Here is a 57,671-nt window from a genome sequence, read left to right as displayed (position 1 = left end):
GTTCATCTCGGAATGCGCGATGATGTATTCGAGCTCGCTCATCCGCAGGTCCGGATTGATCGGCACGACGGACACGCCAAGCGCGTTGAGCGCAAACCACAGCTCGACGAACACCGGCCGGTTCTGGAGCAGCAGCCCGACCCTGTGGCCTTCGCCATAGCCCTTGCTCGCGAACGCCGTCCGCCGGCGCTCCACCCGGTCTAGCATGGTGCGATAGGATATCTCGCCGGCGGTGATGCCGTAGATGCCGGCGGTCTCCGCCAGCACGTTGAGGAAGCCCGCCTCGCCCCGGCGCAGCGCGGTGTCGTGAAAACGAGCGTAGACTGTGGTCGCTGCGGTCAAGGCAACCTCACATGAAGAGCTGGATGTTGCCGAACGGCGCGTCGAAATTGACGAGATCGACGCGCTTGAGCTTGATCTTCAGGACGTCGCCGACCTGGACGAAGTCGTGCGACGCCCATCCCGAATAGCGCTCCAGCATATCGCCGCGCGTCTCCGTGTAGATATAGGACGTCCGCGCCTTGAACACGCCGGCCGCAGCATCGCAGGCGACGATCTGCGGGGCCTGGAGCAGGTGGTGGCAGCGGCTCTTCGGCTTCTGGCTGAAAGTGCGCTCGCCCGACAGCCGCTCGACCCGCACCTTGAGCAGCAACAGGTCCTCGTACATCAGCGACGGCTGCAGCACCGGGTCCTCCTGCTGCCATTCCAGCGGCATCCAGTAGCGTCCTTCGGGGTGAAACAGATCGAGCCAGGCCTGCCACTGCATCGTATCGAGCAGATCGGCCTCGCGATAGATGAAGTCGGTGATCGTCTTTTCGCTGATCATTCCGCGGCCTCGACGCGGTTGTCCATGTCCATGGTCATGAACTTGGCCCAGGCATGAAACTGGTTCCGCATCTGGCGCTCGGACGTTCCGTTGATGACGGCGGTGACGTCCTGCTCTTCGCTGCTCTCATAGAGCCGGCGGAGATTGACCCATTGATTGCCGTTCGACTTGAGGCCCTCCTGGGCCCGCTCGTACATTTCCAGATCGTCGTGTCCGACGATCGAGGTCGGCGCGTTGATGAAGCGGTTGTACATCAAGGCGCGCTCATAGAGCTTGTCCGGCGCGCCGACGAGACGATACACCCAGCTTTCGACCAGCGTCCTGTCGACCGCAATCGGGATGAAGTTGCGCAGGATCTGCACGGCACCCTTGACCATGATGTTCGGGAAATAGACCGTGTTGTGCCTGACCTCGCCGAGGATCTCGTGTGCCCGCGTCTCGCCGTATGCCGCGACCATCTGGCCGACATAGCCGTCGACGTCGGAGTAGTTCGAGTGGATCGAGTTGGCGACGCCGGTGTGGCCATGGCCGTTCGGCCAGATCCTGATGCCGCTCTGCTCGTAGAACTCGTACGGGCTCATGAAGGGGCCGTAGAGCTGCACCGCCATCGGCGTTTCCGTGGAATCGCCCTGCTCGCGCTTCCAGACCTTGACCGCCGTGCCGGCCGAGCTCTCATGCGCGACCATCGGATGGCAGGTGTCGGTCTGGTTCTCGACCAGCATCTTCCAGTTGCAGGTGTGCATATAGCGGATCGGCGTGGCGACGACGGCGAGCTTTCCCTCCGGCGAGCGATCGACCATGTTGTCGATCGTCGAGAGGCTCTCGCCGAAATAGTCCTCGAAGGACACGCCGCTGTCGGAGAGCCGGGCGAAGATGAAGTCGCGATAGACCACGACGTTCTTGATCTTGGACAGCCCGCCATTCGCCTGGGTGCCGGCGAAGCCCGTGCCCTCGTAGCCCTTCTTCAGCGGGATCGCGAGCAGCGAACCGTCGGTCTTGAACGACCAGGCGTGATAGGGACAGCGGAAGAACTTGCCGGTGTTGCCGCAAGGCTCCGATGCGATCTTCACGCCCTTGTGCGGGCAGCGGTTGTAGAAGACGTGGACGGAGCCGTCGGTATGGCGGCTCGCCAGCACCGGCTGCCGGCCGATATTGGCGGTGATGAAATCGCCGGGCTTCGTCAGCTGGCTCGCATGCCCGACATAGATCCAGCTGTTCGGAAACAGATGCTCCATCTCGAGCTCGAATATCTCGGGGTCGATGTAGACGTCACGGTGCACCTCGGCCTCGCGCACCAGCGCCGCAATCGCTTGCGCATTGCTTCCGTATTTCGTCATGGCGAGCTTCGCCTCCCTCATAGATCCAGCACCAGACGTTCCGACTTCGCGCGCGATACGCAGATCTGCATGATCTTGTTCGACGCCTTCTCGTCGTCGCTGAGAATGACGTCGCGATGATCGGGCGTGCCCGAGATCACGGCGCACTGGCAGATGCCGCAATCGCCGCGCCGGCAGTCGTAGAGCACGTCGAGCCCCGCGGCCTCCAGCGCCTGGATGATGCTCTGATCGGCCGCCACGGTGACGACCTGTCCGGTCGATCCGATCTCCACCTCGAACGGCACATCGGACGAGGACGGCTGCTCGGCCTTGAAGAGCTCGTAGCGGATGCGATCGGCCGGGAGACCCGCGTCAAGCGCGGCGGCCCTCACCGCATCGATCAATCCCGCCGGACCGCAGACGTAGACATGGGAATCTGCCGCCGCCTCGCGGAGCGCCGCCGCAATGTCCAGACGGGATTCGTCGCTGTCGTAGTGAACCGACAGTTCCTCGGCGCAGATCTCCCGGAGATGAGGCAGGAATGACAGCAGCCCTTGCGTGCGGCCCGCGTAATGCAGCCGAAACGGACTTGCGCGATGCCTGAGCTCCGCCGCCATCGACAGGATCGGCGTGACGCCGATACCGCCGGCAAACAGCAACGCGGGCGCTGCTCCCTCATGCAGGGGAAAATTGTTCGCCGGCGCGCTCGCCTTCACGACATCGCCGATCTTCAGCGCGTGCATGAACTGCGAGCCTCCGGTCGAGGCCTCCTCGCGCAGCACGCCGAGCGCGAGCGTCCCCTCGGCAAGGCCCGGCAGAGCCATCAGCGAGTACGGCCGGTCTCCGCCATTCGGGAGCGCCACGCGGATATGTGCGCCTGCCTGCCAGCGCGGCGCGACGCCGTCCTCCACGCCAAACACAAGGCTCCGTATGAACGGCGTCTCCGCGGCATACGATCTGACCTTGAGCTTGAGCGGATGCACGTCCATTCAGGCATCTCGTGAATTATATGAATTTGCATATTTTTAGACATGTAATAATTCGCTGTCAATCGCCCGCGCGGGGGACGGGACCCGGATTGCGGCCCGAGACGCGCCCGGTCGTGGCGCAGGAAGATCGGCGCCGAGGCGCTCTCCGACCTTGGACAGGCGGCGATGGGAGTCGGAACGCTGCAGAACGGCGGCCCCTGCTCGCCTTCAACAGACTTGCTTGAACTTCAGATGCACACGTCGTGCACACGCTGCCGTCCAAGCGACGGAAAGACTCACGCTCTCGCTGCAATCCATCATCGCGGTCGTGGTGAATGGATAGCGCCGCGATTTCAATAGATTGGAGATGAAGTCAACACGAGACGCGGACCGCTCGCCCGCACTGGATGTGTGTCGCCTTGCCGCACGAAGGCGGTACATTGACGAGACCTCGGCAAATGATACGCTTTCGAGGCGCCCGGCCGAGCCAATCGAACCAGGCGACGGAATGAAGGCGAGAGGGGCTCGCCCCATCGTATCGAGCGTCGCACGTGCGTCCTGCCCTTCATGCGTCCCGCACGCGGAAACAGAGAATCGGTAACGGCGAGCGCCATACCGCATCAGGGCAGCTCTAAGGGGGATGACCGAAGTACCGGGCGAGCCGGCCTGGCTCGGACCTGGTCTCGGCGGCGGCATGGTCTACCGAGATGAACCTTTCATCGTTCATGGGCGCTGGCTGGGCCCACGGTCCGCAGGTTCTCTGCGACGAGGAAGGCATTCTGCTGTGTCGAACCTCCCGCGAACGCATCGACGGCGAGCGGCAGGTCGTGCTGGCCGTCGTCCCGGCGGCGGAACATCCGACCCCGCAAAGTCTTGATCGGCTCGCGCACGAATTCGCGCTGAAGGACGAACTGGACAGCGCCTGGGCCGCCAAGCCGCTTGAGCTTGTGCAGGATCACGGCCGCACCATCCTCGTTCTTGAAGATCTCGGTGGCGAGCCGCTCACATGGCTGGTGCACACGCCCATGGAGATGGGGAGCTTCCTGCGTCTCGCGACCCAGATCGCCGCGGCCGTGAGCAAGGTCCACCAGCGCGGTCTGGTCCACAAAGATATCAAGCCGGCAAATATCCTGGTGAACCGCAGCAACGGCAGCGTGCACCTCACCGGCTTCGGCTTTGCCTCGCGCCGTCCGCGCGAACGGCAATCCCTGGCACCGCCCGAGTCGATCGCCGGCACATTCGCTTACATGTCACCCGAGCAGACCGGCCGGATGAACCGCTCGATCGATTCCCGGAGCGACCTGTATTCGCTCGGCGTCACACTCTATCAGATGGTCACCGGCTCGCTTCCGTTTGCCGCATCCGATCCGATGGAATGGGTGCACTGCCACGTCGCAAGAGAAGCGGAGCCGCCGAGCAAGCGATCCGGCAACGTTCCCTCCGCGGTTTCCGGACTGATCATGAAGCTGCTCTCCAAGATGGCCGAGGAGCGTTACCAGACTGCAGCCGGTGCCGAGAGGGATCTGCAGCACTGTCTTGCGGAGTGGCAGCTTCGGCACAGCATCGACGACTTCCCGCTGGGCCGGCACGACACCCCCGACCGGCTGCTCGTACCCGAGAAGCTGTATGGACGAACGCACGAACGCGAGATGCTGCTCTCCTCGTTCGAGCGCATCGTCAAGAGCGGCGCACCGGAATTGGCGCTGGTCTCGGGATATTCCGGGATCGGAAAATCATCTGTCGTCAACGAGCTCCATAAAGTGCTGGTGCCGTCACGAGGGCTGTTTGCATCGGGCAAATTCGACCAGCACAAGCGCGACATCCCCTACGCGACACTCGCCAGGGCATTCCAGAGCCTCGTTCGGCCGCTTCTGGGCAAGAGCGAGACCGAGCTGAACCAGTGGCGCCATGATCTGCTGAGCGCGCTCGGTCCAAACGGGCAGCTCGTCGTGGACCTGATCCCCGACCTCAAGGCGATCATCGGCGAGCAACCGCCTGTCCATGAGCTGCCGCTCCAGCACGCGCAAAGCCGCTTTCACCGCGTCTTCGAGCAATTCATCGGCCTGTTTGCCAGACCCGAACATCCGCTGGTGCTGTTCCTCGATGATCTGCAATGGCTCGACATGGCGACGTTCGAGCTGCTCGAGGACCTGTTGACCAGGTCGAACCTGAAGCACCTGATGCTGATCGGCGCATACCGTGAGAATGAAGTTGACCCCGCTCATCCGGTGGTGCGCATGCGCGAGGCCATCAGGACACGGGGCCAACGGGTCGTTGAGATCAGGCTCGCCCCGCTCGGCCGCAGGCATCTCGGCCAGTTGCTTGCAGATGCGCTTCGTTGCGATCCGAAGCGCGCCGCTCCGCTGGTCCAGCTCGTGCACGAGAAAACCGGCGGCAATCCGTTCTTTGCCATCCAGTTCATGTTTTCGCTGGTCGAGGAAGGACTGATCGCGTTCGACCATGATGCGTCGCACTGGACCTGGTCTCTCGATCGCATCCACGCCAAGCGATACACCGACAACGTCATCGACCTCATGCTCGGAAAGCTCACCCGGCTGCCCGTTGCAACGCGCACAGCCCTGCAGCAGATGGCCTGTCTCGGAAACGTCGCCGAGGCCGCCGTGCTTTCGATCGTCCTTGGCGCGTCGGATGAGCAGGTCCAGGCAGATTTGTGGCCCGCCGTCCGCCAGGAATTCGTCGAGCCCCAGGGCGATGCCTATCGATTCGTCCATGACCGATTCCAGGAGGCGGCCTACGCGCTGATACCGGAGCAAGAACGCGCCTCGGCCCATTTGCGTATTGGCCGACTGTTCGCTGCGCGAACCTCGCCGGAAGCGGTCGAGGAAAACGTTTTCGAGATCGTGAGCCAACTCAACCGCGGCGTGGCCCTGATCACGGCGGCAGAGGAGCGCGTCAAGCTGGCGGAGCTGAACCTGTTGGCCGGCCGCCGCGCCAAGGCGGCGACGGCTTTCGGCATGGCGTTTGCCCACTTCGCCCTCGGTGAAACCGTGCTGCCGGAGGATCGCTGGCAGCAGCACTACGCGCTCAGCTTCGCCCTGGCGCTGCAGCGGGCCGAATGCGAGTTCCTCGTCGGTGAGCAGGCGACGGCGAAAACGCGCCTTGCCGAACTGGCAAGCCGGGCGGCCAACCTGCCCGATCTCGCCGCCGTCACCCGGCTCCGGATGGAGCCAAGCGACCGCGACGTCGAGATTGCCCTCGGCTATTTGCACCGCGTCGGCATCGCCTGGTCGGCGCATCCGACACCGGAGGAAGTCCGGCAGGAATATGAACGGATGTGGCGGCAGATCGGTGAGCGCCCGATCGAGGCCCTGCTCGACCTGCCCCAGATGGCCGACCCGGTCGCGCGCGGGACCATGGACGTCCTCACGGTGCTCGTCTCCCCGGCCTGGTACATCGACGAGAATCTGCGCCGTCTCATCATCGGTCGCATGGCCAATCTGAGCATGGAGTACGGCAACTCCGACGCCTCGTGCCTCGCTTACATCGTGCTTGGGACCGTGCTCGGCCCCGACTTTGACGACTATGCTGCCGGCTACCGCTTCGCCCAGCTCGGCCTCGACCTCGTCGAACTGCAAAGGCTGGACCGGTTCAAGGCTCGCGTCTATCTCGGCTACGGGAGCTGGACACGTCATGTGAGCACAGGCCGCCCGTGGCTGCGACGGGCCTTCGACGCCGCGCAGCAGGTCGGCGACATCAACTACGCCAGCTTTACCCGTCATCACCTCCTCACGCATCTGCTCGCCTGCGGCGATGCACTGCCGGGCGTGCAGCTGGAGGCCGAGGCCGGCCTCGATTTCGCACGCCGGGCGCGCATCGATCTGGCGGCCGATCGAATTGCGGGGCAGCTTCAGCTGGTCCGGACGCTGCGCGGTCTCACCGCGAAGTTCGGCTGTTTCGATGAAGCCGGGTTCAGCGAAGCGCAGTTCGAACATCGTCTCGAGGCAGACCCGCGCCTGGAACAGGCCGGCTTCTGGTATTGGGGCCGCAAGCTGCAGGCACGCGTCCTTGCCGATGACCCCGGCGCGATCGACGCGGCGGTGAAGGCCGAGCAACTGCTGTGGACCTCGAAGGCGCTGTTCGATCGGGTCGAGTTTCACTTCTATGCCGCGCTGGCGCAGGCCGCGTCGAGCGAAACCGCATCCGATGTCGGCCGAGCCCCGCGGCTTGAAGCCCTGACCGTTCACCATCGCCAGCTTCAGCGCTGGGCGGAGATCTGTCCCGAAGATTTTGCCGACCGCGCAGCTCTCATCGCCGCGGAGATCGCACGGATCGAAGGTCGCGAGCTCGACGCGATGCGCTGCTACGACCAGGCTATCGCCTCGGCCCACGCGAACGGCTTTCCCCAGAACGAGGCGATCGCGAACGAACTTGCCGGGCGCTTCTATTCGACACGCGGGTTCGAAAAGATCGCCTATGCATATCTGCGCGATGCTCACTACGGATTTCTTCGCTGGGGAGCCGAGGCCAAGGTCAGACAGCTCGAACGCCTCTATCCTCGTCTCCACGTCGCAGAGGACAGCAGTTCCGCCGGCAGGCCGACCGTCCAGCAGATGGACGTCACCACCGTGGTGAAGGCGTCCCAGGCGGTCTCGAGTGAGATCGAGCTGCCGAAGCTGATCGAGACCCTGATGAAAATCGCGCTGCAGAACGCTGGCGCGGATCGCGGCCTGTTGATCCTGGCGCGGCATGATGACTTCTGGATCGAGGCGGAGGGACAGTCGAAGGGCGACGAGTTTGCCGTCGTCATGGAGCGGACTGCGCTCTCCGCGCCCGAGTGCCCGGAGGCGTTGGTGCGCTATGTCATTCGGTCGCAAAAGCCTCTCATCATCGACGACGCGACCAGGCCTGATCCGCTCTACGGCGCCGACTATCTCCATCGCCGGCATCCGAGATCAATCCTCTGCCTGCCGCTCATGAAGCAGGCCAAGCTCACCGGGTTGCTCTATCTCGAGAACACGCTGACGACGCACGCGTTCACACCCGACCGCGTCGCAGTGCTCGACCTGCTGGCGGCGCAGGCTGCCATTTCGCTCGAGAACACCCTGCTCTACCGCGATCTCCAGGATCGCGAGGCGCGGATCCGGCGGCTCGTCGATTCCAACATCATCGGAATATTGTTCTGGGACGGCAGCGGCGACATCAGCTACGCCAACGATGCGTTCCTCGGCATGACCGGATACTCGAGCCAGGAGCTGGTTACGGGTGCGGTCCGCTGGAGGGACATGACCCCGGCCGAATACCGGCACGGAGACACGCAGCGCATCGAACAGCTGCGGATGTCGGGCCAGACCGCGCCTCGAGAGAAGGAATTCATCAGAAAAGACGGCAGCCGCGTTCCTGTCCTGATCGGCTCCGCCTCGATCGCCGGGTCTTCCGATCAATGCATCTCGTTCGTGCTCGACCTTACCGCGCGCAAGCAGGCGGAAGAGAAGTACCGCCTGCTGATGGAGCAGGCGCGTGACGCGATCCTGGTGCTCGATCAGATCGGGCTGGTGATCGAGGCAAACCGCACCGCCGAGCTCATGCTCGGACGGCCCCGGGAGCAGATTATCGGCATCCCGCTCCGATCCGTCCTGAATCCGGCGGGTGCGATCGGGGTCGACCGGCTGCTCGTGCCGGGTTCGGCCGGCCTGCTGCAACTGCGCCTTGATGGCCCCGACGCAAAAGGTCTCGACGCCGAACTGTCCGCCGCTCACGTCTCGACCGGCGGCCAGGAGCTGATCATCGTCATCGGGCGCGACATCACCCACCGCCTCCGCCTCGAGCAGCAGCTTCGCCAATCGCAGAAGATGGATGCGGTCGGCCAGCTCACCGGCGGCGTGGCCCATGATTTCAACAACATCCTGACCGTCATCACGGGCACCATACAGATCCTGGTCGACGGCCTCGCGGACCAGCCCGATCTCGTCACCATCGCCCACATGATCGATCAGGCCGCCACGCGCGGTGCTGATCTGACGATGCAGCTGCTGGCGTTCGCCCGCAAGCAGCCTCTGCAACCACGCGACGTCGACGTCAACAACCTCATCGTCGATACCGCCAAGCTGCTGCGGCCGACGCTCGGCGAGCATGTCCAGATCGGCTCGACGCTGCAAGCCGACGGCTGGCACGCCCTGATCGACCCAAGTCAGCTTTCGACCGCTTTGATCAATCTGGCGGTGAACGCCCGCGACGCGATGGCCGGCGGAGGCAAGATTCACTTCGGCACCGCGAATGTGAGCTTCGATGCGGACGATTCCGGCCCGGAGGGAATTCGCGGCGACTTCATCCTGGTCACCGTCAGCGACACCGGCGCCGGCATTCCACTCGCGATCCGGGACAAGATCTTCGAGCCCTTCTTCACCACCAAGGAGCTCGGCAAGGGCACGGGCCTTGGACTGAGCATGGTCTACGGCTTCATCAAGCAATCCGGCGGTCACATCAGGATCGACAGCGAGGAAGGGCGCGGAACGACGATCAGCCTGTATCTGCCGCGCTCGGCTTTGACCGCTGCCGTTTCGGACGCTGTGCCGAAGAGCGAACTGCAGCGCGGCAGCGAAACCATCCTCGTGGTCGAGGATGACGAGCTGGTGCGCAACTACGTCGTGGCGCAGCTCAAGAGCTTTGGCTATCGCACGATCGCCGCGGCCAATGGTCCCGATGCGCTGGCTCTGGTGAACCAGGGCACCGCGTTCGACCTGCTCTTCACCGACGTCGTGATGCCCGGCGGGATGAACGGGCGCGAACTCGCCGAGATGGTGACCCGCGAGCGGCCCGGCGTGCCGGTGCTCTACATGTCCGGGTATGCGGAAGCCGCCATGGTGCATGACGGTCGGCTGGACCCCGGCATCACCCTGCTGAGCAAGCCCTACCGGCCGGCAGATCTGGCGCGTTCGATCCGTCAGGTTCTCGACTTGCGTGCACGACGCGACGGCCCGGACTGAGAGCCCGGCGATTGGCGCCCCCTCCGGAGGCTTCGTAGCGTATCGCTCAGCTTGCCGTCAGGTGGATGACGTTCCACGACGCCGGCTTGAGGGTTGCCTGCAACCGTTCGCCATCGAGGGCCACGCTCTGCAACGGCGCCGGCTTGATCCTGCCCGGCGCATTCCTGGTATTCGTTGCCTTGAGATCATCGTGCCGGAGTTCAAGACGCTCGCCCACCGAGAGCAGGGCGAAACCTCTGGCCGTGACACTGACCTCGATCTCCTGCTTCAGATCCCGATTGAGCAGAAACAGCGACAGGCCGCCGCCGTCCTGCGCGACCGCCGCGATCTTGAGATATGGCACGTTCGGTATCGCAAAGACCTGGTCCTGGGTGCCGCGGGGATCGTAGTAGGATGAATCGTAGGTCTCCGACTCGACCTGCGTGCGCAAAACGCGGCCGCGGCCGAACCGGCTCATATGCGCGAAAGGAAAGAAGATGGTCTGGCGCCACGCGCCTCCGCCCGTCTCGGTCATGATCGGTGCGATGACGTTGACGAGTTGCGCGAGGCAGGCGACCTTGACCCGATCGGCATGATTAAGCAGGGAAATGCAGGCGCCGCCGAACGCAAGTGCGTCCTCCATCGTGTAGATTTCCTCGAGGATCGGCGGTGCCACCGGCCAGCCCTCCTTCACCCGGTCGGCGCGGTTGCGGCGCGTTCGATACCAGACGTTCCATTCGTCGAAGCTCAACATGAGACGCTTGCCGGAACGCCGCTTGGCCGCGACCGCATCGGCCAGGGCGACGACCTCGTCGATGAAGCTGTCCATCAGGTCGGCGCTTGCGAGGAAGGATGCCGTGTCCTGCTTGTAGTTGTTGAGATAGGTATGGAGCGAAATGTAGTCGACGTGGTCGAAGGTGTGCTCGAGGACCGTATCCTCCCACTGGCCGAATGTCGGCATGTTGCGCCCCGACGAACCGCAAGCCGCAAGCGCGATGGTCGGATCCACCCAGCGCATCATCTTCGCCGCTTCGCGGGCGACCGCGCCGTAAGCCGCGGCGCTCTTGTGCTCCATCTGCCAGGGCCCGTCCATTTCGTTGCCGAGGCACCACAGCTTGACGTCATGCGGCTTGTCCCAGCCGTGCGCACGACGCAGATCCGACCAGGCCGTTCCGCCCGGATGATTGCAATATTCGACCAGGTTGCGCGCAGCATCGCCGCCGCGCGTGCCGAGATTGACCGCCATCATCGGCTCGACGGCGGCCGCCCTGCACCAATCCATGAATTCATTGGTGCCGAAGCTGTTAGGCTCGGTGCTGAACCATGCAAGGTCCAGCCGCACCGGTCGCGTCGTCGGCGGACCGACGCCGTCCTCCCAATTGTAGCCCGAGACGAAATTGCCGCCGGGGTATCGGATGAGCGTCGGGCCGAGCTCCTTCACCAGCGCGAGCACGTCCTTTCGAAACCCCTTCTCGTCCGCGGTCGGATGGCCGGGCTCGTAGATGCCGCCATAGACGCATCGGCCCAGATGTTCGACGAACGCACCGAACAGGCGAGGATCGGTGTGACCGATGGCGAAATCACAGTCGATCAGGACGCTGGCTTTCCTCATGGTCTTCTCTCGGGTGCCCCGGTGCTGGTGAGATCGTTCATGCTGGGAGGCAGGTCTGGAGCGGCGTCGGCGACCTCAGGTAATAGCACGGCTTCGCGCAATTGGCGCGTATAGGGATGCTGCGGCGCATTCAGCACCGTTCTCGCATCGCCACTTTCGACGACCCTGCCTTTCTCCATGATCAGAATTCGATCGCTGACGTAATAGGCCGTCGCCAGATCGTGCGTGACGTAGACGATGGATATCCCAAGATCGTCCCGCAGCCTCTTGAAGAGATTGACGATGGATATGCGCAGCGACGCATCGATCATGGATACCGGCTCGTCCGCGACGATCAGTTTCGGCTCGGCCAGCATGGCGCGGGCGATTGCAACCCTTTGCAGCTGTCCGCCGGACAGCTCGTGCGGGTATCGGTGGCGCACCTCCGCGAGCGAGAGGCCGACTTTGTGCAACGCGTCATCGACGACCGTTTCGGCTGCCGGTCCGCCGGCCCCACCCGAAAACCGCCGCAGCGTCATGAACAGATAGCGGTCGAGCCGCTTGAGCGGGTTGAAGGATTCAAATGGATTCTGAAAGATCGGCTGCACCTTGCGCATGAAGGCCATGCGACCGGCGCTGCCGCTGATGGCGGCAAGGTCGATGCCGTCGAGCATCAGCTTACCGCTGGTCGGCGCCTCCACGTTCAGGATCATCCGCGCAAGCGTCGTCTTGCCGCTGCCGGATTCACCGATGATCGCCAGGATCTCCGGCCGCCTAGCGACGAGGTGGAAGCTCACCTCGTTCACCGCCGCAATCCTCTGCCGCGACAACAGCCCACCCCGGACGAAGGTCTTGCTGACCTCGCAGACGTCGAGGAGCAGATCGCTCATGCCTGGCCACCCCGGTCGACGGCAAAGCAGGCAACGCGATGCCCGGTGTCGACCTCCAGCATGGCGGGGACCTCGCGCCTGCAGATTTCGGTTGCGATGGGGCAGCGGGCATGGAAGCGGCATCCGGACGGAGGATCGGCGAGATTGGGCGGGGAGCCGCCAAGTCCCTCGCGAGCTGCCTCGTCCCCGATCCGCGGCAGGCTGGAAATGAGATGCCTGGTATAAGGGTGCAGCGGCTTGCGGAAAATCCTCGCGGTTGCGGCCTCCTCCACGAGGCGCCCGGCATACATGATGGCGAGGCGGTCGGTGACGTGCGCGTGCACGCCCATATCATGCGTGACGAGCAGGACCGAGGAGCCGGTCTCGCGCTGGATGCCACGCATCATGCCGAGCACCTGCTTCTGCACCACCACATCCAGCGCGGTCGTGGGCTCGTCGGCAATGATGAAATCGGGGCGGCAGATCGTTGCAAGGGCAAGCGTTGCGCGTTGGCGCATGCCCCCGGACAGCTCGTGCGGAAACGCGGCCAGCACCGAAGGATCCAGCCTCACGCGCGCCAGATGAGCGATCACCTGCCGCTTAAACTGCTCCCGGCTGCCGCCGATATGCGGATATGCGAAATCGACGAAGGCGGCTTCGACACGGCGAACCGGGTTGAGCACGCTCATCGAGCCCTGCATGATATAGGACAGATGCCGCCAGCGGATCCGCGCCAGCTCCGCGCGCGGCGCGCGATGCAGTCCGCCATGGCCCGGCAGGAACGCGAACTCCACGCTGCCGGCCACAATCTCGAGCGGCGGCCTGATCGCGCCTGCGATGCTCTTGATCAGCGTGGTCTTTCCGGAACTGGACTCGCCGGCGAGCCCGTAGACCTCACCGCGGCGAACCGCGAAGCTGACGCCGTCGACCGCTTTGACGCCGCGTCCGACGCCGATATGGCTGGTCCTGTAATGGGCATGCAGGTCGCGAACCCGGAGGATCGGCTGTTGCTGTTGGGCGAGCGGTGGCAGGGCGTCGGCTTGCATCACGGGGCCCCTCCGGTACCCCAGAGGCGGCTCCGTGGATCGATATAGGCGTTCGCCGATACCGCGAGCAGGAACAGCCCGATGAACGCCATGATCACCGTGACGGTGGGAAAAGCGATCCACCACCAGATTCCGGCTACCATCGCCGTATGCTGGTTGGCCCAGTAGATCATGCCGCCGATCGTCGGCGTGTTGATGTCGGTAAAGCCGAGCACCGCGAGCGTCACCTCGAGCCCGATCGACCAGACCATGTTGTTCATGGTCGTGGAGAACACGATCGGCATGACATAAGGCAGATGCTCCCGGGTCAGGATTTCCCGCGTGCTCATTCCGGAGAACAGGCAGGTCTGGGTGAATTCGCGCGCCTTCAGGCTCATGACCACGGAACGGATCAGCCGCGCGTCGTAGGCCCAGCCGAAACAGGCCATGATCAGGGCCAGCATCAGCCAGGAGATGCGGTCGCGCATCATGAAATAGAACAGCACCAGGATCGGCAGCAGCGGAATGACGATGAAGCTGTCGTTCACCGACATCAGGGCGCGGTCGATCCAGCCTCCCTTGTAGCCGCTGACGAGCCCGACCACGAGCGCGAGCAGGCGGCTGACCAGCGCGACCGTGCATCCGAACATCAGCGTATTTCGGATCGCGAAGCTCAATTGCCAGAACACGTCCTGGCCACGCGACGTGGTGCCGAACCAGTAGACCAGCGATGGCGGCAGATCGGGCGGAACCACATACACGCTCTCCGGTGGATAAGGCGAGAAGCTCGCCAGCGCGGAGAGCAGCAGAACGAATCCGACCAGCACCGCCCCGATCCGGAATTCGGGGCTGTGGCGCAGCAGGTCGCGCAGCAGGACGCTCATCAGCTGATCTTCACCCTCGGATCGAGCAGTGGATAGAGAAGATCGATGGCGAGCACGCCGATCGACACGCCGAGAATCGAAATGGTGGTGACACCGAGGACGAGCCCGTAATCTCCGGCATAGACGGCATCGACCAGGAGCGAGCCGAGACCGGGATAGCCGAACACTTTTTCGGTGATCACGGCGCCGTTGAAGATTCCGCCCAGCGACATCGCGAGCCCCGTCACCTGCGGCACCAGCGCGTTGCGCATCACGTAGGCTGTCAGGATGCGCCAGGGCCTGACGCCGGCGAGCTCGGCATAGACGACGAAGTCTTCGGCCAGCACGTTCGACACCAAGGCGCGCATGCCGAGAAACCAGCTTCCCACGCCGATCAGGATCAGGGAGAGCGCGGGCAGGATGGCGTGCCGCAGCACGCTCAGGACGAATTCGGGCGTCAATGTCTGCGGCAGGTTCATCGCCGATCCGCCGGAGATCGGCAGCACCGGCCAAAGGAAGCCGAACACGATCAGCAGCAGCATCGCCAGAATGTAATAAGGGATCGGATGCAGGCCCATCGCGATCACCCCCATCAGCTTGAGGCCGCGGCTCTGGCGGTAGTAGCCGGCAAGTCCGCCCAGCAGGTTTCCGAGCCCCCAGGCCACGATGGTCGATACTGCAAGCAGTCCCACGGTCCAGGGCAGCGCGCGCCCGATCAGGGTTCCGACGGGGGTCGGAAATGCCGACAGCGAAGGACCGAAATCGGCGCGCAGGATCCGCTTCCAGAACTGGAAGTATTGCTCGACGGGGTTGCCGCCGAGACCGTAGAGCTCGCGCAGGGAATTGCGCATCTGCTCGATCGCCTCCGGCGCGGTGCTGCCGTAGGAGGTCACGGCCGAGATCGACTGCTCGACGGGATCGACCGGCGAAGCGTGGGTGACGACATAGGCGATGTTGATGCCGATGAAAACCACGAGCAGAAACTGGCCAAGCCGCCGGCCGACATAGGCGAGGTATCCGCTCATGGCGGCACCGGTGATGCCCGACATCGTTCGGACGGACGCGAAAGATGCGGGCGCTCTGGTGTCATCGCGTCCTAATTTGCCGGCTTCAGCTTGACGAACATGTAGCGCGAATTGCCCCAGTTCGGCACCGGGTTGGTGTAGGGGTTTTCCGAGGTCGGAAAGCCGGTCCAGTAGGTCTGATCCATTGCGGTGAAGACGTTGTAGGCCATCAGCGGGATGGTCGGCATCTCCTTCACGGCGAGCTTGACGTATTCCTTGCCAAGCTCGATCGATTTCGGATCGTCGAATCCGACGGTTCGGATCTGCTCGATGATCCCATCGAGCGCGGGATTGGACCAGCGCTGCCAGTTGCGCAGCGGCTGCGGCTTGCCCGGCTCGGCGACGAACTGCGAATGCCAGCTGTCGAGGAAGTAGGACAGGTCCTGATGACCGCCCCAGGTTTCGACGCTCCAGCCGATGAAGGTGTCGAAATCGCCGGCCGCGCGTCGCGTGGGCAGCGTCCCCTGCGCGACGTCGATCCTGGCGTCGATGCCCGCCTGCTTCCAGAGCTGAACGATCATCGTCCCGGCGCGGGTCATCACCGGACGCAAATCGCCTTCGACCATGACACGGACGCTGAAGGGCTTGCCGTCCGGCGTGAGCCACGCGCCACCCCGCTTGCTGAAGCCCGCCTTCTCGAGAAGCTCCTGCGCCGCCTGTGGATCGGTCTTCCACCAGCCCATGCCGAACGCCCTGGCGATTTCCGCAGGCCCCGATGGAATCTGGTCGCCCATAGCAGGCCGCAGCATATCGGCAATCTGCTTGCCAATCGTCGGGTCATAGGGCTTGATCCTGCGCTTGCCGGTGTCGATCTCGAAAGCCCCGAGCCATTCTCCCATCGGCCCGTGATAGGTCGCCGGATGTGTTCCGGTCGGCGGTACGCCGATCGCCGATATGGTGGCGGCCCCGCGATATGCGGCCATCGCCACGGCCTTGATGTCGATCAGCAGCGCCAGCGCCCATCGCACGTCCGGGTTCTTGAAATTCTCGTTCTGGGTGTTGAAGATCACGGCGGGAAGCGTCGGATCGGGGTGGCCATAGGGAAAGCCCTTGAACCAGGCCCGCGTCGTCCTGCTTTGCTTGGCCAGCGCAAACATGCCTTCCGGCGCAATATCGTGGATCACGTCGAGCTCGTGATTGAGCTGCGCGATCACCCGCTTCTCGGGCGGTCCGGGGTCGACATAGGCGAGATACTTCGGACCCGGCTTGCCAAAGCGCGCAAGCGTGGTGCGCTGCCAATCCTCACGAAGCTGCCAGATGTACCATTTGCCGTCGGGATCATAGCTGTGCAGGACATAGGCGCCGAGAGAGATCGGCTTGTTGAAGTCGAATTTGACCGGATCGTCCACCTTGTCGAACACGTGCTTGGGCAGGATCCACACCGCGCCCCAGCGCACGGTGAAGTTGGCGTGAAAACGCGAATTGGGTTTCTTGAGCTTGAAAACGACCGTATGAGCGTCAGGCGCGTCAACGGACGCCACGTTGCTCGCCAGCACCGCGCTGAAGCGCATGGCGGGATTTTTGATCTGCGTCGTCACCGTCGAAACGACGTCGTCGGCGGTGAATTCGACACCGTCGCTCCAGAAGATACCGCTGCGGAGCTTGACCGTCATTTCGGTGAAGTCGGCGTTGTATTGCGGCTTGTCGGACGCCAGCGAATTGTCCCAGACCCCGTCAAGGCCGCTCTCGGGATCGATGTACCATAGCGTGTCGAGCGCGGCCTGTTGCAGCCCGTTGGACTGCGATCCGGCATTGATCGTCCAGATGTTGAACCAGCCCGCGTTCTTGACGGTTCCTTCGGGGTTTTCCAGGATCAGCAGCTCCTTCCGCGGAATGTTCTGCGGAAGGCCTTGCGCAACTGCCGGCGTACCCAACAGGGCCGGCACAGAGCCGAACGCGCACGCAACGACCAGCAATGCACGAATGCAGCGCATCATGTCCTCCCGGTGCAACGCTTCTCGACGCGTATTTTTGGCCGGATGCTAGAGGCGCCGGAGTCGATGAACAACAGGAATCTTGGGCCGCAGGCAGATCGATCAGACGCGCCGGCCGTCCCTATGCGGTGTCCGCCCGACCAAAGCAGGGATATTCCGCCCATGACCGGCCGGGCCTGTCGGCGCTTCTCGCCGCCAAAGACAAATGCCGCCGGCGACTGTCGGATGGCGCACGCTCGTACACTCCGAACTCGCCGAGATAAATGGAGCACTGCTCTTTCTTCGCCCAGACTCCCATCTTCCTGAAATCGGCGGCAGTTGGCCTCGTCTCCGGACGGCCCCAATCCAGGCTCGTTCAACACCTCGAAGACGAGCGCCGCGGTTAATAACCTGCCAGCGCGGCCGGTCTTTCCGGCGCGAGCCCGCTCGCGCGCGAAGTTTAACGGTTTGGTAACGATACGAAGCTGGTTCGGTGCATTAATGCAAATCGCACGCTGCCGGTGTCTCGCCCGTAACGACCCTGCTATAAAGCGCAGATGCGGCACGATCGACCTTCCCGCGGCTTGTTTAATTTTCCCTGGTTGCACATGAACAGACCCAGCAGCACGTTCGACATCACCATCGAGGAGAGGTTCGACTTTCTGTCGCCGGACTACGCGGAGCTGTTCGACAACTCGGCCGCCACAGCGTTCCAGCATCCGCTCTGGCTGGATAGCCTCTACACCAGACTTGCGTCTCATGCCGGGGCAACCCCTCTGGTTGTCGTCGTCCGCCGCCGCCCGACCGGCGCCCTTGCGATGGTGCTGCCGTTGCTGCGGGTCCGGCGCGGTCCGATACGGACCGTCGAATTCGCCGACCTCCGCGTCTCCGACTACCTCGCGCCGGTGTGCAGCCCACAGGTATTTTCCGAGCTTCTCAGGGATGAGAATGCGTGCGCGGAGATTCGGTACCTCGTCCGCCCGTTCGACCTGCTGCGGATGACCAAGCTGCCCGACGGACGGCTCCCGATCGAGAATCTCCTGGCCGCGCCCCGCCGCGTCGCGATGGACTCCAATGCCTACGCGACCGTTCTCGTCGCGCCGTTCGAGACCTGGCGCGCCAGCGCGCTGGATCGCTCCTATCAGAAGGAGCTCGCAAAGAAATCCCGGCAGCTCCAGAAGAAGGGCGCACTGAGCTTTTCATGCTGCAACGACAGCACGTCCGTGCTCGAGGCGTTGGACGTGATGAGGAAATTTCGCGGTCCGCGCTTTCAGGCACACGGCGATGGAGATCTGCTCCAGCGCCCTGAATATTACGCATTCTACTCCGAGATGGCGCTCCGCGGTCTCGGCTCCTTCGTCCGGCTCTACGCCATGAAGATGGACGGCGACGTGATCGCCGCCGTGCTCGGACTCTGCCATCAAGGCAGCTTCCTCGTCATCATGAGCGCCTTCGACATTGCCGGATACAAGAGCCAGTCCCTCGGCGCGCAGATGTTCGAACATGTGGCGAAGGATTGCATCGAACGCGGTGATCGGATGCTCGATTTCACCATTGGAGACGAGCCGTACAAGAAACTGTTCGGCGCGCAGCCGTCGCCGATGTGGGCGGTCACGCAGGCCGGCAGCACGGCAGGCGCCCTATCCCTGTTCGCCCTGAAACAGGCCCCGTGGCTCAAGCTGGCCGCCAAGCGAGTGTCGGAGTTCAGGCTCCTGTCGACCCGCACCTCAACGCCCACGCGCTGACCGGCGCGAGGCGCCGACACGTGCGGCGCTCAGGCTTACAGTACTCAGGCGCGTAGCGCGCTTCGAACCTGCGCGAGCCAGCCCGGCCGCATTTGATCGACCCGGTGGGTGATACTGCGCCGCAGGAAGTGGAGCCGCCGCCGCACGTCCCAGCCGATATCGTTGCGGGACGTCAGAGCCTGGCGGAAGCGAGCCATCTTCAGTGACTGCTGGTCTGCCGCGATCTTGTCGGGATCGGAATAGAATTCCGAAATCTTCTGACGGCTCATGCCCTCGGTCATGAGCCAACGCGGCGCATGTTCGTTGCAGAGGCGTTCGACGTCGACCAGCAGGCGGGCGACACCCGTGCCGGCGGCCGGGCAGTTGGTCTGGAACGCATCGCCGATCAGCACGACGCCGGGCTGGAGATGTCCTTCGACGACGGACAGGTCCATCACCCAATTCCGAACCTGGTCGGTCACGCGGAAATCGCCGAGATAGGGCTGCAATCCCGGCAGCAGGCGCAGCACCGTCGCTTCCGTATCACGACGCAGCTCGCGCATGATCGGATCGGTCGGGTCGCGGAACATGAAGAGATTTGCGCGCATGCCAGCACGCACGGGAAACAGGCTGAGATAATCGACGCCGTCCGCCGTGCGCTGGCCGTAACAGGTCAGCGCCTCGAAATCGAACGGCGCGCCGTCCCTGTGGGCAATCGTGAATCCGAACGAGACCGAATGGCGCTCGGCCAGCACGCGCCGCTTGATGCCGAGCTTGTAGCCGAGAACGCCGGCCATACCGGTGGCCAGAACGACGAGGCGTGCCGTGACATACCGTCCCGAAGCGAGCTCGAGATGCTGCAAATCGTCGCTACAGGCGACCGCAGTGACCTCGTCGACGATCAGGCTGGCAGGATCAGGCAGCTGGCCGCGCGCCATGGCCACGAGATCGGCATAAGGAAGCCCGTAGGCCTGGCCGATGCTGACATCGACCACCTTGCCTTCCCTGATATTGAGCACACGCCCGTACGAGCAGCCGGCGCTCGCGAGGCCCTGGATGAAGCCCAGCCTGCGGAACAGCTCAAGCTGATGACCGCCGATTTTCTCGACCCGAAACTCGTCCGGATAGACCGCGCGCTTGTCGATCAGGGCAACGCGATTCCCCGCCCGCGCGAGCACGGCCGCCGCGAGCGAGCCCGCAAGGCCGCCTCCGACGATCGCGATGTCGGCAACGATCGTCGAAGCGCTCGCTGCGGCAATGGGCTCGGTCACGTTTCTATCCGCCGTCATGGTTCAGCTCCCACGGTCAACGATGGTTGCCGTGCAATTCCCTCGCCTGATCTCGCATCGCAGGACCAAACGCGATCATTTCTCGATATCTCGGTTAATGAAGCGGAGGCCCGGCCATCTCGGCGACGTCCGGCACGCGACTTGCCCGGGATGGGTCGGTAAATTTCGGTTCCGCAAGTCGGCGGCGATTCCCGGTGAGACAATCCGCGCTCGAACGGCTGTTCTCCGCTTTATCGGCCGTCGATGCGACGCTATGCCGCCAAACGATCCGGCCGGGCTTTGCTCGATCTGGCACAATGGGGACAGCGATGTTCCATAGTGAAGCAACCGGCGCGGCCCCGACGTCTTCGCGATCAGCAAGGTCCTGGAGGACGCCCATTAACACTCGCGGTTTTTCGGCATGCTAGGCTGACGGCCGTATCGGAAAATGTCTCTTCGGGGGGAGTTACCCCTTAAACTTCCATGATTGAATCCATCGTCCAGTTCATGCGGCGCGACGTGACGCGCGGTGTTGCCGGAACCATCCTGCTCAAGGTTGGTAGCGGCGCGCTCGCGTTTGCGTTGTTCTCGCTGGCGGCACGAACGATGTCGCCCGACGGGTTCGGCATCTTCGCGACCTGGCTTTCGGTGGCCCAGATGGCAGCGGTCGTGGGACTGGTCGGACAGGAATCGCTGCTGGTGCGATTTCTGAACGAGTATCGGGTAGGAAATCAGCCCGATCTTACCAAAGGCGTGCTGCTATCGAGCCTCAGGATTTCCTTCGTCGCGATGCTGATCGCGATCGGCGCGATCGCGATCGTGGCGAGCATGAGAGGCGACGGGTGGCTGCTGGTACTCGCGGTATCGGCCTATACCGCCGTGAATGCGGGACTGATGCTTGGCAGCCAGATCGCGCGCTCGCTGGTCAGCATTCTCATGGGAGAAGGAAACAGGGAGTTCTTCTGGCGGGTCAGCGTCGTGATGTTTCTGTTCGCGATCATGTTCGGCCATCGGCAGCTCGATCCCGCCGAATTGATCGCCGTGATGACGATTGCCATGTCAGTCGGCCTGGTCGCACAGCTCATCGCGATCACGCGAGCTCTGCCGGATTTCCGCGGCACGGCGGTGCGTTCCGAGACGTCCCGCTGGAGATCGAGCGCGCTTCATTTCTGGGTCGCGTCCATCCTCGAAGCCGCGAACCAGTATTTCGACGTGATCCTCGTCTACTGGATGCTGGATCCGGCAACCGCCGGAATTTACTTCGCCGCTTCGCGCCTGGCCAACATCTTCGCCATGCTGTCGGCCGCGCTGTACAGTTTCGGCGCACGGCGGCTGCCCTCGCTGTATTTCAGCAAGAACCACCAGGAATTCGAGCGAACGTTGCGGCTCATGGCGGAAGTGACCGCGTTGTGCGTGGTCAGCGGGCTGCTGCTGATCTGGATCGGCGGCCCCCATCTCCTCAACCTGTTCGGGCCTCATTTCGCCGCGCAGCACTGGGTTCTGATCGTGCTCGCGATCGGAACGGCCTTCCAGGCGGCGGGCGGCCCATCTGCGGCGATATTGCAGCTGACCGGCTATGAGCGCGAGTACGTCCCCGTCGTCGCCGCCAACGTGGCGCTGAGGCTGGTCGGATTCCTCGTCCTCATTCCCTGGCTCGGCGTGCTCGGCGCAGCAATCTCGGCCACCGTGTCGCTGGCGCTCGCAACCATCGCCCTCAACATCCTCTGCCGGCAGCGAACCGGGGTCGATCCTTCAATTCTGGGACTTTTGCGCTTGTCGGCATCCAAGCGCGGCGCCTACGCGGTCCGCGGCGCGGACTCCGGCGAATAGACATCGAGTCAATCGGGCAATTGCCCGGCTCGGCAATACTTAAATATCCATGGTTAAATTGGCGGTGATCCGCTGCTTGCGCGACCAGGATCGAATGGTTGACGCGCTCGCTTCCCTTCGTGTGGAACCAGCGGAATTCCGTCGTGAACGCTGCCGTCCGTCAGACCGCGCATTAACTCCGTTTGTTGCTAGTCGGTGTTCACGCGGTGTCCGCATGGTAGGTACGGGGCCAAGAAGGTGAACATTTCGTTTCTTCAGCGGGTCGGGATCCGTGCTCCATTACCAGCCAAACAAGGCGTTGAGCGAGACGACTGCGACAGCCCTCCCGCCACCGGGCGGCAGCGGCCGAAAGCTGCACGTCCTTCTCGTGCAGACCCAGGCCGAGAACGCCGGCGCGCAGGAGATCTCCCGGCTGCTCGGCGCCGGCCTGACCGCCCGCGGCCACCGGGTCACCAATCTGTTCTTCTTCCGCAAGTCGGACTCGTTCGACGAGCCGCCCGATACGATCTACTGCGCCTCGAGCCGGCCGGGAAGTCCGCTGGCCCTGCTCCGGATGCTGTGGACGCTCGGCCGCCATATCAGGACAACCAGGCCCGACGCCGTCCTGACGTTTCAGCATTTCGGCAACGTCATCGGCGCCGGCGTCGCGCGCCTCGTCTGCCGCGCGCCCGTCATCGCCAACCAGGTGTCATCCGCGCTGGCGATGAGCTGGCCGGTCCGTACGGCCGACATCTTCATGGGCAGCCTCGGCTTCTTCGACCTCATCACGCTCAACTCGCTGGACATGCAGCGCGAGTATTCGCACTATCCGAAGGCCTATCGGTCGCGCATGGTGCATGTCCCGCACGGCTTCGACGACAAGGCCCTCACCCTGCCGAAGGAAGCTGCGCGCCGGAAATTCAACCTGCCGCCGGATCGCGTCCTGCTCGGCTGCGCCGCAAGACTGCACCCGCACAAGCGGCTCGATGCGGCGATACGCCTGTTGCCGGATCAACCGTCCTGGCACCTCGCGCTGGCGGGCCAGGGCGCCGACGAATCCCGGCTGCGGCAGTTGGCGGATGACTTGAAAGTCGCGGACCGGCTGCATCTGCTCGGCGAGATCACCCCGCACCAGATGGCGGAGTTTCTCGCCTGTCTCGACGTGTTCGTCTTTCCGACACAGGCCGAAACCTTTGGTCTGGCCGCTGTCGAGGCCGCGAACGCGGGCGTTCCTTCGGTCGTCACCGATCTGCCCGTCTTGCGCGAGGTGCTGTCCTACGAAGGAAAACCGACGGCGCTGTTCGTCGATGCTTCCGATCATACCAAGCTGTCGGCCGCCGTCTCCATGCTCCTGTCGGACCAGCAGCTGAGCGATGAACTGCGACGAAACGCCAAAGGCCTGAAGCTGCGCTATTCGGTGGACGCCATGGTGGAGGAATACGTTCAAATTCTCGGCCAGGTCATTTGACCGGACGCATTGAAACGGATCGGCTCGACATGATTATCGAGTTTCGTTGCGAAATTGAGCAGGCGCGGCGGTGGATGGACCGCGAGACGCTGTCGATCGACGGCCGGGATGTGCCGGTTCAGATCGCATGGACGGCAACGGCAGAGCCACGGCCCACAGGTCTCGACGCGCTGTTCGCGCTCGAACGTCTGGTGTTGCAGAAGGGCAAGCCTGGCGGCGCCGACAGGCTGAAGATCGATCCGGAACGGATGCAGGCGCGAACCGGCGCGGCCGACGTGATCGTCGATTTCACCGGCGCCGCGCGGGATCCCGGCAGCTCGGCCCGGCTGTATCTCCGCCCGCTGTTCAACGGAGCCGCCGGCGAAAACGCCGCGCTCGCCGCCATTCTCGCCGGCGACCTGCCGGTGATCGACATCGTCAACGAGGTCGACGGTGCAGTCCTCGACCGCGGCCATCCCTCCGGAGAGATCGCAGCCGGCTTGAGCGGTGCGCTCGAAACGGTCATGGCGCGAACCCTGACCATGGTGGCGGCAATCCTGTCGGGACGGCCGCGAATTGTGCCGCAGCTGGCGCGCCCCGCCGCAGGGAGAATTGGACGGCGTCCGGCGGCCTATGTCGCGCGCGGCCTCGCGATATCGATCGCCAAGGAGATCTACCGCCTCTGCTGCTATGCCCCGCATTGGCATGTCGGATGGCGCTTCAACAAGGGCGCAGGCGTCTGGCAGACCGGAGATCTGTCAGGACCAGGCTGGAACGTGCTTGCCGATCCCGGAAATCACTTCTACGCCGATCCTTTCCCCATCACGTGGCAGGGACGAACATTCGTCTTCTTTGAAGATCTCGACCACCGGGTCGGCAAGGGCATCATTTCCGCGATAGAGTTCGACGAGGCCGGCCCGGTCGGAGCCGCCGTACCCGTGCTGGAGGAGCCCTGGCACCTCTCCTATCCGTTCCTGATCGAGGACGACGGTGCATTGTGGATGATCCCGGAGAGCTCGCTCAACGGCGACGTCGCCCTCTACAAATGCGTTCGGTTTCCGGACAAATGGGAGCGGCACGCGACGCTGCTTTCGGGATTCGAACTGGCCGACGCGACGATCATGCGGCACAACGGCCTGAATTACCTGTTTGGCGCCTGGCGCGACGGCACGGGCGGGTATTCGGATTCGCTGGCGATCTATTACGCCGAGCACCTCATGGGTCCCTGGTTGCCGCACGCCAGCAATCCGGTCCTGATCGACCGCGCGAGCGCGCGGCCGGCGGGGAATTTCGTCACGATCAACGACCGATTGTGGCGACCGATCCAAGATTGCAGCGACGGATACGGCGCGGCGCTCGCCCTGGCGGAAATCGTCGAACTCTCGCCGACGACGTTCAAGCAGGTCGTCCGCCACTCGCTGAGGCCCGGACCGGCATGGCCCGGCCGGAAGCTGCACACGTTGAATCGCTGCGGCCAGCTCGAGGTGATCGACGGATCGCGTGTCCAACCCAAGACTCGCGCCTTCGCGAGCAGACTTCCATCGGCCGTCTTGTCGCCGCGCACGAGTCCAAATACCGCCTGCTGAATCAACCGGCGCGCTACGCGCGGACGGCATCTCTCGTCTTCACGGCGCTGCGCGACATTCGCCATGACGGACGGCGTGGATCAACGCCGTCCGGCATCGCGTATGTCGAGCGCTCCTCGCAGGGATCGCGTTCTACTGAGAACGGTCCGAGGTCCAGCCCTTGTACTGGGCGACATTGTCCCTGGTCACGAGCTTGGACGGCAGCAGCTCGACCGTCGAAGCCGGCTTCTGGCCGTTGAGAATGCCGACACCGACCTGCACGGCCCGCCGTGCCATGAAGAACGGATCCTGCGAGGCGGAAGCCTGGATCTGCAGCGCCGCGGGGTCCTTGAGCGCGGCCTCGATATCGGGCGCGCCGTCGACCGCGGTGATGACGATGCCGGTGCGGTTTTGCTGGCGCGCCGCAAGGTCGGTACCGATCGCCTGCGGATCGTTGATGGCGAAGATGGCGTCGATCTTGGGGAAGCGGGTCAGATAGCCCTGCGCGACGGTGAGGCCACCTTCGCGCGAGCCCTTGCCGTCCTGGTCGCTCGACAACACCTTGATGCCGGCGTTCTTCGACAAGACGTTCTTGCAGCCGACGACACGGTCGATCACGGCGGAGACCTGCGGCCCGTTCTCGATGATGACATCGCCCTTGCCGCCCAATTTGTCGACGATGTACTGGCAGGAGATCTCGCCGGCCTGCACGTTGTTCGTGGTCACGGTAGCATCGGCGCCATCGGCCGCGGTGTCGACCGCAACGACGACGATGCCTGCCGCCTGCGCCTTCTTGATCGCCGGCCCGATCGCCTTGGGATCGCCGGGGTTCAACAGGATCAGGTCGACGCCGGCGGCGATGAAATTGTCGATCTGGGTCACCTGCTTGCCGAGGTCGTATTCGAAGCCGACCGTCGTGATCTTCACATTGGGGTTGGTCTTTTTGGCCTCGAACTCGGCGCCCTTCGACAGCGCGACGAAGAACGGATTACCCATCGAACCGAGCGAGACGCCGATCGATTTGAGCTCCTTGGCGAAAGATGGTGCGCTGCTTAGGGCAAGCGCCGTCACGGCGCCGGCGAGCGTGATCGTCTTCAACATTGGCTTCCTCCCTGGTCTGTCTTCATTCCCGCCACGGCAGACCAGTTGCCGTAACGGAATCTCGTCTGGCGGAGCCCCTCAAGTTCTGGCCGAGCCTTGCAGCCGGTAGCGGTCCAGCGCCACGGCGCCAATGATCACAAGGCCCTTGATCACATATTGCCAGATGTCCGAGACGCCGACGAGGATCAGGCCGTTCGACAGCACGGCGATGATCAAGGCACCGACCAGCGTGCCCCAGATCGAGCCGATGCCGCCGACGAAGGAGGTGCCGCCCAGGATCACGGCGGTGATCGCATCGAGCTCATAGGACTGACCGAGCTGAAGGCCGTTGGCCGCATAGAGCCGCGCCGCCTGCATGGCGCCGCCTAGACCGGCGAACAGTCCCGAGACGCCGTAGACGAATATCAGCACGGCCCAGACCTTGATGCCCGCAAGCCGCGCCGCGCTTTCATTGCCGCCCACCGCATAGATGTGCACGCCGAGCACGGTCCGGCGCAGCACCAGCCAGGAGACGAGGATGACGAGCAAGGCGATCACCGAGAGCCAAGGGATCGACGCGATGCCGGGAACGAGCGTCAGCGATCCGTTGCCGATGAACGCATAGGGAATGGAGGGGTTGAAGACCGTGGTGTCGCCGCCGAGCAGTCGCGCCAGACCGCGTACGGCGGTGAGAGAGCCGAGCGTGACGATGAAGGGCGGCAGGCGGAGGAGCGCGATCAGCGCGCCGTTGACGACGCCGAAGCCAAGGCCCGTGACCAGCGCAGCCGGCAGCCACAGCATCCCGAGTTCCGGCAGCTTGGAGAGCGTCAACCCGGCCATGGCGGCGGCCGCCAGGATCGACCCGACCGACAGGTCAATGCCCCCGGTGAGGATGACGAAGGTCATGCCTGCGGCGAGCACGGTGTTCACTGCGGCCTGCTGCAACACGATGCCGAGATTCTGTCCGGTGAAGAAGCGGCCCTCCGACAGGAAGTGGAAGCCGCCGCACAAGATCAACAACACCGGCAGCATGCCGGCCGCGCGGATCACGAGCCTGATGCGCTGACGCTTCGTCTCCTGCGCTGCCGCGAGGCCCGCGGCGGTGGCAGTGTCCGCTTTCGGAGGGCTGTCATGCATCGAGTTGCTCCATCCCCGTGGCGAGCGCCATGATGTCTTCCTGGCTCAACTGCGTCGATTCGGTTCGCCTGACCTCGCCAGCAACAAGCCCCGATCGCATCACGATGACGCGGTCGCAGATGCCGATGATCTCGGGCAGATCGGACGAGATGACGAGGACCGCGGTGCCGGCCTTGGCCAGATTGTCGATGATCGAATAGATCTCGGACTTGGCGCCGACGTCAACGCCACGCGTCGGCTCGTCCAGGATCAGGACCTTCGGCGCAATGGCAAGAAGCCGCGACAGGAGCACCTTCTGCTGGTTGCCGCCGGACAGGCCACCGGCGGGGACGCCGACATCGGCGGCACGGATGCTGAGCCCCGCGAAGGCGCGGTCGGCGCGCTCACGCGCCTTGTCGCGATCCAGAAACCAGCCGAGCTTCGCATCGCGCGCGAGCACAGCCAGATTGATGTTGTCCAGACATGACATGTCGAGGAACAGACCGAGCGCCTTCCTGTCCTCCGTCAGATAGGCGATGCCGGCCTCGAGTGCCGCGCCCGGGCTGCGGATGTCGACCGCGCGGCCCTCAAGTTCGAGGCGGCCCGACGTTCGCGGTGCCGCGCCGATGATGAGATGCGCAAGCTCGGTGCGCCCGGCGCCGATCAGGCCGGCGAGGCCCACAACCTCGCCCGCATGCACGGTCAGCGAGCAGCCCTTGACGCGCTGGCCGTCGGCCATGTCGGTCGCTGCGAGCACGGGATGCCCTCGCCCCGCCTCAGGATCGTGATCCTTCTTGTAAAAGGAGGAGACGTCACGCCCGACCATCAGCCGAACGATGGTGTCGGCCCGGATGTCCTGCTTGTCGAGCGACCCGACCAGCCGGCCGTCGCGAAGCACGGTGACGCGGTCGCCGAGCGCGTAAACCTCGTCCATGCGATGCGAGATGTAGATGATGGCAAGCCCCTCCGCCCGAAGCTGGCGGATCAGCGCGAACAACCGCGCGCTCTCGCCGGCCGACAAGGCGGTGGTCGGTTCGTCCATGATCAGGATTTTCGATTTCGCGTGCAGCGCACGGGCGATCTCGACCAGTTGCCGCTGGCCCATGGAGAGATGCGCCACCAGCGTCGATGGCAGGAAATCCGCGCCCAGCCGTTTCAGGATGGAGCCGACGCCCTCGCGCATGGCGCCGCGCGCCAGCAAGCCTGATCGCGATATCTCCCGGCCGAGATAGATATTCTCGGCAACGCTGAGATTGGGAGCCAACGACAGCTCCTGGTAGATGATGGAGATGCCCGCCGCGCGGCCGCCGAGCGGACCTTCGATCCGCACCGGGCTTCCCTCGATGCGGATCTCGCCGCCGGGATCAGGCCTGTAGGCGCCGGACAGGATCTTCATCAGCGTCGATTTTCCGGCGCCGTTCTCGCCCATCAAGGCATGAATTTCGCCGGCATGGACGGTGAGATCGACGGCACGCAGCGCCTTGATGCCAAAGAAGGATTTTGAGACCCCGCGCATCTCGAGGATCGGATCGTTCATCGTGCCTCCCGACGCACAATGCGTTTCCTACCCGCGTCTCGATCTTCTTGTCAGCGCGGTCCACGCATTAAACAAAAGCCCGCCGCACAGGGCAATACCGAACACACGGGAATGCAACGTCGAGGCGATGCTAGTGGCGCGGACGATACAGTACACGCCACGCGGGAAGCCGCTCGGCGTAAGCATCGACCAGTCCTGCGTCGGGTTCGAACGTCTCGACACGCTGCGGCCGCGTGCACACGGCGGCGATCGCCTCACCGGTGACAGCAAGTCGCCCCAATCTCGCCGCACCGAACGCCGCGCCGGTTTCGCCTCCCGCGAAGCGATGGATTGGAACATTCAGCACATTTGCCAGCACCGAAAGCCAGAACCGGGACCGTGAACCACCGCCGATGGCGTCGGCTTCCGCAATCGCAATGCCGGCATCCGCGAGCGCGTCACGGCAATCGGCAAGCGCGAAGGCAACGCCCTCGAGCACCGCCTGCACGATCGGGCCGCGATCGGTGCCATGGCTCAAGCCATCCAGCAAGCCGCGCACGACGGGATCGTCGTGCGGAGTGCGCTCTCCCGCAAGATAAGGCAGGAAGCTCACGGGCGACGGCGCCTGCGGGCGCGTTCCAAGCGGGGCCAGCAACTCGGCCTCGGTGGCGCCGAACAGGCGCGCGATCCAGGCCAGGCAAGAGGCGGCCGAGAGGATCGCGCCGGCCTGAATCCACATCGCGGGAATAGCGTGGCAGAACGTATGCACCGCGCGGTCGGGATTGGCGGCGATTGTGCTCGTCGGGGCCAGCAAGGCACCCGAGGTTCCCAGGGACAGGAAGGCGGTTCCCGGCTGGATCGCGCCGATGCCGATGGCGCCCGCCGGATTGTCTCCGGCACCGCCTGCGATCACTGGCGGCTTGCTCATGCCCCAGCGCCGCGCCAGCTCGCCGCGCAGTGTCGTTGCGGGCGCGCATCCCTCGACCAGACGCGGCATCTGATCGCGCGACAGTCCGGTCGCTGCCAGTGCCGCGTCCGACCAGTCCCGGCGCGCGGCATCGAGCCACAGCGATCCCGACGCGTCCGAGACGTCCTCGATTGCCTCGCCGCTCAGCACCAGGCGCAAATAGGCCTTTGGAAGCAGAACGAGTTTCGTCGCCGCGAAAATTTCAGGCTCGTGCGTCGCGATCCAGAGCAGCTTCGGCGCGGTGAATCCCGGCATCGCCTTGTTGCCCGTCGTCGCACGCAAGGCGGGCCAGCGTCGTTCCAGGACACGACACTCCGCGGCTGAGCGTCCGTCGTTCCAGAGGATGCAAGGCCGCAGCGGTCTCGAGCTCGCATCGAGCAGCGTGGCGCCATGCATCTGGCCGGACAGCCCTATGCCTTCGACGGCCGCCAACGCGCCGGCATGCGTCGCCTTCAGCGCATCCAGCGTGGCAAAGGTTGCCTCGACCCAATGTGCGGAATCCTGCTCGAAATAGCCGGGCTGCGGCGATGCGGTCGGGAGCGGCCGGCTCTCGCTTGCAATCACACGCTGGGCACCGTCGACGAGAACGGTCTTGACCGCCGAAGTGCCAAGATCGATGCCGAGATACATGGATGCTCCCCGCTCACTTCGCCGCGTCGATCCAGATCCCTGGCTCCGAATGCTCGCGGATGTGGGTGACCAGGAAGTCGGAAAACACCCTGATCTTGGCGGGCAGTCCGGCACGGTTCTGATAGGCGATGTTCATCGTGAGCAGCGGCAACTCCCAGTCCATCAGCACCGGGACGAGACGGCCCGCGGCGATGTCGCTTTGCACGATGTAGAGCGGCTGGATGAGGATGCCGAGCCCTGCCAGGGCGGCGCCGCGGATGACCTGGCCGTCATTGCTGTCGAGAGTCGGCGTGATGCGGACGGTCTGCGCGCCATGGGCTTTGCGCAGGCGCAGCGAATAGGGATCGTTGGCGAGGTTGTAGACCAGCATGTTGTGGCGCGCGAGATCGGCGGGTTGTTCCGGCTCGCCGCAGCTTGCGAGATAGGATGGCGCGGCCGCAAGCACACGCCGCATCTGGCCGATGCGGCGGACGATGATGTTCGAATCCGGCTCCTGCTCGCGCGTCCGGATCGCGACGTCGATGCCGGCCTCGATGAAATCGGGGTAGCGGTTGGCGGTGGTGATCTGCATGTTGAGCTTCGGATAGCGCGCGCGGAAAGCCGGCAGCATCGGCGCCAGATAGATTACCGCAAAGGACAGCGAGCTCGTGACTCGCAACGTGCCCTGCGGCGACAGCGCGCGATCGCTGACGATGTCCTCGGCCTCCGCCAGTTCGCTCAGAACCCGGCTGGACCTCTCCAGCAATTCCTGCCCCGCTTCCGTCAACCACAGCCGGCGGGTATTGCGCTCGATCAGCCGAACGGCGAGGCGCTCCTCGAGCGCGCTGAGGTGCCGGCTTGCGGCTGCATTGGACATGCGCAGCGCTTCGGCAGCTTTGGACAGGCTGCCGAGTTCAGCCGTCTTGGCAAATACCTCCAATTGCAGCAGGCGATCCATTTTTCCACATTTAGGAAAAGAGACTTGCGATTATTGACCTTTATTTCCGTATCCCGCAAGCCAAAATGGCCGCAACAGAAGCAAGATTGCAGGCGAGGAAACTGGGAAATGTCGGGCCCGATCAGGCACATCGTGATGTGGCGGCTGCGCGGGGAGACGCCAGCGGAGCGTTCCGCCGCCCGGGCCAAGGTCAAAACCCTGTTCGAGGGGCTGCGCGGCCGGATCGAGGGCCTCACCCATATTGAAGTAGGGCTCGACGTCAGCGATGTCGATTACGCCTGCGACGTGGTGCTGTTCTCCGAATTCACCGACCACGCCGCTCTCGCCGCCTACGCCACCCACCCCGAACATTTGCGCGTCCGCGAGGCGCTGGGCGACTTGCGGATCGGCCGCTTCCAGGTGGATTATCCCATCAAAGAGACCGGCGCATGATCGGTTCGTTCACCTTTGAAAACCTGCCCTGCCGCGTCGTGTTCGGTAGCGGAACGCTGGCTAGCGCCAAGGCCGAAGTCGAGCGACTCGGCGGCAAGCGCGCACTGGTGCTGACGACGCCGCAGCAGGAGGCGCAGGGCAAGAGCCTTGGGACGGCGCTTGGCTCGCTCTACGCCGGGATCTTTCCCGGCGCCACCATGCATACGCCGGTCGATGTCACGGAGCGGGCGCTCGCGGCGATGAAGGCGTGCGACGCCGACTGCGTCGTCTCGCTCGGCGGCGGATCGACGACGGGTCTCGGCAAGGCGCTGGCGCTGCGTACCGGCGTCAACCAGCTCTGCATTCCCACCACCTATGCCGGCTCGGAGATGACGCCGATCGTCGGCCAGACCGAGAACGGCCTCAAGACCACGGTGCGCGACGCGGCGGTGCTGCCGGAGACCGTGATCTACGACGTCGATCTCACCCTGACGCTGCCGGCGAGCCTGGCCGCGACCTCGGGCATCAACGCGATCGCGCATGCGGTGGAAGCGCTTTACGCGCGCGATACCAATCCCGTCACCTCGCTGATGGCGGAACAAGGCATCCGCGCGCTGGCCCGCGCCCTGCCCGCCATCGCCATTAAGAGCGATGACCGCGAGGCCCGCACCGAAGCACTATATGGCGCGTGGCTGTGCGGCGTCTGCCTCGGCACTGTCGGCATGGCGCTGCATCACAAGCTCTGTCACACGCTCGGCGGCACATTTAATCTGCCGCATGCAGAGACCCACACCATCGTACTGCCGCATGCGCTCGCCTACAACGCACCGGCGGTGCCGGACGCGATGGCACGCATCTCGCGCGCAATCGGTGCGACCGATGCATCGCAGGGACTTTATGACCTTGCAGGACGGCTAGGTGCGAAGGTCGCGCTGCGCGACGTCGGCATGCCCGAGAGCGGCATCGACAAGGCAGCCGATCTCGCGGTCACCAACGCCTACTGGAATCCGCGCCCGCTCGAGCGCGGCGCCATCCGCGACCTGATCGCGCGCGCCTGGGCCGGCGAACGGCCTGTTGCCATTGAAGCGGCGGCGTAAAGCGATGCGGCGCACGCTGATCAAATCCGCCACGGTCATCAGCATGGATGATTCGATCGGCGATTTTTCGGCCGGCGACGTGCTGGTCGACGGGATCCGCATCGTCGACGTACGCCCATCGATCGACCTCGGCAGCGGTGCGGCCGAGACCGAGATCGTCGACGGCACGGGGCGCATCGTCATCCCCGGCCTCATCAACGCACACATGCACACCTGGCAAACGGCCCTGCGCGGCTATGCCGCGAACTGGACGCTGCTGGAATATTTCCGCCGCATGCATGCCGGGCTCGCGACCGTATTCCGGCCCGAGGACATCTACATTGCGACCGTCGTCGGCGCGCTGAACCAGATCAATTGCGGCACCACTACGCTGGTCGACTGGTGCCACAACAATCCGACGCCCGCTCACACCGACGCCGCCGTGCTTGGCCTGGTCGAGAGCGGGATCCGCGCCGCCTTCTTTCATGGCTCGCCGAAGCCTGAGCCAAAATCGGGCGAACCGCATTTCTCGGAAGTGCCGCATCCGCGCCGCGAGGTCGAGCGGCTGCTGGCAGGGCCCCTCGCCGACCGCGACGGCCTCGTCACGCTTGGTCTTGCGATCCTCGGCCCGCACTACTCGACGCTGGACGTCGCCATGCACGATTTCCGCCTGGCGCGCGAACTCAAGCTGATCGCATCGATGCATCAGGGTGGCGGCCCCGCGAAGACGCCTGATGGCTGGGAGAAGCTGATCGAGGCCGGCCTCGTTGGCGCCGGCATCAACATCGTCCACGGCAACGATCTGCCCGACGATCTCCTCGATCGTCTTGTCGATCTCGGTGTGTCCTTCTCCGTCACGCCAGAGAACGAGATGATCCAGGGCCACGGCTTCCCGATCACCGGACGGCTGCTCAAGCGCGGCGTGCGGCCGACGATCGGCATCGACCTCGAATCCGTGCTGGCCGGCGACCTATTCGGCGTCGCGCGCGTCGCGCTGTCGATGCAACGGGCACTCGACAATGCCGAGTCACGCAAAGTGAGCGGCACGATTCCGGCGACTACTACGATTCCGGTCCGCGAAGCGCTGCGCTGGATCACCATCGAGGGTGCGCGCATGCTTGGCCGCGACAACCAGATCGGCTCTCTGACGCCGGGCAAGCTTGCCGACCTCGTCATCATCAACGCCTCGGATCTCAACCTCTTTCCGGTGCACGATCCCATCGCGACCGTCGTGATGCAGACCAGCCTCGCCAATATCGAGGCCGTCATGATCGGGGGCTCCTGGAAGAAACGGAACGGCCAACTGCTGGTTGCGGGCTTGGAAGCGAAGAAAGAGTTGCTGGCGCAATCCGGCCGGCGGCTGGTGCAGGACATCGAACGACAGGGACGCGCCGCCTGAAGGCGCCAATGGACAAGATCAATGACTGACGCTTCAAGGAATGTCGCTTTCATCGGGATCGGCAAGATGGGCCTGCCGATGTCGGCGCTCGTCGCCAAGGCCGGTTACGCCGTCACCGCGTTCGACCAGAGCGCAGCGCGGATCAGCGAGGCCCGTAGGCAGGGAATTTCGATTGCTGCTTCGCCGGCTGAAGCCGTGAGCGGCAAGGCGGTGGTCATCACGTCCCTGCCCGATGATGCAGCCTTGCGCGGCGCGCTGCTCGGCCCCAGCGGGCTCATCGCCGCAATGGCGCCCGGAGCCGTCCTGATCGAGACCAGCACCGTGAGCGTCGAAGCCTCCGCTGATGTCGGCGCCGCGGCGCAGGCACGCGACATCCTCTATCTGCGCGCGCCGGTCTCCGGCAATGCCAGCATCGTTCACACGGGCGCATTGACCTGCTTCGTCTCGGGGCCGAAAGACGCCTTCGAAAACGCAAAGCCGCTGTTCGCGGCGTTCACCCGCGCCCAGACCTACCTCGGGCCGACCGAGGAAGCTCGCTACGCCAAGCTCGCGGTCAATCTGATGATCGCGGTATCGGCGGCGATGATGGCCGAGAGCCTGGCGCTGGCGCGCAAGGGCGGCATCGCCTGGCAGGATATTCTGAAGGTGCTGGACGACAGCGCGGTGACCTCGCCCATGGTGAAGTACAAGACCGCGCCGCTGCGGACCCGCGATTTCGAGTCCAGCTTCTCATGCAAGCAGATGGCCAAGGATCTCGACCTGATCCTCGGCGCCGGACATGCCGTCGGCGTTCCGCTTCAGCTCGCCGCCCAGGTGCGCGAGACCTATGGATCGCTGATCGCACAGGGCGACGGCGACACCGACTTCATCGCGACCGTCAAGCATCTGGAACGGTTGTCCGGCCTCGGCGAGCCGAAGCTGTGATCTACGGAGGCAAACATGCGTAACTTCAACGAAACCACGATCACCGAGGCGGTGATTGAGCGGATCGCGGGCGCGACCGATCCGCGTATCAAGCAGGTCAGCGAAGCTCTGGTGCGCCACCTTCATGCCTTCGTCCGCGAGGTGCGGCCGACCCAGAAGGAATGGGAATACGGTATCGACTTCCTGACCCGCACCGGGCACATGTGCGACGACAAGCGCCAGGAGTTTATCCTGCTGTCGGATACGCTCGGCGTCTCCATGCTGGTCGACGCGATCAACCATCCGGTGCCGGAAGGCGCGACCGAGACCACGGTGCTGGGACCGTTCTTCGTCCAGGCAGCGCCGGAGAAGGACAGCGGCGCCGATATCTCCGGCCCGATGGAAGGCGACCCGATGCTGGTCACCGGCTCGGTCTCGACCGTCGACGGACGTCCGCTTGCGGGCGCCATCGTGGACGTCTGGCACTCCGACGATGACGGCTATTACGACGTGCAGCAGCTCGACGAGATCGGAAATCTCGCGATGCGCGCGCGCTTCCACACCGACGCCAACGGCCGCTTCCATTTCTGGTCGATCAAGCCGGCCGCCTATCCGATCCCGCATGACGGCCCGGTCGGCGAGATGCTCGAGGTGCAGGGCCGCCATCCCTGGCGTCCGGCGCATGTGCACTTCATGATCTCGGCGCCCGGCTTCGAGCAGCTCGTGACCCACGTGTTCGTCGCCGGCGACAAATATCTCGACTCTGACGTCGTGTTCGGCGTCAAGGACAGCCTGATCCGCGAGTTCACCCGTCATCCGGCGGGGCGTGCGCCGGATGGTCGCATGGTGGACGGCGACTATTTTCACCTCAATTACGATTTCGGCCTGAAGCAGGTCGCGAGCAATGCAAGAGCCGCCTAGACTGGACGGCGACGGACCGACAAGAGTCCGGCAACAGGGAGCAGACGGGGAGTGAGGATGGGGCCGCGTGTCAGCACGGGCATATTGGCCGATCGCCTGTCGGGGATGATCGGTCCGCGCGCGAGCGTCGCTCGCGCCGTGCTCGACCAGCATGGGCAGAGCGAGTCGCATTATCGCAACCTGCCCCCCGACATCGTCGTTTTCCCCGAGACCACCCAGGAGGTCGCGGAGATCGTCAAGCTGTGCGCGGCCGCGAATATGCCAATCGTGCCGTTCGGCGCCGGCACCTCGCTGGAAGGCAATGCCGCTTCCGTCGCGGGCGGCGTGTGCTTCGACTTCTCGCGCATGAACAGGGTTCTGACCGTGCACGACAGCGACATGGATGTCGTGGTGCAGCCCGGCATCACGCGAAAGCAGCTCAATGCCGAGCTTCGAGGGACCGGACTTTTCTTTCCGATCGATCCCGGCGCGGACGCCTCCATCGGCGGCATGACGTCGACGCGCGCGTCCGGCACCATGGCAGTGCGCTACGGCACCATGAAGGACAACGTCATGGCGCTCGAGGTGGTGCTCGCCGACGGCCGGGTCATCCGAACCGCCAGGCGCGCGCGCAAATCGGCCGCCGGTTACGATTTGACGCGCATGTTCGTCGGGGCCGAAGGCACGCTCGGGATCATCACAGAGATCACGTTGAAGGTGCACCCGGTGCCACAGGCGATCTCGGCAGCGGTCTGCAGCTTCGACACGCTGCACAATGCCGTCGACACGGCGATCTCCGTGATCCAGTCCGCGATCCCCGTCGCGCGCATCGAGCTGCTCGACGACGTCATGATGCGCGGCATCAACGCCTACGCAAAGCTCGGCTATCGCGAGGCTCCCACCCTGTTCTTCGAATTCCATGGCTCCGAGACCTCCGTCGCCGAGCAGGCCGAGGCCGCGCAAGCCATCGCCGCCGATCATGGCGGCCATGGCTTTGCCTGGGCCAAGGCGGCGGAAGACCGCAGCCGGCTCTGGCACGCGCGCGACAACACGCTTTATGCGGGCCTGGGCCTGCGGCCCGGCGCGCGCGCCGTGATCACCGATGTCTGCGTGCCGATCTCGCGGCTGGCGGAATGCCTGACCGAGACCCGGCGCGATGCGGATGAGCACGGCTTTATTGCGCCGATCGTCGGCCATGTCGGCGACGGCAATTTCCACATGCTGATCCTGATCGACCCCGCGAAGCCCGAAGAGGCCGAAGGCGCCAAGGCGCTCCAGGCCCGCATGGTCGCCCGCGCCATCGCCATGGACGGCACCTGCACCGGCGAGCACGGTATCGGCCTCGGCAAGATCGACTATCTCACCGACGAGCTCGGCGAAGCCGTCGACGTGATGCGACAGATCAAGACCGCGCTCGACCCTGATGGACTGATGAACCCCGGAAAGATCTTTGCAAGCGGAGCGCGCGCATGAGCACCGCCGCATTGGCCATCGAGCCTGTCTCGCCCACGCCGCTGCTGGAGCTGCGCGGCATCAGCAAGGAGTTTCCCGGCGTCAAGGCGCTGGATGACGTGTCCTTTGCCGTCTTCCCCGGCGAAGTCCACATGCTGCTCGGGGAGAACGGCGCCGGCAAGTCGAGCCTGATGAAGGTGCTGTGCGGCGCCTACCGCGCCGACGCCGGCGAGTTCTATTACAAGGGCGAGAAGGTCGCGATCTCCTCGACCGCCGATGCGCAGAAGCTCGGCATCGCGGTGATCTTCCAGGAGTTCTCGCTCGTCCCCCATCTCGATATCGCCCAGAACATCTTCCTCGGCCGCGAGCCGAAGGGCCGTATCCCCTGCACCATCGACCGCCGCAGGATTCTGGCCGACGCGAGGCGCGTGCTCGGCACGATCGGCTTCGACATCGATCCCTCCACCATCGTCGACAAATTGGGCGTGGCGCAGCAGCAGATGGTCGAGATCGCGAAAGCGATCAGCCAGAACGCCCGCATCCTCGTGATGGACGAGCCGACGGCGGCGCTGTCCGACCGCGAAACGGAGCTTCTGTTCGCGCTGATCGCGCGGCTGAAGGCCGATGGCGTCTCCATCGTCTACATCTCCCACCGCATGGCCGAAGTGTTCGCGCTCGGCGACCGCATCACCGTGCTGCGCGACGGCCGCCGCATCGACGGCGTCCGGCCCGAAGACGTAACGCCGGACCAGCTCGTCCGCATGATGGTCGGCCGCAACGTCGACATGACCTACCCGCGCAACTTTGCCGACAAGCCCGGCGAGCTGCTGCTGGAGGTCAGGGGACTGACCGCCTCGACAGGGATTTCGGACATCAACATCGAGGTCCGGCGGGGCGAGATCGTGGGCCTCTGCGGTCTGGTCGGTTCCGGCCGCAGCGAAGTCGCGCGCGCGATCTTCGGCGCCGATCCCGTGACGTCAGGTGAGATCGTGTTCGACGGCAAGAGCATTTCCGGCGAGCCTGATCTCGCCGCCCGCCGCGGCATCGCGCTGATCCCGGAGAGCCGCAAGAGCGAGGGTCTCGCGCTGCTGCGGTCGGTGAGCGACAATCTGGTGGTGTCGGCGCTGCGCAAGCTGTTCCCGAGCGGCCTGTTCGACCAGCGCAGCGCACAGCGCACCTCCGACGGCCTGATCCGGCAGTTGAGGATCGCGACGCCAAGCGCGCGGCAGACCGTCGGCCTGCTTTCGGGCGGCAACCAGCAGAAGGTCGTGATCGGAAAATGGCTGGCGGCCGGTTCAAAACTCTTCATCTTCGACGAGCCGACGCGGGGAATCGACGTCGGAGCCAAATCCGAGATCTTTGCGCTGATCGACCGGCTGGTCGCGGAAGGCGCCGCTGCGCTGATGATCTCGTCCGAGCAGGTCGAGATCTGCCATGTCTGCGATCGCGCCTATGTGATGCGCGAGGGCCGCATCGCCGGGCATTTGACGCGCAACGAACTGACCGAGGAGAACATCGTGCGACTGGGGATGCATCATGCGTGAGGCCGCGGTCGTTTCCGAGCCCCATCCGCTGCAACGCATTCCCGGCGTTGCCATCGTGCTGGTGCTGCTGATCGCGCTGTTCAGCGCGATCGCGCCCGGCTTCCTGTCGGTCGCCAACCTCTCCAACGTGCTGGTGCAGTCGACCATCCTGACCATGCTGGCGCTGCCGATGACCCTGATCATCATGACCGAGGGGCTGGACCTGTCGATGGGCGCGGTGCTGACGCTGACCTCGCTCTGCGTCGCCATCGTCTCGCTCGCGACCCAATCGATGCTGCTCGGCCTCGGTGCCGGCCTGCTCGTGGGAGCCGCCTTCGGCACCGTCAACGGCTGGCTGGTCGCGATCCTCGGCATCCCGCCTTTCGTCGCGACGCTCGGCACGCTCGGCATGGCGCAAGGCCTGTCGCTGATCGTCAGCGACGGCCAGAGCGTGGTCGGCATCCCCCACAGCGTGCGCGACATCTACTCGGCGACGCTACTGGGCATCCCCGTGCCGATCGTGATGGCGCTGGTGACTTACGCCGCGTTTCACGGCTTGCTCTATCACACCCGCTTCGGCACCTACATCTTCGCGCTCGGCGGCAACCGTGAGGCGCTGCGCTATGCCGGCCTCTCGCCGAACCGGCTTCTGATCGCGGTCTATGCGATCGGCGGCGCCATGGCCGGCATCGCGGGCCTGCTGATGACCGCGCGGATGAATTCCGGCCACCCCACCGCCGGCCTCGGCCTCGAATTCGATGCGATTGCGGCCGTCGCGGTCGGCGGCACCTCCTTCGAGCGCGGCAATGGCTGGCTGCTCGGCACGTTGCTTGGCGTGATCGCGGTCGGTGTGCTGCGCAACGGGCTGAACCTGATCTCGATGCCATCCTCGGTGCAGGTCGCGAGCGTCGGTGTCCTCGTCATCGTCGCGCTGTTCCTCGATGGTCTCAGGAGCCACGCATGACCGACATCACCAAGGAGGCCATCGTGCCGTCCCGTTCCTTGCTGTCGCAGGATGCGGTCCAGGTATTCTATCGCCTGCTCGCGGCGCTGCTGATCTGTGCGGTGCTCGCGGTGCTCAGCGATTCCTTCCTGAGCCTCGGCAACATCCTCAATGTGCTCCGGCAGGCCAGCCTGACCTTCTTCATCGCCTCCGGTCTCACGCTGGTGGTGCTCACCGCCGGCCTCGACCTCTCCGTCGGCGCCAACGTCGCGCTGTCCGCCTGTATCGCCGGGACCGTGATCCACAAGACAGGCTCGCCGGCGCTCGGCATCCTGACCGGAATCGCCTGCGGCGGCATCGTCGGGCTTCTCAACGGGGTCATGGTCACTGCCCTGCGCATCCCCTCCTTCATCGCCACCTACGGCATGCTCTGGGTGCTGAACGGCCTGACCTATTGGTACATGGCGGGCGAGACCCTGCACGGCTTTCCGGCGGGCTTCCGCCAGATCGGCAGCGGCTATCTGTTCGGCCTGCCGATCCCGGTCTATCTGCTGCTGGTGTTCCTCGGGATCGGGACGCTGTTTGCGCAGCGCACGATCTGGGGCCAGGAGATCTATGCGATCGGTGCCAACCCGGTCGCGGCCCGGCTGTCCGGCATTCCCGTCGCACGCCGCCTGCTGCTGGTCTACGCCGTCTCCGGCACCATGGCGGGGCTCGCCTCGATCATCTTCCTGTCGCGGCTCAATTCGGCCGAGGCCGACATCGGCGAAAGCCTGACGCTGCCCGCGATCGCGGCCGTGCTGATCGGCGGCACCTCGCTGTTCGGCGGCGTCGGCACCGTGTTCGGCACCTTCATCGGCGCGTTGATCCTGACGCTGGTGCTGAACGGCATGAATCTCTTGTCGGTCAGCGCCAACTGGCAGCCGCTGGTCACCGGCATCATCGTCATTCTCGCGGTCTGGCTCGACATGAAGACCCGCCGCCGCGCGCAATGAGTTCCTGGACTACCAACAAGCAAAACGAGGGATGGAGACAACATGAAACAGAAACTGGGCTACTTGACGTCCTATTTGGCGCTGCCGCTGCTGATGGCGGCCGCGTTCACGACGCAGGCGCGCGCCGACGGCGAGACGATCGCCGTATTCACCAAGAACCAGACAAACCCGTTCTTCCAGACGGTGCGGGTTGGCGCCGACAGCATGGCGAAGGCGCTGAACGCGAAGACGCTCCAGTACATCCCGACCAAGCCGGACTCCATCCCCGAGCAGCTCAGCCAGATCGAGGACGTCGTGGTTAAGAAGCCGAGCGCGATCGTCTTCACGCCGGTCGACTACAAGGCGATGGTGCCGGGCGTCGAGAAGATCAACGAGGCAAAGATCCCGGTCGTCAACATCACCGACCGCTCCGCGGGCGGCAAGTTCCTCTCCTTCGTCGGCGCCGACGATTACAGCCTTGGGCTGGAGACTGCGCGTTTCCTGCTCAAGACGCTCGGCGGCAAAGGCAACATCGTCATCATCGAGGGCGTCAAGGGCTCGTTGACCAACGTCGACCGCGTCCGCGGCTTCAACGACGCGCTGAAGGAAAACGCGGGTGCCAAGCTGCTGGCCTCGCAGCCCGGCAACTACCAGCGGCTGCAGGCGCTCCAGGTGATGGAGAATTTGATGCAGTCGAACTCGCAGATCGACGGCGTGCTCGCCGCCAACGACGCCATGGCGGTCGGCGCGATCGAGGCGCTCGACGGTGCCAACCGCAAGGCCCAGGTGATCGGCATCAACGGCACCAAGGAGGCGATCGATGCCATCAAGTCCGGCAAGCTGCTGGCGAGCGGCGACTACAACGGATTTTTTCAAGGATGCCTCGGCACCATGATGGCGATCCGCAGCTTGCGCAACCAGCCGGTCATCAATGAGATCGTGCTAAAGCCGACCGTCATCACCAAGGACAATTACCAGCCGTTCGACGTGCCGCTGGAGCAGCGGACCTGCCCGACCTTCGAGGACGCCAGCAAGCTCGGCGCCAAATAGGCCAGCCGATCAAGACAAGCACGGACGGCCGCCTTTGCGGCCGTCCCAAGAAAACGAGACATAAAAGGAGACACCATGCTGTTCGCTATTCACGCCCTCGACCGCGCCGGCGCACTGCTGACCCGGCTGGCCAATTACGACGCGCACAAGGCCTTTCTGAGCGACACCTCGCGCTTCGGCGTCAAGATCGTGATGTCGGGGCCGCTCGTCTCCGATGATGGCCAGACCATGATCGGCAGCCTGTTCCTGATCGAGGCGCCCGGCCGCAGCGAAGTCGAAGCCTTCAACCACGCCGATCCCTTTGCCGAGGCCGGCATCTGGGACAAGGTCACGATCACGGGCTTCCTGCGCCGACAAGGTTGAAAGTTGCGACGGGCCATCGCCTGGCACCCGGCAAGGGCGTTCGCGCGGCCGTTACTTCGGATCTTTGTTCAGCTCTATGGCGACCTGCGAGACCCAGGCACCAGGCGCATCCATGACGAACGACTGGTGATTGCCCGCGGTCCGGATCGTCACCAACGCCGCAACGGTGTTGCCTTCAATTCTTGCCTCTATCAATCCGTCCTCCGAACTCGTTCCGTAGATCTTGCCACCCTGGCGGTATTCGCTCTCGAACCAATTCCCCGAAAACTCCTTGCCGTTCTGCTCCATGTTGGCGGACAAGACCATTTTGTAGGCATCGCTCGCGCATCGCAAATCCAGAGTGAGCGATCGGCCCAGCCTCGTGACGTTGTAGGCGACCCTGCAGCGCACCTTCTCGCGGGGACCATCGGCAGGCTTCATCGAACCCGTCCCTGACCAAGTGCCGGCCAAACCGTCCAGGGTCGCTTCCGCATAGGACGCGTTCAGGGCCACCAGCGCGAGGCAGGCGAGGCCGGCACTCCCTCGCTTAAGGGATGATTTCAAAGACACCGCGGCGGCTCCGATTCGTTGGGTTTGAACCGACCCTAGCCGCGATCAACCGATCAAAATTTGGCGAAGATGTTGAGATATGTTGCGGAACATGACTGAACCACGCGGCCCGGACCCGCTCGCGATGACAGTCTAACCCTGCGGCAATGCGTCGAGATGGCACGCCACCCACTGCTCGCTTCCGGCTGCGCGAAGCACCGGCTCCTCGGTCCGGCAGCGGTCGAAGACCAGCGGACACCGGGTGTGGAAGCGGCATCCGCGCGGAGGGTTGATCGGGCTCGGCACGTCGCCCTTGAGGATGATGGGATTGCGCTGAGCCCCCGGCTCGGGCAGCGGCACGGCCGAGAGCAGCGCCTTCGTGTAGGGATGCTTCGGCGCGGCAAATATCTCGCGGCGCGGCGCCACTTCGACGATCTTGCCAAGATACATCACCGCCACGCGGTGGGTCATGTGCTCGACGATCGCGAGGTCGTGGCTGATGAACAACAGCGCCAGGCCGAACTCGTTCTGGAGATCCTGGAGCAGATTGACGATCTGCGCCTTGACCGAAACGTCGAGCGCCGAGACCGCCTCATCGCAGACGATCAGCTCGGGCTCGGCCGCGAGTGCGCGCGCAATGCCGATGCGCTGGCGCTGGCCGCCGGAGAATTCGTGCGGCCTGCGGTTCAGCGCCTCGCGCGGCAGGCGCACCGTGTCCATCAGCGCCGTCACGCGCGTTTCGAGATCGCTTGCGGATTTGGCGAGGCCGAAATTGCGGATCGGCTCGGCCAGGATGTCGCGCACGCGCATCCGCGGATTGAGGCTCGAGAACGGATCCTGGAACACCACCTGCACGCGGCGGCGCATCTGGCGCATCGTGCTCGGATGTGCGTCGTCGATACGCTGGCCGTCGAGAATGACCTGGCCAGCGGTGATGTCGAACAGCCGCAGGATGGCACGGCCGACCGTGGACTTGCCGCAGCCGGATTCGCCGACCAGCGACAGCGTCTCGCCGCGCGCGACCTCGAACGAGACGCCGTCGACCGCATAGACCCATTCGGACTTGCGCCCGAACAGCCCGGTCTTGACCGGAAAGTGCTTCTTGAGGTCGTTAACCTGGAGCAGCGGGGGACTCATGCCGCAACGGCTCCCTTGGCAGCGTAGTGGCAGGCGGCGACGTGGCGCGGCCCCTTCTCCTCGAGCCCGGGCGCATACTGGCGACAGAGATCGGTCGCAAGCGCACAGCGGCCGGCAAAGACGCAGCCGATGATGGGCTTGCGGAGGTCAGGCACCTGGCCGGGAATCTCGGCCAGCCGTCGCGCGGTGCCGGTCAGCGACGAGCCGAGCCGCGGTACCGCGCCGAGCAGGCCTTGCGTATAGGGATGGCGCGGCGAGCGGAACAGCTCGGCGACCGGCGCCTCCTCGACCTTGCGGCCGGCATACATCACCATGACGCGCTCGGCGATCTCGGCGACGACGCCGAGATCGTGAGTGATCAGGATAATTGCCGCACCGACGCGGTGCTTCAGGTCCAGCATCAGTTTCAGGATCTGCGCCTGGATGGTCACGTCGAGCGCGGTGGTCGGCTCGTCCGCGATCAAGAGCTTCGGATTGCAGGCGAGCGCGATCGCGATCATCACGCGCTGGCGCATGCCGCCCGAGAGCTGGTGTGGATATTCGCGCACGCGCCGCGCCGGTTCGGGAATGCCGACGAGGGTCAGCATCTCGATCGCGTGCGCCTCGGCCGCCGCCTTGTCGAGGCCCTGATGGATCATGAGCGTCTCGCGGATCTGGCGGCCGACGGTCAACACCGGGTTCAGGCTCGTCATCGGCTCCTGAAAGATCATCGAGATGTCGTTGCCGCGGATGGCACGCATCTCGCGGTCGGAAAGCTGCAGAAGATCCCTGCCCGCGAAGCGGATGGTGCCGGCGATCCTGCCGGGCGGCTCCGGAATCAGCCGCATCAGCGACATCGAGGTCACCGACTTGCCGCAGCCGGACTCGCCGACGATGGCGAGCGTCTCGCCCTCGTTGACATGGAAGGACACACCGTCGACCGCGCGGTTGATGCCGCTCGGCGTCCGGAAGTGGGTCTGGAGGTCCTCGACTTCTAGCAAAGCCATCGCGTTCAGCCTCGGTGCATCAGAGGCTCTTGGCCATGCGCGGATCGAGCGCATCGCGAAGGCCGTCGCCAAGCAGGTTCACGGCAAGCACGGTGACGGAGAGGAACGCCGCCGGAAAAAACACGATGTAGGGCTTGACCTGCCACAGCGCGCGGCCTTCGGCCATGATGTTGCCCCAGGACGGAATGGTGGGCGGCGTGCCCGCGCCGATGAAGGACAGGATCGCCTCCGTGATCATGGCGCTGGCGCAGATGTAGGTCGCCTGCACCAGCATCGGCGCCAGCGTGTTGGGCAGGATGTGGCGCACGATGATCATCGGCGTCCGCGTGCCGCACGCCACCGCCGCATCCACGTAGGGCTGCTCGCGCAGCGACAGGACCACGCTGCGGACAAGGCGCGAGACGCGCGGGATCTCGGCGATCGTGATGGCCAGGATGACGTTGCCGACGCTGCCGCGCGTCAGCGCCATCAGCGCGATCGCCAGCAGGATCGGCGGGATCGACATCAGGCCGTCCATGAAGCGCATCAGGATGCCGTCGGCCCAGCGGATGAAGCCGGAGACGATGCCGATGGCAAGACCCACCGCGGACGCACATATCGCGACTGACAGCCCGACCGTGAGCGACACCCGCGCGCCGAACAGCACGCGCGAATAGATGTCGCGGCCGAGCACATCGCTGCCGAACCAGAAATCGGCATTGGGCGCACGGGTGCGTTTGGCGGGCGCGAGCGCGGTCGGATCGACCGTTCCGAGAATTGGCGCGAAGATCGCGATCAGGACCAGCGTCAGCAGCAGCGCGCCGCCGATCGCAACGGTCGGATGGCCGCGCAAGAGCCCGATGAAGCCGCGCCGGATTTTGACCGGCCGCAGGATTTCGGGCAGTTGCGGCGCGAGGACGAGGCCGGCCGGCAGCGCTTGTGGATTGAAAGTCGTGTCGGTCAATAGCGGATCCTCGGGTCAACGATCGTATAGGTGACGTCGATCATCAGATTGACGAGGACGTAGACGAAGCTGAACAGCAGCACGATGCCCTGGATCACGGGATAGTCGCGGCGCAGGATCGCATCGATCGTGAGCCGGCCGAGGCCAGGGATCGCGAACACGCTCTCCGTGACGACCGCGCCGCCGATCAGAAGCGCGATGCCGATCCCAATCACCGTGACAATCGGCACCGCCGCGTTCTTGAGCGCGTGGATGAACAGGATGCCGCCCTGCCCGAGGCCCTTGGCGCGCGCAGTGCGGATATAATCCTGCTGCAGCACTTCGAGCATGGTGGCGCGGGTGATGCGCGCGATCAGCGCAATATAGACGCAGCCGAGCGCGACAGCCGGCAGGATCAAATTCTCCAGCCAAGGCCAGAAGCCTGCCGCAAGCGGCGTATAGCCCTGCACCGGAAGCCATTCCAGCTGGAGCGCGAAGACGTAGGCGAGCATGTAGCCGACCACGAAGACGGGCAGCGAGAAGCCGAACACCGCGAAGCCCATGATGACGCGGTCGATCAGGCTCCCGGCTTTCCACGCCGCCAGCACCCCAAGCGGCACCGCGATCACGATCGTGAGCAGCAGGGTGACGACCATGAGCGACAGCGTCGGTCCGAGACGCTGCCCGATCATCGTCGAGACCGGCAGATTGGTGAAGATCGAGGTGCCGAGATCGCCGTGCAGGATGCGCCAGACCCAGCTTCCGAACTGGATCAGGAACGGCCGGTCGAGGCCGAGGCTCTGGCGGATGCGCTCCACATCCTCCGGGCTCGCCTGGTCGCCCGCGATCACCACGGCCGGATCACCCGGCGCGATGTAAAGCAGGCTGAACACGAACAGCGCGACGATTGCCATCACCGGCAAGGTCGCGACGATGCGACGGAGGATGTAGGAGAGCATCTGGCTTCAGTGCACCATCATGCGGATTTCGACACGCCCCAGAAGAACGGCAACGGCCCCTTGGCGATGCCGGAGACGTTCTTGCGCCACGCCGTGTAGCTCAGGAAGAAGCCGGTCGGCGCATAGACGACGTCGTCCATCGCCGCCTTGTTGAGGCGACCGATGGCGGCCTTTTCCTCGTCGAGGCTCTTGGCCTCGAACCACGACGTGACCTCCTTTTCCGTGGCCGGGCTGGTAGGCCAGCCGAACCACGCCTTGTCGCCATTGGCGCGAATGGCGGTGTAGGGCGCGGGGTTGGTGCAGTCCGCGCCCGCGTGCCAGGTGTGGAACATGTTCCAGCCGCCCTGCCCCGGAGGGGTCTTCAGCGCACGGCGCGAGCCGACCGTGCCCCAATCGGTCGCGACGAAGTCGACATTCATGCCGAGCTTCTTCAGCAGGTCCGCGGTCACATCGCCCATCGCCTTCGTGATCGGCTGGTCCTGCGCCACGAGGCACGTCACGGGCTGGCCGGAATAACCGCTCTCGGCGAGCAGCTTCTTGGCCGCGTCGAGATCGCGCTTGCCCTTCAGTATCTCGCCGCCCGCCTCGGAATAGAGCGGCGTGTCCGGCGTGAAGAAACCGGGCAGCGGCTTCCAGAGCGAGTTATCGTCGCCGACGATTGCGCGCATATAGTCTTCCTGGCTCATCGCCATCAGCACCGCACGACGCGCCCGCACGTCATTGAAGGGCGGATACAGGAAGTTCATGCGGAACGAGCCGATATTGCCGAGGGGATCGCCAATGTCGACGCTGATGTTCTTGTTCTTCTTCAGGACCGGGACGAGGTCTGCGATCGGGTTCTCCCACCAGTCGATCTCGCCGTTTTGCAACGCCGCAGCCGCAGTGGCCGCATCCGGCATCACGATCCATTCGATGCGATCGACCAGCATCTGCTTGCCGCCGGCGAGCCATGACGACTTCTCCTGCCGCGGTGCGTAGTCGGCGAATTTCTCGAACACGGCTTTCGCGCCCGGAACCCACTCGGCCTTGGCGAACTTCATCGGGCCGGAGCCGACATAATCGCCGATCTGCTTGAAAGGGTCCGTCTGCGCAATGCGCTCGGGCATGATGAACGCACACGGCGAGTTGTTCTTGCCGAGTGCGTAAAGCATTTTCGGAAAAGGTTGCTTCAGCACCCATTTGAAGGTGCGGTCGTCGACGGCGGTGAGCTCCTGCTGGAGCGCCGTGATCATCAGGCCCATCGGATCGCGCACCGCCCAGCGCGCAAGGCTTGCGACGACGTCCTTGCTCAGCACCGGCTCGCCGTCATGGAATTTGAGGCCCGGCCGCAGCTTGAACGTCCAGATGGTGCCGTCGTCACTGACTTGCTCGGACTCGACCATCTGGCGCTGCGGCTGGAGCGAAGAATCGATGCCGTAAAGCGTGTCCCAGACCAGCGCCGCAGCATTGCGCACGACATATTGCGTACCCCAGATCGGGTCAAAATTTGCAAGGTTTGCTTGCGGAACGAAGCGCAGCGTGCGCGCGGAGGCGCCTTGTGCGATCGCCGGGGCCGAGATGCCGGTCAACGCCAGACTGCCCGCGCCGGCCAGTCCCTTCAATACGGTCCTGCGATCCATGAAATCCTCCCAATAGTGCCGTTATGCCGGCCATCATTGGCCAAGAGCAGGTGAAACCAGAGCTCATTGGCGTGCAAATGGTGTGCCACTGACGGGCCTTCGCCAGTGGAATCTCGTCATCAGTTTGGCCGGTCCAGACCTCAAAGCGCGGCCGCCAGCAACGGCCCGGTCTCGATATGCGGGATCGCCTCGACCAGCTTGCGGGTGTAGTCGGTCTTCGGATTATCGAACAGCGCCCGGCTCTCCCCCTGCTCCACGATGCCGCCATTGCGCAGCACGATGGTGCGGTCGCAGAGCATGCGCACCACGTTGAGATCGTGGCTGACGAACAGCAGCGCGATGTCGTTCTCGCGCCGCAAGCGGTCAAGCAGTTGCAACACCACCGCCTGCACGGAGACGTCGAGCGCCGCAGTCGGCTCGTCCAGCACCAGCAGCCGCGGCCGGCAGGCGATCGCCCGGGCGATGCCGACGCGGGCCTTCTGTCCGCCGGAAAGCTGGTGTGGAAAGCGCGGCAAGAGATCCAGCGGCAAACCCACCCGTTCCGCGCATTCCTCCACCCGCTTGCGCAGTGCATCGCCCCCACGCATACCATCGAGCCGCGTCAGGGGATGGGCGATGCAATCGAACGCCGTGAAGCGCGGATTGAGACTTTCGTTCGGGTCCTGGAACACCATCTGGATGTCTTTGCGGAAACGCGAGCGATGGAAGTCACGCGACGCCACATGTCCGATCGACTGTCCGTCGAACACGATCTCGCCTTCGCTCGGGTCGATCAGCCGGCAGATCATCCGCGATGTCGTGCTCTTGCCGGAGCCGGATTCGCCGACGAGACCGACGCTCTCGCCGCCAGCCATCGTCATCGAGAAGTCCGCGACCGCCGCAGCGCCCTGGTCGAACCGCTTTGCAAGCTTGCGCACTTCCAGGAGCGGCGGCGTACCATGCGCGAGTTCGGGTCTTGGCTTGCTGACAAAAGTCGCCTGGCGCTCCCGCTCCTCCTCCGTCACGAGATCCTCGATCCGGGACGTCGCGGTCGGCGATGCAGCTACGAGGCGCTTCGTATAGGCGTGCTGCGGCGTCGAGAAGAGCGTTTTAGGATTCGCCTCCTCGACGATGCGTCCCCGCTCCATCACGGCGATACGGCGGCAATAGCGCGCAGCGAGCCCGAGATCGTGCGTGATCAGGATCGTCGCCATGCCGCGCGCGGCGGCGATGTCCGCCAGCAGATCCATCACCACCTTCTGAGTCGTGACATCGAGGCCGGTGGTCGGCTCGTCGGCGATCAAGAGCGCGGGATTGCAGGAGATCGCGATCGCGATCATGACGCGCTGGCACATGCCCCCGGAAAGCTCGTGCGGATAAGCGTTCATCCGCGCCTCGGGTTCGCGGATCTGAACCGCGCGCAGCAAATCCAGCGCCTCGGCGCGGGCGGCGCCCTTCGATATCCGCTTGTGGGTCAGGATCGCGTCCGCGATCTGCGAGCCGATCGCGCGGATCGGATTGAGCGCCGCTCGCGGGTTCTGAAAGATCATCGACATCGCAGCGCCCTGGAGATGCCGGAGGTCGTCGCCCCTGAGTTTTGTGACGTCCTGGCCGCGAAACAGGATCTTGCCTGCGGTGACGCGGCCGGCCGTATCGAGCAGCCGCGTCGTCGCAAAACCGGTCACCGACTTGCCCGATCCACTCTCGCCGACGAGGCCGAGCATCTCGCCGGCTTCGACGTCGAGCGTCACGCCGCGCACGGCCTCGACCATGCCGCGCCGCGTCGAGAACGAAACGTGGAGATCTTCGATCCTGAGCAGCTCTTCGCTCATGTGCGCATCCGCGGGTCGAGAATGTCCCGCATCCCGTCACCGAGGAGATTGAAGCACAGCACGGCCATCATCAGCGCGAGGCCCGGAAAGGCCACCAGCCACCACCGTCCGGTCGAGATGAAGCGCGCGCCTTCCGCGACCATGATGCCCCATTCCGGCGTCGGCGGCTTGACGCCGAGGCCGATGAACGACAGGCCCGCGGCATTGAGGATGGCCCAGCCGAGGTTGAGCGAGATCTGCACGGCCATCGCCGGCAGGATGTTCGGCAGCAGGAAGCGCAGCACCACCGAGAAATGACTCTCGCCGCAGGCGCGCGCCGCCTCCACCCAGCCGACATTGCGCCGGACGTTGACCTCCGCCCTCGCGAAGCGGATGTAGAAAGGCAGATTGATGATCGCGGTCGCGATCACGATGTTCTCGATCCGGTTGCCCAGCGCGGCGACCATCGCCATCGCCAGCACGAACAGCGGAAAAGCCATCATCACGTCCACGAAGCGGCCGACCGCGCGGTCGAGCCTGCCGCCGGCATAGCCGCAGAACGAACCGACGACAGCTCCGATCAGGAAGGAGATGCCGACCGCGGAGACCGCGATGGCAAGATCGAGGCGCGCCGCAATGACGAGGCGGCTGAACACGTCGCGACCGAGCTGATCGGTGCCGGCGAGATGCGCCGCGCTCGGCGATTGCAGCGCTTCCGAAACATTGGAGACCACAGGATCATAAGGCACGATCCAGGGGCCGAAAATCGCAACCAGGACGAACAGCAGAACACCGGTCGCCGCGACCGCGGTGAGCGGGTTGCCGCGCAGAATCCAGACCGAATGGCGAAGCGTTGCGCTGGTCATCCAATCGACACCCTGGGATCGGCGATGCCGTAGCAGATATCGACCACGAGATTGACCAGCACGAACAGGCTGGCCATTAGCAACACAAACCCCTGCACCGGCGCATAGTCGGAGGAGAGCAGCGCATCGAGCGCGTAGGAGGCAACGCCCGGCCAGGAGAACACCTTCTCCACCAGCACATTGGCGCCAAGCATGGTCGAAAACACAATGCCGGCGATGGTGATGACGGGAAGGATGGCGTTTCTCAGCGCATAGGTGATGACGACCTTGCGCCAGGACAATCCGACCGAGCGCGCGGTGCGGACGAAATCGCTGCCCAGCGAGACCAGCATCGAGGCGCGCGTGATCCGCGCCAGCGGCGCGATCACGAACAGCGCCATGCTAACCGCCGGCAGGATCAACTGCTTGCAGGCCGCCCACCAGCCCTCGACATCTCCGGCAAGCAGGAAATCGACCGACAGGAAGCCGGTGCGCTGCGGCGGCAGCGAGGTGAAGACGTCGATCCGCCCGGTCGGATCTGGCGCAAGCCCTAGCAGATAGTAGAAGGCATAGATCAGCAGCAGACCCGAGACGAAGGTCGGTACACAGACGCCGAGCGCGCAGAACAGCCGCACGCCGTGATCGACCGGCGACCCCGGCTTCAGCGCCGCGACCACGCCGAGGGGTACCGCCGCGATCAGCGCGATCAGGAGCGCTGTGAAGGTAAGTTCGAGCGAGGCCGGCAGCCGCTCGCGCAGATCCTTCAGCACCGGCTGCCCCGTCATCATGGAGCGACCGAGATTGCCGTGGCCGATATCGGAGAGATAGAACACGAGCTGCTCCGGAACCGACTTGTCGAGCCCCATCTGCTTGCGGATCTGCTCGATCTCCTCCTTGCCGGCGTTGGGCCCCGAGGCGAAGAACACCGCGGGGTCCCCGGGCAGGACACGCATCAACAGAAAGGTGAAGACCAGCACTCCGAACAGCGCCGGCAGCGACGACAGAAGCCGCCTGCCCGCCCGCACCATCGTTGCGCCAAGACCGGTCATGACCTTTCAGCGTCCCTTTTTGCGGATGTCACTTGCGGCCGACATCGCGGTAGTCGACCTGACGATGGAATTCGTAGGTGTAGCCTTCGATCGACGAAGCCATGACCGCATCCTGGTTGGGCTGCCAGAGCGGGATCTGCGGCATCTCGCTGAAGTGGATGGCATTGAGCTTGCGGCCATCCTCCTCGTACTTGGCCTTGTCCGGCTCGAAGCGGGCCTCCTGCGCGATCGCGGCCAGCTCGGGATTGTTGATCGAGCTGTAGTTCCAGCGCTGATTGCCGGTGTAGAAGTTGCGGTAGAAATAGTCGGTCGACGGCAGCCAGGCGACGATGCCCTCGGTAAAGAAGGGCAGCTTCTTCTCGTTGATCTGCGTCGACATCTGCGCGTCCGGCAGCTTCTGGATGTCGACCTTGATCCCGATCTTGGCGAGCGATTCCTTCACCAGCGAAGCCATCGGCTCCGCGGTCGAGGCCTGGCCGACATTGAAGCTGAAGGTGGTCGAAAAACCTTCGGGAAGGCCGGCGGCCTTGAGATATTCGCGGGCCTTGTCGAGATCGGTCTTCAGCGGCGCCTGGAACGGATAGATGCCGTTCGCCGGCTTGCCGTCCGGCCAGCTCGCGCCGAACAGCGGCGCGCCGCGGCCGAACAGCGCGGCCTTGAACATGTCGTCATAGGGCAGCGCGAAAGCGATTGCGCGGCGGACATTGACGTTGTCGAAGGGCGGCATCTGGTTGTTCATCGAGACGAAGGTGATCGAATTGTATTGCGGCGTCGAGATCACCTTGAGCTTGCCCTTGGCCTCGAGCGACTGCACATCGCTGGCCTGGAGATCGACGACGAGGTCGGCATCGCCGCGCTCGACCAGATTGGCGCGGGTCGCGGGCTCCGGCACCGATTGTATGATCACGCGCTTGAAGAACGCCGGCTTGCCGGGCGAGCCGCGATTCCAGTCCTCGTTGCGCTTGACGATCACCTGCTCGCCCGGCTTGAAGGTCTCGATCACATAGGCGCCGCTGCCTGCGGTGTGCTCCTTGAGCCAGGCGGTCGCCCAGGGATCATCCGCGGTCGCGTGCTCCTTCGCCAGCTTCGAGTTGATGATCATGGGATAGACGGTGGCCAGATTCGGCAGCGCGAGCTTGTCCGGCTTGGGCAGCGTCACCTCGATGGTGAGGGGATCGATCACCTTGAACTGGTCGGCCGACGTCAGCGAACCCGTCAGGAGCTGCGCCTTGCCGAGAATAGGCGCGGTGACACAGCGATCGAGCGACCATTTCACGTCGTCGGCCGTGACCGGCGAGCCATCCTGGAACTTGGCGTCCTTGCGCAGGCGGAACGTCAGCTTAAGTCCGTCGGGGCTGACGTCGTAGGATTCGGCGAGCTCGCCGGTGATCTTGTCGAGATCGAACACCCATTTGCCGTTGAGCTCCTTGCGGCCGAACGCCACCAGCCGGTCGTAGGTGCTCATGCTCAGCGCAAAGGACTCGCGGGTCGAGCCGGGGATGTTGGGATCGAGCGTGTTGACCGATGCACCGGTGACGTAGCGCAAAGTCTCCGCCCTGGTTTGAGCCTGCGCTGGCGCGTTAGCAACGAGCAGCAGTGCTGCGGTGGCGGCAAGGCAGGCCGCCGGCCTGAAAGACACTAGACGCATTGGTTTTTCCCTGAATTTCGACAAGAACGCCCGCAAGGCAGGTTTAGAAACAAGCAAGTTGCGCGCCAGTCCCGAAAGGACGCTTCGTCGCGGTGGAGCATGGACAATCATGTGGATTCCCCCATTTTTCGCGCCGGCCGCGTGACCACGGCCTGCGGCACGTCATAGGCGCAGAGCGAGGCCCAGTGACGCGCGATATCGCCACGGAACAGGCCACGCGTCAGGCCATTGACGAGCTTTGGTACAGCCGTCGTCATCGCGTTGATCGACGATCCCGACGGGCCGAAGCTCATGGTGGAGGCGATGGCGAAAAGATGGATGTCGGCAATCCACGGCGTTTGGCCCGGCACGCGCTCGGTGAAGGCGTAATCGTCGGCGAGATAGGGAAAGCGGCCGAGCCGCGCGTTGCGCTCGCGCTCCGGCGGCTGGTAACGATCGGCCCAGGTCGCGATATTGGCTGCGAATGCACGTAGCTCGCCGCGCCCGGCAAAGTTCATGTCGATGCCGGTGCCGCAGATGACGAAATCCGCCGTGATGGCGCTCCGCGGCGTCTGCAATTCGATGCCGCCAGCCATCTGACGCGCGGATTCCAGCGGCGCGCCTTCATGCAATGTGAAATTGGCATGACGGGCGCAGCGATCATATGTCGGCTGCGGAAAGCCTTCGCGCATCTCGAGGATGGTGCGCATGAAACGCCAGCGCCAGGCATCATCGAGATCGCTGAGATGACGCAGAAAGCCGCGAAAGGTCAGCCAGCGATAGGGCTGGATCACCTGGATCTGCGCGCGGCGGCACAGCAGGTGCACTTCCGCAGCGCCGGCTTCGAGCGCAGTCGCCGCATTGTCGAACGCCGATGCGCCGGCGCCGATGACGGCAACGCGCTTGCCGCGGAGGTTTTCGAAATCGATGTCGTCTGCCACGGTTGCGACCAAACCGGCCGGCAGATGGCGGAGCGGATCCGGAATCATCCAGTCGCCCATGCCCTCCTGCCCTGTCGCCAGCACGATCTTGCGGGCGTAAAGTGTCTCGATGGCATCGCCACGTTTCACGCGCGCGGCGAGCAGGCCGTCGGATGCGGGTGCAATCTCGAGAAGCTCGCTTCCATTGCGCACGGGCAAGCCAATCGTCCGCCGCAGCCATAGCAGATACTCCGCCCAATGCTCCCTCAGGATCAGGTTCAGCGCCTGCCAGCTCTCCTTGCCGAAGCGGGCCTCGTGCCAGGACTGGTAGGTGAGACTCGGAATATCGAGGTCCGGCCCGGTGTAATCCTTCGGGCTGCGCAGCGTCGGCATGCGGGCATAGGTGAGCCACGGACCCTCCTTCCCTTCCTCGGCCTTGTCCAGCAGCAGGATGTTGCTGACGCGAGAGCGCATCAGGCCGAAGCCGATGGCGATACCCGACTGGCCGGCGCCGACGACGAGCACGTCCAGCGCCGGCTTGCCGTCCGGTCCTATCTTCGGTTCGAGCCAGGCAGCACCGGGATGCGCGATCCTGGCGAGATCGGCGCGAACATCCGCCTCGAGATCTGTCAGCCCGTCACTCATGCCGCGAGCCAGCCTCCGTCGACCACCATCACGGTGCCCGTCGTGAACGAGGACGCATCGCTGGCGAGATGCAGCGCCGTCTGCGCGATCTCCTCAGCCTCGCCAAACCGCTTCATGGCGTGGCGGTTGCGCGAGGCCTCGCGCACCGCGTCCGGATCGGCGTGACGGGCAAAGCTGCGGCGAAGCATCGGCGTGTCGATCGCGCCGGGTGCGATCGCATTGACGCGGATGCCGTCGGTGGCGAAGTCCACCGCCATCGTGCGCGTGAGGCTGACGATCGCGCCCTTGGCGGCGATGTAGGCGCTGTTGCCCTTGCCGCCGGCCAAGGCCAGTTGCGACGCCAGAGTGATGATCGAGCCATTCTTCTGCCGCTGCATCTGCGGCACGGCGGCGCGCGCCCACAGCCAAGTGCCGCCGACATTGGTGCGAAACACCGCGTCCCAGTCCTCCACGCTCGTCGTCAGCACCGTGCCGCCACAGGAGAAGCCTGCCGCGGTCATGAGGATATCGAGCCGTGCATGCCGGGCCACGACATCGCCGACAACGCTCTCGGCGAAACCGGCATCGCCGACGTCGCCGACATGCGTCGTCGCCTCGCCGACGAGGCGCAGCGTGTCCTGCAAGCCCTCGGCATCGCGATCGACCAGGGCAAGACGCGCGCCCTCCTCCGCGAACAGCTTTGCGCTGGCGCGGCCGATGCCCGAGCCCGCTCCGGTGATGACGGCCGTGCGCCCTTGCAGCCGCATGTCAGATCCACTCCTTATGCTGCTTCAGCCAGGCGCTCATCGCCGCCGCGGACTCGGCGCAGACGGACCGCGAGCGCCAGCCGAACTCATCCGCCATCCGCTTCACCGACAGCGGCGCGCGATATGGTCCATGCAGCTTGATGACCGTCTTCTCTCCGGGCGCCGCGAGCCGGCACTCCAGGCCGGGATGGAGCGCTGCAAAGGCCTCGCCCCATTGCAGGGCCGGCCATAGTTCGCCACTGGAGATGTTATAGAGCCGATGGCGCGGCCGTTCGGCTTCGATCAGCATCGCCACGGCTTCCGCGGCATCCGGAGCGTAGATCCAGTCTCTCATGCCCGGTTCAGGCATCACCGCCGGCCCGCCACGCGCGAACGCGACCAGAATCTGGAACTGGAGGCTTGGCGTGTCCCGTACGGAGCTCGGTCGCTCCCACGGACCGAACAAGGCGCTTAAGCGCACGCTCAGGAAATCGCCGCCAAAGAGTTCGGCATGGCGCGCGACGGATCGCTCCGAGGTGAACTTGCTGATGGCGTAGAACGAGACAGGATCGCAGGGCGTTTCCTCGTCCAGAACATCGACCCGTGCACCCGCAGCGCCGTAGGCCGATGCCGACGACAGATTGACGACGCGGCGCACGTCATGGCGGATCGCGGAGAGCAGGATGGGGATCTGCGCCATCACATTGATTTCGAGAACGCGGGCGGTCGACGCTCTCTCCAGGTCATCGCCGGCGGTGATCGCCGCGCCGAGCACGATCGCATCGACGCCTTCGGCGATGAGAGCATCGATGGTTGCCGCATCGGTGATATCACCTTGCACGGCTTTAAGCCGCGCACCGTAGTCGGCAAGAGATCGCCGCGCGGATGGCGGCAACTCCGCGCGGTCATGCAGCGTCACGTCGTGGCCGCGCGCGAGCAGCGCCTCCGCAACATTGAGGCCGACAAACCCGGTGCCGCCGAAGATGACGATCTTCATCGCGCGCGATCCACAGTCACAGCAGTTTCGCTCCAAAATTCCGCTCGGGATCCATATCGGCGACGAGCCGTCCGGTCGGCATGGCCGCCTCGCCGCCGCTGCGCGCGAGGAACTTGCCGCTGCCGGCATCCGCGAGGCACTTGTTGCCGTCGATGATCACCCGGCCGCGCGAGAGTACCGACACCGGCCAGCCCTTCAGCTTGCGGCCTGCGAACGGCGTGTAGCCGGCGAGATCGTGCATCATCTCGTCGGCGATCACGACCTCGCGGTTGGGATCCCAGATCGCGATATCGGCATCGGCGCCCACCGCGATCGAACCCTTGCGCGGATGCAGATTGTAGATCTTGGCCGGCGCCGTCGACGTCAGCTCGACGAACTTTTCGAGGCCGAGCCGTCCCTTCGACACCATGGCATCGAACAGCAGCGGCAGCCGCAACTCCAGTCCCGGCAGGCCGTTGGCGACCTGCTTGAAGTTCGGGTTTGGCCCGGCGCGCAGCTTGCCGGTCTCGTC

At 64.6% G+C, this 57,671-nt stretch carries 46 protein-coding genes (2 of these 46 running past the window's edge); 16 read left to right on the top strand and 30 right to left on the bottom strand.

Annotated elements, in window-relative coordinates; translation table 11 throughout:
- The 4 genes in view from JQ572_RS11635 to JQ572_RS11620 are tightly spaced (at most 17 nt apart) and all read right to left on the bottom strand, a layout consistent with a single transcriptional unit that may run on beyond the window.
- Positions 1-342, bottom strand: partial view of an ATP-dependent acyl-CoA ligase gene (locus tag JQ572_RS11635; protein ID WP_211383142.1) — the beginning only. The gene continues 1,275 nt to the left of window position 1, outside the view; 342 of the gene's 1,617 nt are visible here — the first part of the coding sequence; it begins with the start codon at positions 340-342; the stop codon falls past the left edge of the window.
- Between the two features lie 7 nt (positions 343-349).
- Positions 350-826, bottom strand: coding sequence for an aromatic-ring-hydroxylating dioxygenase subunit beta (locus tag JQ572_RS11630; RefSeq protein ID WP_211383141.1), 477 nt, complete (start codon positions 824-826; stop codon positions 350-352).
- Positions 823-2,163 (bottom strand): aromatic ring-hydroxylating dioxygenase subunit alpha, encoded by a 1,341-nt coding sequence (locus tag JQ572_RS11625; RefSeq protein ID WP_211383140.1) that lies wholly within the window; start codon positions 2,161-2,163, stop codon positions 823-825. The genes JQ572_RS11630 and JQ572_RS11625 overlap by 4 nt, the downstream gene beginning before the upstream one ends.
- Positions 2,164-2,180: 17 nt before the next feature.
- Positions 2,181-3,131, bottom strand: coding sequence for a PDR/VanB family oxidoreductase (locus JQ572_RS11620; protein ID WP_211383139.1), 951 nt, complete (start codon positions 3,129-3,131; stop codon positions 2,181-2,183).
- A gap of 686 nt (positions 3,132-3,817) precedes the next feature.
- On the opposite strand from JQ572_RS11620, the gene JQ572_RS11615 reads away from it, so the two are divergent.
- Positions 3,818-10,054, top strand: coding sequence for an AAA family ATPase (locus tag JQ572_RS11615; protein ID WP_211383138.1), 6,237 nt, complete (start codon positions 3,818-3,820; stop codon positions 10,052-10,054).
- A 46-nt stretch (positions 10,055-10,100) separates the two neighbouring features.
- On the opposite strand, the gene arfA is transcribed toward JQ572_RS11615, so the two are convergent.
- The 6 genes from arfA to JQ572_RS11585 form a co-directional block, all read right to left on the bottom strand.
- Complete coding sequence (gene arfA / locus JQ572_RS11610; RefSeq protein WP_211383137.1) at positions 10,101-11,645, bottom strand: arabinosylfuranosidase ArfA; 1,545 nt, start codon at positions 11,643-11,645, stop codon at positions 10,101-10,103.
- The gene (locus tag JQ572_RS11605) at positions 11,642-12,430 is read right to left on the bottom strand and encodes an ABC transporter ATP-binding protein (protein WP_349643091.1); all 789 of its coding nucleotides are present in this window, start codon (positions 12,428-12,430) and stop codon (positions 11,642-11,644) included. Before JQ572_RS11605 ends, arfA begins: the two co-directional genes overlap by 4 nt.
- Positions 12,431-12,510: 80 nt before the next feature.
- Complete coding sequence (locus JQ572_RS11600; protein ID WP_211383544.1) at positions 12,511-13,539, bottom strand: ABC transporter ATP-binding protein; 1,029 nt, start codon at positions 13,537-13,539, stop codon at positions 12,511-12,513.
- Positions 13,539-14,402 (bottom strand): ABC transporter permease, encoded by an 864-nt coding sequence (locus tag JQ572_RS11595; RefSeq protein WP_211383135.1) that lies wholly within the window; start codon positions 14,400-14,402, stop codon positions 13,539-13,541. The genes JQ572_RS11600 and JQ572_RS11595 overlap by 1 nt, the downstream gene beginning before the upstream one ends.
- Positions 14,402-15,406 carry an ABC transporter permease gene (locus tag JQ572_RS11590; RefSeq protein WP_211383134.1) on the bottom strand — a complete coding sequence of 335 codons (1,005 nt, stop codon included), beginning with the start codon at positions 15,404-15,406 and terminating at the stop codon, positions 14,402-14,404. Before JQ572_RS11590 ends, JQ572_RS11595 begins: the two co-directional genes overlap by 1 nt.
- A 71-nt stretch (positions 15,407-15,477) precedes the next feature.
- Positions 15,478-17,379 carry an ABC transporter substrate-binding protein gene (locus JQ572_RS11585; RefSeq protein ID WP_211383133.1) on the bottom strand — a complete coding sequence of 634 codons (1,902 nt, stop codon included), beginning with the start codon at positions 17,377-17,379 and terminating at the stop codon, positions 15,478-15,480.
- Between the two features lie 587 nt (positions 17,380-17,966).
- On the opposite strand from JQ572_RS11585, the gene JQ572_RS11580 reads away from it, so the two are divergent.
- A complete protein-coding gene (locus JQ572_RS11580; RefSeq protein WP_211383132.1) occupies positions 17,967-19,103 on the top strand; it encodes a GNAT family N-acetyltransferase in 1,137 nt (378 codons plus the stop codon).
- A 44-nt stretch (positions 19,104-19,147) separates the two neighbouring features.
- Here the strand turns inward: JQ572_RS11580 and JQ572_RS11575 are convergent, their stop codons facing one another.
- The gene (locus tag JQ572_RS11575) at positions 19,148-20,371 is read right to left on the bottom strand and encodes an FAD-dependent oxidoreductase (protein ID WP_211383131.1); all 1,224 of its coding nucleotides are present in this window, start codon (positions 20,369-20,371) and stop codon (positions 19,148-19,150) included.
- 462 nt (positions 20,372-20,833) lie between these two features.
- On the opposite strand from JQ572_RS11575, the gene JQ572_RS11570 reads away from it, so the two are divergent.
- From JQ572_RS11570 to JQ572_RS11560, 3 genes are all read left to right on the top strand, one after another.
- Entirely contained in the window at positions 20,834-22,180 is a 1,347-nt protein-coding gene (locus JQ572_RS11570) for a lipopolysaccharide biosynthesis protein (protein WP_211383130.1), read from the top strand.
- A 271-nt stretch (positions 22,181-22,451) separates the two neighbouring features.
- On the top strand, positions 22,452-23,627 hold the full coding sequence (locus JQ572_RS11565) for a glycosyltransferase family 4 protein (protein ID WP_211383129.1): 1,176 nt from the start codon (positions 22,452-22,454) through the stop codon (positions 23,625-23,627).
- 29 nt (positions 23,628-23,656) lie between these two features.
- Positions 23,657-25,192, top strand: a complete 1,536-nt coding sequence (locus tag JQ572_RS11560) for a glucosamine inositolphosphorylceramide transferase family protein (RefSeq protein WP_211383128.1) — start codon at positions 23,657-23,659, stop codon at positions 25,190-25,192.
- A 132-nt stretch (positions 25,193-25,324) separates the two neighbouring features.
- Here JQ572_RS11560 and JQ572_RS11555 read toward each other — a convergent pair whose 3' ends face one another.
- The 5 genes from JQ572_RS11555 to JQ572_RS11535 all read right to left on the bottom strand — a co-directional run bounded on the left by JQ572_RS11555 (position 25,325) and on the right by JQ572_RS11535 (position 31,417).
- Positions 25,325-26,272, bottom strand: a complete 948-nt coding sequence (locus tag JQ572_RS11555; RefSeq protein ID WP_211383127.1) for an ABC transporter substrate-binding protein — start codon at positions 26,270-26,272, stop codon at positions 25,325-25,327.
- A gap of 78 nt (positions 26,273-26,350) precedes the next feature.
- Positions 26,351-27,388 carry an ABC transporter permease subunit gene (locus JQ572_RS11550; RefSeq protein WP_211383126.1) on the bottom strand — a complete coding sequence of 346 codons (1,038 nt, stop codon included), beginning with the start codon at positions 27,386-27,388 and terminating at the stop codon, positions 26,351-26,353.
- Positions 27,381-28,904 carry a sugar ABC transporter ATP-binding protein gene (locus JQ572_RS11545; RefSeq protein WP_211383125.1) on the bottom strand — a complete coding sequence of 508 codons (1,524 nt, stop codon included), beginning with the start codon at positions 28,902-28,904 and terminating at the stop codon, positions 27,381-27,383. The genes JQ572_RS11550 and JQ572_RS11545 overlap by 8 nt, the downstream gene beginning before the upstream one ends.
- Positions 28,905-29,034: 130 nt before the next feature.
- The gene (gene xylB / locus JQ572_RS11540) at positions 29,035-30,480 is read right to left on the bottom strand and encodes a xylulokinase (RefSeq protein WP_211383124.1); all 1,446 of its coding nucleotides are present in this window, start codon (positions 30,478-30,480) and stop codon (positions 29,035-29,037) included.
- Positions 30,481-30,493: 13 nt separating this feature from the next.
- The gene (locus tag JQ572_RS11535; protein WP_211383123.1) at positions 30,494-31,417 is read right to left on the bottom strand and encodes a LysR family transcriptional regulator; all 924 of its coding nucleotides are present in this window, start codon (positions 31,415-31,417) and stop codon (positions 30,494-30,496) included.
- A 108-nt stretch (positions 31,418-31,525) separates the two neighbouring features.
- Here JQ572_RS11535 and JQ572_RS11530 point away from each other — a divergent pair, with 108 nt between their 5' ends.
- The 11 genes from JQ572_RS11530 to JQ572_RS11480 all read left to right on the top strand — a co-directional run bounded on the left by JQ572_RS11530 (position 31,526) and on the right by JQ572_RS11480 (position 42,411).
- Positions 31,526-31,849, top strand: coding sequence for a Dabb family protein (locus JQ572_RS11530; RefSeq protein WP_211383122.1), 324 nt, complete (start codon positions 31,526-31,528; stop codon positions 31,847-31,849).
- The gene (locus JQ572_RS11525) at positions 31,846-32,925 is read left to right on the top strand and encodes a maleylacetate reductase (RefSeq protein ID WP_211383121.1); all 1,080 of its coding nucleotides are present in this window, start codon (positions 31,846-31,848) and stop codon (positions 32,923-32,925) included. Before JQ572_RS11530 ends, JQ572_RS11525 begins: the two co-directional genes overlap by 4 nt.
- Positions 32,926-32,929: 4 nt before the next feature.
- Complete coding sequence (locus JQ572_RS11520) at positions 32,930-34,303, top strand: amidohydrolase family protein (RefSeq protein ID WP_211383120.1); 1,374 nt, start codon at positions 32,930-32,932, stop codon at positions 34,301-34,303.
- 21 nt (positions 34,304-34,324) lie between these two features.
- Positions 34,325-35,227 (top strand): NAD(P)-dependent oxidoreductase, encoded by a 903-nt coding sequence (locus JQ572_RS11515; protein WP_211383119.1) that lies wholly within the window; start codon positions 34,325-34,327, stop codon positions 35,225-35,227.
- A gap of 15 nt (positions 35,228-35,242) precedes the next feature.
- On the top strand, positions 35,243-36,127 hold the full coding sequence (locus JQ572_RS11510; RefSeq protein WP_211383118.1) for an intradiol ring-cleavage dioxygenase: 885 nt from the start codon (positions 35,243-35,245) through the stop codon (positions 36,125-36,127).
- Positions 36,128-36,184: 57 nt separating this feature from the next.
- Positions 36,185-37,579, top strand: a complete 1,395-nt coding sequence (locus JQ572_RS11505) for an FAD-linked oxidase C-terminal domain-containing protein (RefSeq protein ID WP_211383117.1) — start codon at positions 36,185-36,187, stop codon at positions 37,577-37,579.
- Positions 37,576-39,102 carry a sugar ABC transporter ATP-binding protein gene (locus JQ572_RS11500; RefSeq protein ID WP_211383116.1) on the top strand — a complete coding sequence of 509 codons (1,527 nt, stop codon included), beginning with the start codon at positions 37,576-37,578 and terminating at the stop codon, positions 39,100-39,102. Before JQ572_RS11505 ends, JQ572_RS11500 begins: the two co-directional genes overlap by 4 nt.
- Positions 39,095-40,045, top strand: a complete 951-nt coding sequence (locus JQ572_RS11495) for an ABC transporter permease (RefSeq protein WP_211383115.1) — start codon at positions 39,095-39,097, stop codon at positions 40,043-40,045. Before JQ572_RS11500 ends, JQ572_RS11495 begins: the two co-directional genes overlap by 8 nt.
- Positions 40,042-41,019 carry an ABC transporter permease gene (locus JQ572_RS11490; RefSeq protein ID WP_211383114.1) on the top strand — a complete coding sequence of 326 codons (978 nt, stop codon included), beginning with the start codon at positions 40,042-40,044 and terminating at the stop codon, positions 41,017-41,019. Before JQ572_RS11495 ends, JQ572_RS11490 begins: the two co-directional genes overlap by 4 nt.
- Before the next feature lie 42 nt (positions 41,020-41,061).
- Positions 41,062-42,048 (top strand): sugar ABC transporter substrate-binding protein, encoded by a 987-nt coding sequence (locus JQ572_RS11485; protein WP_211383113.1) that lies wholly within the window; start codon positions 41,062-41,064, stop codon positions 42,046-42,048.
- 75 nt (positions 42,049-42,123) lie between these two features.
- The gene (locus JQ572_RS11480) at positions 42,124-42,411 is read left to right on the top strand and encodes a YciI family protein (protein WP_211383112.1); all 288 of its coding nucleotides are present in this window, start codon (positions 42,124-42,126) and stop codon (positions 42,409-42,411) included.
- A gap of 51 nt (positions 42,412-42,462) precedes the next feature.
- Here JQ572_RS11480 and JQ572_RS11475 read toward each other — a convergent pair whose 3' ends face one another.
- The 14 genes from JQ572_RS11475 to hydA form a co-directional block, all read right to left on the bottom strand.
- A complete protein-coding gene (locus JQ572_RS11475; protein ID WP_211383111.1) occupies positions 42,463-42,960 on the bottom strand; it encodes a hypothetical protein in 498 nt (165 codons plus the stop codon).
- Positions 42,961-43,092: 132 nt separating this feature from the next.
- Positions 43,093-44,076, bottom strand: a complete 984-nt coding sequence (locus JQ572_RS11470) for an ABC transporter ATP-binding protein (RefSeq protein ID WP_211383110.1) — start codon at positions 44,074-44,076, stop codon at positions 43,093-43,095.
- Complete coding sequence (locus JQ572_RS11465; RefSeq protein ID WP_211383109.1) at positions 44,073-45,062, bottom strand: ABC transporter ATP-binding protein; 990 nt, start codon at positions 45,060-45,062, stop codon at positions 44,073-44,075. The genes JQ572_RS11470 and JQ572_RS11465 overlap by 4 nt, the downstream gene beginning before the upstream one ends.
- A 19-nt stretch (positions 45,063-45,081) precedes the next feature.
- Complete coding sequence (locus JQ572_RS11460) at positions 45,082-46,005, bottom strand: ABC transporter permease (RefSeq protein ID WP_211383108.1); 924 nt, start codon at positions 46,003-46,005, stop codon at positions 45,082-45,084.
- The gene (locus JQ572_RS11455; RefSeq protein ID WP_211383107.1) at positions 46,002-46,943 is read right to left on the bottom strand and encodes an ABC transporter permease; all 942 of its coding nucleotides are present in this window, start codon (positions 46,941-46,943) and stop codon (positions 46,002-46,004) included. Before JQ572_RS11455 ends, JQ572_RS11460 begins: the two co-directional genes overlap by 4 nt.
- A 17-nt stretch (positions 46,944-46,960) precedes the next feature.
- Positions 46,961-48,562: an ABC transporter substrate-binding protein gene (locus tag JQ572_RS11450; protein ID WP_211383106.1), complete on the bottom strand. Its 1,602-nt coding sequence runs from the start codon at positions 48,560-48,562 to the stop codon at positions 46,961-46,963.
- A 140-nt stretch (positions 48,563-48,702) separates the two neighbouring features.
- Positions 48,703-50,373, bottom strand: a complete 1,671-nt coding sequence (gene nikE, locus JQ572_RS11445) for a nickel ABC transporter ATP-binding protein NikE (RefSeq protein ID WP_211383105.1) — start codon at positions 50,371-50,373, stop codon at positions 48,703-48,705.
- Positions 50,370-51,218 carry an ABC transporter permease gene (locus JQ572_RS11440; protein ID WP_211383104.1) on the bottom strand — a complete coding sequence of 283 codons (849 nt, stop codon included), beginning with the start codon at positions 51,216-51,218 and terminating at the stop codon, positions 50,370-50,372. Before JQ572_RS11440 ends, nikE begins: the two co-directional genes overlap by 4 nt.
- A complete protein-coding gene (locus JQ572_RS11435) occupies positions 51,215-52,246 on the bottom strand; it encodes an ABC transporter permease (RefSeq protein ID WP_211383103.1) in 1,032 nt (343 codons plus the stop codon). The genes JQ572_RS11440 and JQ572_RS11435 overlap by 4 nt, the downstream gene beginning before the upstream one ends.
- Positions 52,247-52,274: 28 nt before the next feature.
- Positions 52,275-53,894 (bottom strand): ABC transporter substrate-binding protein, encoded by a 1,620-nt coding sequence (locus JQ572_RS11430; RefSeq protein WP_211383102.1) that lies wholly within the window; start codon positions 53,892-53,894, stop codon positions 52,275-52,277.
- 107 nt (positions 53,895-54,001) lie between these two features.
- Positions 54,002-55,438 carry an NAD(P)-binding domain-containing protein gene (locus JQ572_RS11425; RefSeq protein WP_211383101.1) on the bottom strand — a complete coding sequence of 479 codons (1,437 nt, stop codon included), beginning with the start codon at positions 55,436-55,438 and terminating at the stop codon, positions 54,002-54,004.
- Positions 55,435-56,184, bottom strand: coding sequence for an SDR family oxidoreductase (locus tag JQ572_RS11420; protein WP_211383100.1), 750 nt, complete (start codon positions 56,182-56,184; stop codon positions 55,435-55,437). Before JQ572_RS11420 ends, JQ572_RS11425 begins: the two co-directional genes overlap by 4 nt.
- A gap of 1 nt (position 56,185) precedes the next feature.
- A complete protein-coding gene (locus JQ572_RS11415) occupies positions 56,186-57,160 on the bottom strand; it encodes an NAD-dependent epimerase/dehydratase family protein (RefSeq protein WP_211383099.1) in 975 nt (324 codons plus the stop codon).
- Positions 57,161-57,176: 16 nt separating this feature from the next.
- Positions 57,177-57,671, bottom strand: partial view of a dihydropyrimidinase gene (hydA, locus tag JQ572_RS11410; RefSeq protein WP_211383098.1) — the 3' portion only. It continues 975 nt past the right edge of the window; the window shows 495 of its 1,470 coding nt (coding positions 976-1,470); its start codon lies off the right edge, out of view — the gene reads right to left on this strand; the stop codon is at positions 57,177-57,179.

The organism is Bradyrhizobium sp. SZCCT0153 (assembly GCF_018129995.1).
In the GTDB taxonomy this organism is placed as follows: domain Bacteria; phylum Pseudomonadota; class Alphaproteobacteria; order Rhizobiales; family Xanthobacteraceae; genus Bradyrhizobium; species Bradyrhizobium japonicum_G.
This window is presented reverse-complemented; position numbering and strand designations above follow the sequence as displayed.

Bases quoted from the DNA above. Each gene is read 5' to 3' on its own strand.
- JQ572_RS11630 (WP_211383141.1), bottom strand. From the start codon at position 826: ATGATCAGCGAAAAGACGATCACCGACTTCATCTATCGCGAGGCCGAT.
- JQ572_RS11625 (WP_211383140.1), bottom strand. From the start codon at position 2,163: ATGACGAAATACGGAAGCAATGCGCAAGCGATTGCGGCGCTGGTGCGC.
- JQ572_RS11620 (WP_211383139.1), bottom strand. From the start codon at position 3,131: ATGGACGTGCATCCGCTCAAGCTCAAGGTCAGATCGTATGCCGCGGAG.
- JQ572_RS11615 (WP_211383138.1), top strand. From the start codon at position 3,818: ATGAACCTTTCATCGTTCATGGGCGCTGGCTGGGCCCACGGTCCGCAG.
- arfA (WP_211383137.1), bottom strand. From the start codon at position 11,645: ATGAGGAAAGCCAGCGTCCTGATCGACTGTGATTTCGCCATCGGTCAC.
- JQ572_RS11600 (WP_211383544.1), bottom strand. From the start codon at position 13,539: ATGCAAGCCGACGCCCTGCCACCGCTCGCCCAACAGCAACAGCCGATC.
- JQ572_RS11595 (WP_211383135.1), bottom strand. From the start codon at position 14,402: ATGAGCGTCCTGCTGCGCGACCTGCTGCGCCACAGCCCCGAATTCCGG.
- JQ572_RS11590 (WP_211383134.1), bottom strand. From the start codon at position 15,406: ATGAGCGGATACCTCGCCTATGTCGGCCGGCGGCTTGGCCAGTTTCTG.
- JQ572_RS11585 (WP_211383133.1), bottom strand. From the start codon at position 17,379: ATGCGCTGCATTCGTGCATTGCTGGTCGTTGCGTGCGCGTTCGGCTCT.
- JQ572_RS11580 (WP_211383132.1), top strand. From the start codon at position 17,967: ATGAACAGACCCAGCAGCACGTTCGACATCACCATCGAGGAGAGGTTC.
- JQ572_RS11575 (WP_211383131.1), bottom strand. From the start codon at position 20,371: ATGACGGCGGATAGAAACGTGACCGAGCCCATTGCCGCAGCGAGCGCT.
- JQ572_RS11570 (WP_211383130.1), top strand. From the start codon at position 20,834: ATGATTGAATCCATCGTCCAGTTCATGCGGCGCGACGTGACGCGCGGT.
- JQ572_RS11560 (WP_211383128.1), top strand. From the start codon at position 23,657: ATGATTATCGAGTTTCGTTGCGAAATTGAGCAGGCGCGGCGGTGGATG.
- JQ572_RS11555 (WP_211383127.1), bottom strand. From the start codon at position 26,272: ATGTTGAAGACGATCACGCTCGCCGGCGCCGTGACGGCGCTTGCCCTA.
- JQ572_RS11550 (WP_211383126.1), bottom strand. From the start codon at position 27,388: ATGCATGACAGCCCTCCGAAAGCGGACACTGCCACCGCCGCGGGCCTC.
- JQ572_RS11545 (WP_211383125.1), bottom strand. From the start codon at position 28,904: ATGAACGATCCGATCCTCGAGATGCGCGGGGTCTCAAAATCCTTCTTT.
- xylB (WP_211383124.1), bottom strand. From the start codon at position 30,480: ATGTATCTCGGCATCGATCTTGGCACTTCGGCGGTCAAGACCGTTCTC.
- JQ572_RS11535 (WP_211383123.1), bottom strand. From the start codon at position 31,417: ATGGATCGCCTGCTGCAATTGGAGGTATTTGCCAAGACGGCTGAACTC.
- JQ572_RS11530 (WP_211383122.1), top strand. From the start codon at position 31,526: ATGTCGGGCCCGATCAGGCACATCGTGATGTGGCGGCTGCGCGGGGAG.
- JQ572_RS11525 (WP_211383121.1), top strand. From the start codon at position 31,846: ATGATCGGTTCGTTCACCTTTGAAAACCTGCCCTGCCGCGTCGTGTTC.
- JQ572_RS11520 (WP_211383120.1), top strand. From the start codon at position 32,930: ATGCGGCGCACGCTGATCAAATCCGCCACGGTCATCAGCATGGATGAT.
- JQ572_RS11515 (WP_211383119.1), top strand. From the start codon at position 34,325: ATGACTGACGCTTCAAGGAATGTCGCTTTCATCGGGATCGGCAAGATG.
- JQ572_RS11510 (WP_211383118.1), top strand. From the start codon at position 35,243: ATGCGTAACTTCAACGAAACCACGATCACCGAGGCGGTGATTGAGCGG.
- JQ572_RS11505 (WP_211383117.1), top strand. From the start codon at position 36,185: ATGGGGCCGCGTGTCAGCACGGGCATATTGGCCGATCGCCTGTCGGGG.
- JQ572_RS11500 (WP_211383116.1), top strand. From the start codon at position 37,576: ATGAGCACCGCCGCATTGGCCATCGAGCCTGTCTCGCCCACGCCGCTG.
- JQ572_RS11495 (WP_211383115.1), top strand. From the start codon at position 39,095: ATGCGTGAGGCCGCGGTCGTTTCCGAGCCCCATCCGCTGCAACGCATT.
- JQ572_RS11490 (WP_211383114.1), top strand. From the start codon at position 40,042: ATGACCGACATCACCAAGGAGGCCATCGTGCCGTCCCGTTCCTTGCTG.
- JQ572_RS11485 (WP_211383113.1), top strand. From the start codon at position 41,062: ATGAAACAGAAACTGGGCTACTTGACGTCCTATTTGGCGCTGCCGCTG.
- JQ572_RS11480 (WP_211383112.1), top strand. From the start codon at position 42,124: ATGCTGTTCGCTATTCACGCCCTCGACCGCGCCGGCGCACTGCTGACC.
- JQ572_RS11470 (WP_211383110.1), bottom strand. From the start codon at position 44,076: ATGAGTCCCCCGCTGCTCCAGGTTAACGACCTCAAGAAGCACTTTCCG.
- JQ572_RS11465 (WP_211383109.1), bottom strand. From the start codon at position 45,062: ATGGCTTTGCTAGAAGTCGAGGACCTCCAGACCCACTTCCGGACGCCG.
- JQ572_RS11455 (WP_211383107.1), bottom strand. From the start codon at position 46,943: ATGCTCTCCTACATCCTCCGTCGCATCGTCGCGACCTTGCCGGTGATG.
- JQ572_RS11450 (WP_211383106.1), bottom strand. From the start codon at position 48,562: ATGGATCGCAGGACCGTATTGAAGGGACTGGCCGGCGCGGGCAGTCTG.
- nikE (WP_211383105.1), bottom strand. From the start codon at position 50,373: ATGAGCGAAGAGCTGCTCAGGATCGAAGATCTCCACGTTTCGTTCTCG.
- JQ572_RS11440 (WP_211383104.1), bottom strand. From the start codon at position 51,218: ATGACCAGCGCAACGCTTCGCCATTCGGTCTGGATTCTGCGCGGCAAC.
- JQ572_RS11435 (WP_211383103.1), bottom strand. From the start codon at position 52,246: ATGACCGGTCTTGGCGCAACGATGGTGCGGGCGGGCAGGCGGCTTCTG.
- JQ572_RS11430 (WP_211383102.1), bottom strand. From the start codon at position 53,894: ATGCGTCTAGTGTCTTTCAGGCCGGCGGCCTGCCTTGCCGCCACCGCA.
- JQ572_RS11425 (WP_211383101.1), bottom strand. From the start codon at position 55,438: ATGAGTGACGGGCTGACAGATCTCGAGGCGGATGTTCGCGCCGATCTC.
- JQ572_RS11420 (WP_211383100.1), bottom strand. From the start codon at position 56,184: ATGCGGCTGCAAGGGCGCACGGCCGTCATCACCGGAGCGGGCTCGGGC.
- JQ572_RS11415 (WP_211383099.1), bottom strand. From the start codon at position 57,160: ATGAAGATCGTCATCTTCGGCGGCACCGGGTTTGTCGGCCTCAATGTT.